49 protein-coding genes and 2 pseudogenes (1 of these 51 running past the window's edge) are annotated in these 57,671 nt (G+C 34.5%); 9 read left to right on the top strand and 42 right to left on the bottom strand.

Annotated elements, in window-relative coordinates; all coding sequences use genetic code 11:
• The 9 genes from Q0874_RS15885 to Q0874_RS15845 all read right to left on the bottom strand — a co-directional run.
• A protein-coding gene (locus tag Q0874_RS15885; RefSeq protein ID WP_299164501.1) for an acyl carrier protein crosses the window boundary here: on the bottom strand, positions 1-199 show its 5' portion. Its footprint begins 17 nt before the window's first position; the window shows 199 of its 216 coding nt (coding positions 1-199); it begins with the start codon at positions 197-199; its stop codon lies beyond the left edge, outside the window.
• Between the two features lie 3 nt (positions 200-202).
• Positions 203-1,273 carry a 3-oxoacyl-ACP synthase III family protein gene (locus Q0874_RS15880; protein WP_299164500.1) on the bottom strand — a complete coding sequence of 357 codons (1,071 nt, stop codon included), beginning with the start codon at positions 1,271-1,273 and terminating at the stop codon, positions 203-205.
• Entirely contained in the window at positions 1,270-1,503 is a 234-nt protein-coding gene (locus Q0874_RS15875) for an acyl carrier protein (RefSeq protein WP_299164499.1), read from the bottom strand. The genes Q0874_RS15880 and Q0874_RS15875 overlap by 4 nt, the downstream gene beginning before the upstream one ends.
• A gap of 49 nt (positions 1,504-1,552) precedes the next feature.
• Entirely contained in the window at positions 1,553-3,073 is a 1,521-nt protein-coding gene (locus tag Q0874_RS15870; protein ID WP_299164498.1) for an amino acid adenylation domain-containing protein, read from the bottom strand.
• 491 nt (positions 3,074-3,564) lie between these two features.
• Positions 3,565-4,053: a hypothetical protein gene (locus tag Q0874_RS15865; protein ID WP_299164497.1), complete on the bottom strand. Its 489-nt coding sequence runs from the start codon at positions 4,051-4,053 to the stop codon at positions 3,565-3,567.
• A gap of 413 nt (positions 4,054-4,466) precedes the next feature.
• Positions 4,467-5,498 carry a GNAT family N-acetyltransferase gene (locus Q0874_RS15860; RefSeq protein ID WP_299164496.1) on the bottom strand — a complete coding sequence of 344 codons (1,032 nt, stop codon included), beginning with the start codon at positions 5,496-5,498 and terminating at the stop codon, positions 4,467-4,469.
• Positions 5,499-5,750: 252 nt separating this feature from the next.
• Positions 5,751-6,356 carry a sugar transferase gene (locus Q0874_RS15855; protein WP_299164495.1) on the bottom strand — a complete coding sequence of 202 codons (606 nt, stop codon included), beginning with the start codon at positions 6,354-6,356 and terminating at the stop codon, positions 5,751-5,753.
• 269 nt (positions 6,357-6,625) lie between these two features.
• Positions 6,626-7,411 (bottom strand): VOC family protein, encoded by a 786-nt coding sequence (locus tag Q0874_RS15850; RefSeq protein WP_299164494.1) that lies wholly within the window; start codon positions 7,409-7,411, stop codon positions 6,626-6,628.
• Entirely contained in the window at positions 7,411-8,505 is a 1,095-nt protein-coding gene (locus tag Q0874_RS15845) for a GNAT family N-acetyltransferase (protein ID WP_299164493.1), read from the bottom strand. Before Q0874_RS15845 ends, Q0874_RS15850 begins: the two co-directional genes overlap by 1 nt.
• A 565-nt stretch (positions 8,506-9,070) precedes the next feature.
• On the opposite strand from Q0874_RS15845, the gene Q0874_RS17385 reads away from it, so the two are divergent.
• Entirely contained in the window at positions 9,071-9,379 is a 309-nt protein-coding gene (locus Q0874_RS17385) for a DDE-type integrase/transposase/recombinase (RefSeq protein ID WP_367275455.1), read from the top strand.
• 248 nt (positions 9,380-9,627) lie between these two features.
• On the opposite strand, the gene Q0874_RS15840 is transcribed toward Q0874_RS17385, so the two are convergent.
• A complete protein-coding gene (locus Q0874_RS15840) occupies positions 9,628-11,661 on the bottom strand; it encodes an HAD family hydrolase (protein WP_299164492.1) in 2,034 nt (677 codons plus the stop codon).
• A 252-nt stretch (positions 11,662-11,913) separates the two neighbouring features.
• Here Q0874_RS15840 and Q0874_RS15835 point away from each other — a divergent pair, with 252 nt between their 5' ends.
• Both Q0874_RS15835 and Q0874_RS15830 read left to right on the top strand, forming a co-directional pair.
• Positions 11,914-12,885 (top strand): ATP-grasp domain-containing protein, encoded by a 972-nt coding sequence (locus tag Q0874_RS15835; RefSeq protein ID WP_299164491.1) that lies wholly within the window; start codon positions 11,914-11,916, stop codon positions 12,883-12,885.
• The gene (locus tag Q0874_RS15830) at positions 12,854-13,525 is read left to right on the top strand and encodes an HAD family hydrolase (protein ID WP_299164490.1); all 672 of its coding nucleotides are present in this window, start codon (positions 12,854-12,856) and stop codon (positions 13,523-13,525) included. The genes Q0874_RS15835 and Q0874_RS15830 overlap by 32 nt, the downstream gene beginning before the upstream one ends.
• Positions 13,526-14,000: 475 nt before the next feature.
• Here the strand turns inward: Q0874_RS15830 and Q0874_RS15825 are convergent, their stop codons facing one another.
• The 14 genes and pseudogenes from Q0874_RS15825 to Q0874_RS15765 all read right to left on the bottom strand — a co-directional run bounded on the left by Q0874_RS15825 (position 14,001) and on the right by Q0874_RS15765 (position 28,211).
• On the bottom strand, positions 14,001-14,606 hold the full coding sequence (locus Q0874_RS15825; RefSeq protein WP_299164489.1) for a sugar transferase: 606 nt from the start codon (positions 14,604-14,606) through the stop codon (positions 14,001-14,003).
• A gap of 478 nt (positions 14,607-15,084) precedes the next feature.
• Positions 15,085-16,257: a glycosyltransferase family 4 protein gene (locus tag Q0874_RS15820; RefSeq protein WP_299164488.1), complete on the bottom strand. Its 1,173-nt coding sequence runs from the start codon at positions 16,255-16,257 to the stop codon at positions 15,085-15,087.
• 7 nt (positions 16,258-16,264) lie between these two features.
• Positions 16,265-17,416, bottom strand: a complete 1,152-nt coding sequence (locus Q0874_RS15815) for a glycosyltransferase (protein WP_299164487.1) — start codon at positions 17,414-17,416, stop codon at positions 16,265-16,267.
• Positions 17,417-17,741: 325 nt separating this feature from the next.
• Positions 17,742-18,683: an ATP-grasp fold amidoligase family protein gene (locus tag Q0874_RS15810; protein ID WP_299164486.1), complete on the bottom strand. Its 942-nt coding sequence runs from the start codon at positions 18,681-18,683 to the stop codon at positions 17,742-17,744.
• 285 nt (positions 18,684-18,968) lie between these two features.
• A complete protein-coding gene (locus Q0874_RS15805) occupies positions 18,969-19,076 on the bottom strand; it encodes a glycosyltransferase (protein ID WP_299164550.1) in 108 nt (35 codons plus the stop codon).
• Positions 19,077-19,618: 542 nt separating this feature from the next.
• Positions 19,619-20,602 (bottom strand): ATP-grasp fold amidoligase family protein, encoded by a 984-nt coding sequence (locus Q0874_RS15800; protein WP_299164485.1) that lies wholly within the window; start codon positions 20,600-20,602, stop codon positions 19,619-19,621.
• A 414-nt stretch (positions 20,603-21,016) separates the two neighbouring features.
• A complete protein-coding gene (locus tag Q0874_RS15795) occupies positions 21,017-22,090 on the bottom strand; it encodes a glycosyltransferase family 4 protein (RefSeq protein WP_299164484.1) in 1,074 nt (357 codons plus the stop codon).
• A complete protein-coding gene (locus Q0874_RS15790) occupies positions 22,087-23,271 on the bottom strand; it encodes an O-antigen ligase (protein ID WP_299164483.1) in 1,185 nt (394 codons plus the stop codon). Before Q0874_RS15790 ends, Q0874_RS15795 begins: the two co-directional genes overlap by 4 nt.
• A 284-nt stretch (positions 23,272-23,555) precedes the next feature.
• Positions 23,556-24,830: a murein biosynthesis integral membrane protein MurJ gene (murJ, locus tag Q0874_RS15785; RefSeq protein WP_299164482.1), complete on the bottom strand. Its 1,275-nt coding sequence runs from the start codon at positions 24,828-24,830 to the stop codon at positions 23,556-23,558.
• A gap of 520 nt (positions 24,831-25,350) precedes the next feature.
• Positions 25,351-25,554: a hypothetical protein gene (locus tag Q0874_RS15780; RefSeq protein WP_299164481.1), complete on the bottom strand. Its 204-nt coding sequence runs from the start codon at positions 25,552-25,554 to the stop codon at positions 25,351-25,353.
• 17 nt (positions 25,555-25,571) lie between these two features.
• Positions 25,572-25,877: a hypothetical protein gene (locus Q0874_RS15775; RefSeq protein ID WP_299164480.1), complete on the bottom strand. Its 306-nt coding sequence runs from the start codon at positions 25,875-25,877 to the stop codon at positions 25,572-25,574.
• An 8-nt stretch (positions 25,878-25,885) separates the two neighbouring features.
• Positions 25,886-26,017, bottom strand: a pseudogene (locus tag Q0874_RS17380) (helix-turn-helix domain-containing protein); the annotation flags it as partial.
• Positions 26,018-26,235: 218 nt separating this feature from the next.
• Positions 26,236-27,069: a sulfotransferase gene (locus tag Q0874_RS15770; RefSeq protein ID WP_299164479.1), complete on the bottom strand. Its 834-nt coding sequence runs from the start codon at positions 27,067-27,069 to the stop codon at positions 26,236-26,238.
• A gap of 59 nt (positions 27,070-27,128) precedes the next feature.
• Entirely contained in the window at positions 27,129-28,211 is a 1,083-nt protein-coding gene (locus Q0874_RS15765) for a glycosyltransferase family 4 protein (RefSeq protein WP_299164478.1), read from the bottom strand.
• Between the two features lie 611 nt (positions 28,212-28,822).
• On the opposite strand from Q0874_RS15765, the gene Q0874_RS15760 reads away from it, so the two are divergent.
• Positions 28,823-28,957: a hypothetical protein gene (locus tag Q0874_RS15760; RefSeq protein ID WP_299164477.1), complete on the top strand. Its 135-nt coding sequence runs from the start codon at positions 28,823-28,825 to the stop codon at positions 28,955-28,957.
• Between the two features lie 239 nt (positions 28,958-29,196).
• Here Q0874_RS15760 and Q0874_RS15755 read toward each other — a convergent pair whose 3' ends face one another.
• The 15 genes from Q0874_RS15755 to Q0874_RS15685 all read right to left on the bottom strand — a co-directional run bounded on the left by Q0874_RS15755 (position 29,197) and on the right by Q0874_RS15685 (position 45,430).
• Positions 29,197-29,421 (bottom strand): hypothetical protein, encoded by a 225-nt coding sequence (locus tag Q0874_RS15755; protein WP_299164476.1) that lies wholly within the window; start codon positions 29,419-29,421, stop codon positions 29,197-29,199.
• A 401-nt stretch (positions 29,422-29,822) separates the two neighbouring features.
• Positions 29,823-31,646: an Ig-like domain-containing protein gene (locus Q0874_RS15750; RefSeq protein WP_299164475.1), complete on the bottom strand. Its 1,824-nt coding sequence runs from the start codon at positions 31,644-31,646 to the stop codon at positions 29,823-29,825.
• 825 nt (positions 31,647-32,471) lie between these two features.
• The gene (locus tag Q0874_RS15745; protein ID WP_299164474.1) at positions 32,472-33,245 is read right to left on the bottom strand and encodes a sulfotransferase; all 774 of its coding nucleotides are present in this window, start codon (positions 33,243-33,245) and stop codon (positions 32,472-32,474) included.
• Between the two features lie 112 nt (positions 33,246-33,357).
• Entirely contained in the window at positions 33,358-34,638 is a 1,281-nt protein-coding gene (locus Q0874_RS15740) for a nucleotide sugar dehydrogenase (protein WP_299164473.1), read from the bottom strand.
• Between the two features lie 27 nt (positions 34,639-34,665).
• A complete protein-coding gene (locus Q0874_RS15735) occupies positions 34,666-36,000 on the bottom strand; it encodes a UDP-glucose/GDP-mannose dehydrogenase family protein (RefSeq protein ID WP_299164549.1) in 1,335 nt (444 codons plus the stop codon).
• Between the two features lie 10 nt (positions 36,001-36,010).
• The gene (locus Q0874_RS15730) at positions 36,011-37,009 is read right to left on the bottom strand and encodes an SDR family oxidoreductase (RefSeq protein WP_299164472.1); all 999 of its coding nucleotides are present in this window, start codon (positions 37,007-37,009) and stop codon (positions 36,011-36,013) included.
• A gap of 138 nt (positions 37,010-37,147) precedes the next feature.
• Complete coding sequence (locus tag Q0874_RS15725) at positions 37,148-38,167, bottom strand: sulfotransferase domain-containing protein (protein ID WP_299164471.1); 1,020 nt, start codon at positions 38,165-38,167, stop codon at positions 37,148-37,150.
• Positions 38,142-38,525 (bottom strand): hypothetical protein, encoded by a 384-nt coding sequence (locus tag Q0874_RS15720; RefSeq protein ID WP_299164470.1) that lies wholly within the window; start codon positions 38,523-38,525, stop codon positions 38,142-38,144. Before Q0874_RS15720 ends, Q0874_RS15725 begins: the two co-directional genes overlap by 26 nt.
• 167 nt (positions 38,526-38,692) lie before the next feature.
• Positions 38,693-40,024 (bottom strand): arylsulfotransferase family protein, encoded by a 1,332-nt coding sequence (locus tag Q0874_RS15715; RefSeq protein ID WP_299164469.1) that lies wholly within the window; start codon positions 40,022-40,024, stop codon positions 38,693-38,695.
• Positions 40,025-40,186: 162 nt separating this feature from the next.
• Positions 40,187-41,443, bottom strand: a complete 1,257-nt coding sequence (locus Q0874_RS15710; protein WP_299164468.1) for a GTP-binding protein — start codon at positions 41,441-41,443, stop codon at positions 40,187-40,189.
• A gap of 17 nt (positions 41,444-41,460) precedes the next feature.
• Positions 41,461-42,366 (bottom strand): sulfate adenylyltransferase subunit CysD, encoded by a 906-nt coding sequence (gene cysD / locus Q0874_RS15705; RefSeq protein ID WP_299164467.1) that lies wholly within the window; start codon positions 42,364-42,366, stop codon positions 41,461-41,463.
• Positions 42,359-42,961, bottom strand: coding sequence for an adenylyl-sulfate kinase (gene cysC / locus Q0874_RS15700; protein WP_299164466.1), 603 nt, complete (start codon positions 42,959-42,961; stop codon positions 42,359-42,361). The genes cysD and cysC overlap by 8 nt, the downstream gene beginning before the upstream one ends.
• The gene (locus tag Q0874_RS15695; protein ID WP_299164465.1) at positions 42,943-43,374 is read right to left on the bottom strand and encodes a DUF2061 domain-containing protein; all 432 of its coding nucleotides are present in this window, start codon (positions 43,372-43,374) and stop codon (positions 42,943-42,945) included. Before Q0874_RS15695 ends, cysC begins: the two co-directional genes overlap by 19 nt.
• Positions 43,374-44,180, bottom strand: a complete 807-nt coding sequence (gene cysQ / locus Q0874_RS15690; RefSeq protein ID WP_299164548.1) for a 3'(2'),5'-bisphosphate nucleotidase CysQ — start codon at positions 44,178-44,180, stop codon at positions 43,374-43,376. The genes Q0874_RS15695 and cysQ overlap by 1 nt, the downstream gene beginning before the upstream one ends.
• Positions 44,181-44,392: 212 nt before the next feature.
• The gene (locus Q0874_RS15685; RefSeq protein ID WP_299164464.1) at positions 44,393-45,430 is read right to left on the bottom strand and encodes an NAD-dependent epimerase; all 1,038 of its coding nucleotides are present in this window, start codon (positions 45,428-45,430) and stop codon (positions 44,393-44,395) included.
• A 548-nt stretch (positions 45,431-45,978) separates the two neighbouring features.
• On the opposite strand from Q0874_RS15685, the gene Q0874_RS15680 reads away from it, so the two are divergent.
• From Q0874_RS15680 to Q0874_RS15665, 4 genes are read left to right on the top strand one after another with little or no spacing between them, the layout of a single operon-like run.
• The gene (locus Q0874_RS15680) at positions 45,979-47,067 is read left to right on the top strand and encodes a DegT/DnrJ/EryC1/StrS family aminotransferase (protein ID WP_299164547.1); all 1,089 of its coding nucleotides are present in this window, start codon (positions 45,979-45,981) and stop codon (positions 47,065-47,067) included.
• A complete protein-coding gene (locus tag Q0874_RS15675; RefSeq protein WP_299164463.1) occupies positions 47,064-49,022 on the top strand; it encodes a nucleoside-diphosphate sugar epimerase/dehydratase in 1,959 nt (652 codons plus the stop codon). Before Q0874_RS15680 ends, Q0874_RS15675 begins: the two co-directional genes overlap by 4 nt.
• A 38-nt stretch (positions 49,023-49,060) precedes the next feature.
• Positions 49,061-49,867, top strand: coding sequence for a polysaccharide biosynthesis/export family protein (locus Q0874_RS15670; protein WP_299164462.1), 807 nt, complete (start codon positions 49,061-49,063; stop codon positions 49,865-49,867).
• A 44-nt stretch (positions 49,868-49,911) separates the two neighbouring features.
• Positions 49,912-52,296: a tyrosine-protein kinase gene (locus Q0874_RS15665; RefSeq protein WP_299164461.1), complete on the top strand. Its 2,385-nt coding sequence runs from the start codon at positions 49,912-49,914 to the stop codon at positions 52,294-52,296.
• 5 nt (positions 52,297-52,301) lie between these two features.
• On the opposite strand, the gene Q0874_RS15660 is transcribed toward Q0874_RS15665, so the two are convergent.
• Positions 52,302-53,042: a CpsB/CapC family capsule biosynthesis tyrosine phosphatase gene (locus Q0874_RS15660; RefSeq protein ID WP_299164460.1), complete on the bottom strand. Its 741-nt coding sequence runs from the start codon at positions 53,040-53,042 to the stop codon at positions 52,302-52,304.
• 106 nt (positions 53,043-53,148) lie between these two features.
• The gene (gene ppdK, locus Q0874_RS15655) at positions 53,149-55,869 is read right to left on the bottom strand and encodes a pyruvate, phosphate dikinase (protein ID WP_299164459.1); all 2,721 of its coding nucleotides are present in this window, start codon (positions 55,867-55,869) and stop codon (positions 53,149-53,151) included.
• A gap of 456 nt (positions 55,870-56,325) precedes the next feature.
• On the opposite strand from ppdK, the gene Q0874_RS15650 reads away from it, so the two are divergent.
• Positions 56,326-57,423 carry a class I SAM-dependent methyltransferase gene (locus Q0874_RS15650; RefSeq protein ID WP_299164458.1) on the top strand — a complete coding sequence of 366 codons (1,098 nt, stop codon included), beginning with the start codon at positions 56,326-56,328 and terminating at the stop codon, positions 57,421-57,423.
• Between the two features lie 63 nt (positions 57,424-57,486).
• Here Q0874_RS15650 and Q0874_RS15645 read toward each other — a convergent pair.
• Positions 57,487-57,671 (bottom strand): annotated as a pseudogene (locus Q0874_RS15645) (tRNA uridine-5-carboxymethylaminomethyl(34) synthesis GTPase MnmE); the annotation flags it as partial.

The following is a 57,671-nucleotide window of genomic DNA, read 5'->3' as shown; positions in this document are numbered from 1 at the left end:
TCAGCTCCTTTAACCCCAATATGGTACCTGAATTATTAATTTCCTCTGCTGATAAAGGTGCATTATATTCTGAGTCGCAAAATGCGATGATCGACAAAACGGTCAATGAGTCCCAGGCCTCGAATGAATCTAGCTCATCACTAAGTTCAACAGATTCTTCTTCCAGGATTTCAGCAATTAATGATATAAAATCTTCCATAGCTTAATTAGTATAATCGATTGTTTCACAAAAGTCCAGATTTCCCATTTCCATGAGTAATGAGGCCCAACTCAAACCTGCTCCAAACCCAGCTAGACAAATTAAAAAGGAATTTGTCAATAGTTTTTCACCTAAATTGTAAGTAATAGTGGTAGGAATGGAGACACCACTGGAGTTACCAAAATTCTCAACAATATTGTTTGGCATTTTTTCATAGGGCACCCCCATTTTATCTGCAAGCTTTTTCAGCATAAATTTATTGGGCTGATGAAACATATAATAATCTACTTCGTCCTTGTTGCTACCTGCCTTATCCAGTAAGTTCTCAATCATGGGAGGAACTTCTTTTTGAACAAAATTAAAAACATCGTCCCCTTTCATTACTAAATGATCCAAAGATCTGGAATTTCCACTTTTGTCGGTTTTTAGTTCTGCAGTTTCTGGCGTGGATGGCATCTTAAAACCACCTGCCGGAATTATCAGGGCATCGGCTCCTTTACCATCAAGATTAACGGTTCCATAAATAATATTATCCGATGTATCATTTTCAACAATAGTGATGGCAGCGGCATCACCGGTCAATGGTCTGCTACCTCTATCTTTTACCGAAACTTTACGGCTCATGATATCGGCATTTAATACTACCACTTTATTCACCTCATCTTGTTCCAATAGCATAAATGCTTGGTTTAATCCGATTGGATATCCTGAACAAGCTTGATTAATGTCTAAGCAAATCATGTCTTGTTTTAAGTCGAGCCTACCATGGATAATGTGGCTAGTAGCTGGCACAAAATGATCAGGAGATTGCGTCACTAATATCATAGCATCTACTTCATCCTTTTTTAAAAGATTGTTATCAAAAAGATAATTCATGCCAAAAACGCATAGATCCGATACTGTTGTCCCTTTTTTGACCACCCTACGCTTACCATAGCCCATAATCAACTTGAGCTTCATAGACTGACCTCTTGAGCAGTCATAATTATCAATCTCGTCGTCAAAATTGACTTCATTTTCGGGCAAAACTGTAAGAATGCCTGTAATTTTTTTATTATGAAATTTTAAGTTCATTCTGTAACACCATTTTTAATTAGTAATTGAAAAATACTATCGACATTTGAGAAATTTTCCGGCAAAATTTCTGTTCCATCAATAGAAATTCCAAACTCTTCATCTAGTGAAGCAACTAAACTTACAATATCAAATGAGTCCAACATACCCTCTTCAATAAAATTGCTAGATGTAGTAAAATCGAATTCCGGTCTAATTTCAGTTAAAAAGTCTAATATTTTTTTCTTCAAAATAAACTAAATATAATTGATTAATAAAGCTTCTATTTTTTTAATAAAATTATGTATTATTTATTTCTTTGTTTAATAAAGCTCTGTCTATTTTTCCAGTTGTTGATTTAGGCAAAACGTCCATTTTAATATACCTTGTTGGAATCATGTGTTTTGACAAAACATGCATTAGTTTTAATCTAAAATCCTTAATGGATATTTCATTTTCAGACTCGTATATTAAAACAATTTCATTTTTCGTTTTGTCAAAAAATACACCTGCGTTTATAGTGTCAAAAACACTTAAAATATAATGTTCTATTTCTCCTAAATCGATTCTATACCCGGATAGCTTTATTTGAAAATCTTTTCTTCCTATATAAATATATTCACCTTTATCATTTAAAAAGGCAATATCACCAGTTCTATATATTCTTTCAGGTACCGATTTATTCAATGGGTTTTGAACAAAAACAGCATTTGTTTTTTCAAAATTATTCCAATAACCAAGTGCAAGTGAAGATCCTCTAACACATAATTCACCTTTTTCTCCAACTTTACAAAGTTCATCCTTATCATTTAGTACTAATATATCAGTATTTCTGCATGGCTTACCAATAGGTAAAGACTCATTTTCATTGAATGTATCATCAACAATATGACAAACACATGTTCCTGTTATCTCAGTAGGGCCATACATGTTTCCATAAACAACATTTTTATCTAAATTTTTAATCCAATAACTTAAGTGCTTAGGCGGCATAACTTCGCCACCAAATAAAACCTTTTTTACAGTTGGGAGTTTAATTGAACTAAAAAGATTAAGATTTGCAATATTGACTAAAACTGACGGAACCCAAAAAATAAAATTTATTTTATATTCATTTATATAATCTAACAGAGTAGCGGGAAACATAAACTTCTGTTCAGGAATTATAAAGAGTGTTGCACCTTTAAAAATCATTAGATAGATATCTAATGTAGACATATCAAATATAAATGGGGTTTGATTCCCAATTTTTTCTTTTTCAGTTATATCAAAAGTGTCAACTACCCAATTTATATAATCGATAATGGACAAATGTGAAATAACAACTCCTTTTGGTACACCTGTAGAACCTGAGGTATGCAATATATATGCCGGATCAGTATCTATACATTTTTGATAATTAAAACTTTCGTCAATATTGTTCTTTTGTTCTAATTCATCAAGATTGATGACCTTAATATCTAAATTACATTTTTTTATGTTCGATATAAACCGATCATTTGTTATAATGCATGATGGGTTTAATGCTTTTAGGATCGCTTCAATTCTTGGGACAGGATTTTTCGTGTCTAATGGCGTATAGCAATTGCCACTGTATAAAGTACCTAAAAATGAAGCAATTGCATCATTGGTTTTAGGTAAATAAATAGCAACAGGGCTATTAATTGAATTGTTATTTTTAGATATTTGAGTTGCAACAAGTTTTGCTTTTTGCTTTAACTCGTTAAAAGTTAATTGAGAGGTACTGTCAACAAGTGCTAATTTATCGGGAAATGAATCAACAGTATTTTCAAAATATTCAATTAAATTAATCTTTATCATATTAGCGCATTAAATACAAATAAAACTTCAATCGTTAGTTGCTTAGTTTTTCATATAATTTAACGGAATATTTACTTCTATCGTATTTTTATTAGCTAGATTTCAATCAATTAATCCGTATTTTCAATTATTTAATGGATTAAACAACTAATCCTTTAAAAATATTTTTTTTGACATTAATTGAATCGCCTTTTTTATTATTGTTTAATAAGTAATAATATTAGTATCTACCCATAAAAGTTACACTCACTATTTAGCAATCATCTATTATTGCGGGATTATCCAAATGCTTATGAATCCTTGTTACACGGGCAACTGGGAGAATATCGTTTAAACCATTCTCATTAATGGTAAAATTGAACCAATCCCTTCTTAGATTAAATTTAGATATATCTATACCACGAACAGATTGAATATATTTGAAATTAATAATTATACAAGAACATTGAAATTTTATGCCCTTGTATAATTTATAAAATCCAGATCAGTAATTATTTACTATACTGCAAATACTTTTCCGGGATAGGAAATTCTGGTGTTGCACGTTGCCAATACATACTAAGAATCCACCATCTTTCCTTATAATAAGCTAATTGTATACTATGCACATTTCTCACATAAGAATTCTTGTTGGCTTCCATATCCTCTTTACTATGAAAAGACTCGCAAGTACTTATACAATGTGCTATATTGCCATACCTTTCTTCGACCCTACCTATTTCTCTTTCATAAAAGCCTGTTGTTCGTTTAGTTTCCATCCATTTTCCAATTCTACTAATATATTCGTCAGGAGATAAAAACTGAGGTCTTAAATTGCCATTCGTATCATTTTCATAACTGATTAATTTTCCATCCGGATGAAATAAAAACCTGTAGAATTCCCAATCTCTGGGTTCTCCTGGTTCACCACCAATGCAGGCATAGGAGGTTTTTATGATATCATCCATGGTTTGAACACTTTTTAAATATTCTTCTTTCATAATTGTTTTATTATTTAGGTTAAAAGTTTAATAATTATTACGGGATAAATTTAATTAAATAAGCAGAATAATCTACCTGTAAGTTTTATTGCTATTTATAATATTTTCAAAAATTAAACTTGATTAGAATAGTTATATCTAAAGAGGTTAGTCGTTAATACTTCATTTTAATTCCTAATCCTTGACAAAACAACAATTTCTTATTGACAGCACATATTTTTTCAGGCGAAAACTCTAAAACAATCGACAATCCTCCTACAATCCAAAAAGTTTAAATCACTTCACTGCTTGCGTAATGAAATGAATAAACAGGTTTCTTAAGAAATCGCCTCTTATTTTGTCTGATTTTTTTCCTAACCAATTAATAAGTGTGTGAGGATTATTATTTTTTTTACAGCTATGCTAAAGTTTTATTATTTGTTAACACGATAGCGGGGAAAATATTGCAATGTTTCATCGGAATGTTGAATATCCTTTCTCTGTTGAACCAAATCTTCGTAGATATTTGGATTCACAATATATTTCCAGACTTTGAACGGTAATGTGTATTTAGAAAATCCTGATTTAAAATAGAATAATGAATCCTTCTTAGCGCCAACACCGCCGCCAAGATTGAAATAATTATAGTTCGCCTGGTTTCCTCTGATTCTCATTTCATCTATTAACAATTTTATAGGATTTAAATCTAAGAATCTTTCACTGGTTCCAGAAAGGTGATATTGTACAATAGTATTCTTTTTTGTAAACATTGCCCCTCCCGCAACTTCACCTGTCTTTCTGCTAATAGCCAGTAATACCTCAGTCTCGAAATCAGAACTGTTGATTAAATCCAGGAAATACTTTTTGTCAAAGAAATACTCCTTGTTTGCATTTACCCGCCTCATATTTTCATAATACAAATCAATAAACGAATCTAAATCAGCACGTATATTGGCATTTTTTATTTTGTAAATAGTTCTGGATTTGTTGATATACGTTCTAAGTCTCCTGTGATAGAGTTTCCATTGCTTATCAAGTGTTTCATTCAGGTCTGCATACACCACTCTGCCCAGTGTTTCCGTCTGGCCCAGGCCGAGCAAACAGCTTTCTTGGTAAGGTATAAATGAGTTTAACCTGGAAAAGACAGAAATAATATTTTGTTCCCGAAATAACTGATGTATTTCTTTTTGAAATACACTGAAGTTAAAATCAGAAGTTATGTTTTTGGTAATTGGCCCAGGGTACCCATAAACCGACGTCGCATCTTTATATAAGGAGTATTGAATGTTTCTGAAAAGCAGTGGCAAAACTATTGTTTTGTCATTCTCTTTATAATGAATCAAAACCGGTTCTTCATCTTTAGCCTTAGCCGTGTGATGATAGTCGTAGGTATGGTAAAAGTCTGCGAAATCACATTTTTTCACAAGAGTGTCCCAAACTTCTTTATCCTTTATGATTTCTATCATACATATAATCGATCTAAGTTTTGATAAGATTTGGTCACAAAAATAATAAATCTGAATTTTATCACTTCCCTGTCTATTATATCCTATTAAATAGATATGAACAATAGTACTAACAGAACAAATATCCGGGTTAAGTTGGGTTGCATCGTAATATTTCGGTTAATATCCCTTAAACCATCGTTAATGAGCCGATTGTCCTTTAATCAAAATTGACAATTAGAGGCCTTTGTCGATACTTAAACCATGCTTTATTTAGGTGTTACCTCTCCACGGCTCATAGATATCATGCTCACCGGAGGTAATACCGTCTCGCTTGAATACTTTTTGAACGGTTTTCAACAAGATTTTTAAATCGGTGCTGAAACTTAAATGATCAACATACCATACATCTAAAGCAAATTTATCATCCCATGATATGTCGTTACGTCCATTTACCTGCGCCCAGCCAGTGATACCCGGCTTTACCAAATGCCTCCTGGCCTGTTCTTTATTATATAATGGAAGGTAAATAGTCAATAGTGGTCTGGGTCCCACGATTGACATATCTCCTTTTAAAACATTGATCAACTGTAGTAGTTCATCTAAAGAAGTATCTCGAATAAATCCACCGACTTTCGTAATACGCTGTACTTGGTCACGCAATTCACTATCCTTGTCTTTTGGATCTTTCATGGTCTTGAACTTGATGATGGTGAATATTTTCTCATTTTTCCCGGGTCTTTTTTGAAAGAAAAATGGTTTTCCGTTATTGGCAAACATCAACAATATGATCAATATGATGATGACCGGTGATAATAGGAGCAAAGCTATTAATGATGCCAAAAAATCTAATATTCTTTTAAAAAACCGTGTATACATTGTGTTAAATTTGTTTAAGTATTACCTCTTTTATTGCACCATAGCAATATCTTATTAGAAACCTGAAGCCTTAGAAAATCAATCTTTTATAAGGCAAAGTAATGCAATAATAAAATTTTTTCTTGCCTAACCATGTCAAATATTAGCTAAACCGTAATTTATTTAGATGAATGAAATTCCACTCTTTTTAGTTTCCAATAATCGATATTCTTTTAAAATAGCATGCAAGTGATTTTGTGATTGTATCGTTCCTCAATTATAATTTAGAATTAAAGCCAAATACCCTCTGGGATTGGTTTTTCCTCTACTATTTCAATAAGCAAATAATCAGGTCCTCGGACAAAAAAACTTTTTAGGCCATGAACAGGATCAATTCTAATACCCTGTACAATTTTCACCTCTGCAGATTTCATTTGTTCAAAGATAGGTTCGATATTTTCAAAGGAAAATCCGATATGATCAAATGCGGTTCCATCTGTAGGCTTGAATTTTTCAGGAAACCAGGATCTTTCTTCAACCGGTCTGCCATTCACCATGATATTTATATTGTCTACGTGTAGCATGTTCCATTTAAATAAACCGTTGCCCCATGGTTGTGCACTTTCATTTACCGGAGTCAAGCCAAGGTGCAATTTGAACCAATCCATGGTCTCATCAACATTTGAAGCCAATAGGTGAATGTGCTCAAAAGTATGGTTTTTGTTTCCGGTAAAGACCTCAACAACCTCTTTGTTCGGGCCAAAAAAGTACATCCAATGACTATCGCCAAGTGGGTTAATGGGAGTATGTACCTCAATCCCTTCCTTAACTCGCCAGTCAAACTCAGAATGACCATCCACTCCCGACCAGCCAATATGCCATAGGCTGGAACCAATGTGGGTTTTAGGGGATTCTTCGACCTGATCGAGTAACAAAAAGGATTTCTCAGTAAATAGAGCATCCGTCTTGCCACGGTACTTCACCTTTTTAGCACCAAAATATTTTTGATAGTAGGCAATCGCCGTATCCAGATCCGTTACATTTAGATGGACATGGTGAAAATTCGCTTTACTCATTATTCTTTTGTATGAAGGTGTTTGAAATAAATAGGTTGTTTCTCATTTATACCAAAGTTAAATTGTTCGTTATTACGATAACGGGGAAAGTATTGCAATGTTTCATCGGAATGTTGAATATCCTTTCTCTCTTGAACCAAGTCTTCGTAGATAATAGGATTCACCATATATTTCCAGACTTTGAAGAGTATTGAATCTTTTGAAAATCCCGATTTGAAGTAGAATAATGAATCTTCCAGACTACCAACACCACCACCAAGATTAAAATATTTGAAGTTTTCCCGGGTTCCTCTAATCCGCATTTCATCTATTAACAGTTTAACAGGATTTAAATCCAGATATCTTTCACCGGTTCCAGCAAGGTGATATTGCACAAATGTATTTTTTTTTGTGAAGATGGCCCCTCCGGCCACCTCAGCTGTTTCTTTATTGATGGCCAATAACAGTTCAGTTTCGCAATCATTATTATTTATTAAATCAAGAAAATACTTTTTATCATAGAAATACTCCTTGTTTGCATTTACCCGCCTCATATTTTCATAATATAATGCAATGAATGCCTCAAGATCAGCTGGTTCATTAGCTTTCTTAATAGTGTATATGGTTCTCGACTTATTTATATATGTCCGTAGCCTTTTACTGTAAGCCGCCCATTGCTCATCCAGTGTTTTAGTTAAGTCGATATATACAACTCTCCCTAGCGTTTCCGTCTGGCCCAGGCCGAGCAAACAGCTTTCTTGGTAAGGTATAAATGAGTTTAACCTGGAAAAGACAGAAATAATATTTTGTTCCCGAAATAACTGATGTATTTCTTTTTGAAATACACTGAAGTTAAAATCAGAAGTTATGTTTTTGGTAATTGGCCCAGGGTACCCATAAACCGACGTCGCATCTTTATATAAGGAGTATTGAATGTTTCTGAAAAGCAGTGGCAAAACTATTGTTTTGTCATTCTCTTTATAATGAATCAAAACTGGTTCTTCATCTTTAGCCTTAGCCGTGTGATGATAGTCGTAGGTATGGTAAAAGTCTGCGAAATCACATTTTTTCACAAGAGTGTCCCAAACTTCTTTATCCTTTATGATTTCTATCATACATATAATCGATCTAAGTTTTGATAAGATTTGGTCACAAAAATAATAAATCTGAATTTTATCACTTCCCTGTCTATTATATCCTATTAAATAGATATGAACAATAGTACTAACAGAACAAATATCCGGGTTAAGTTGGGTTGCATCGTAATATTTCGGTTAATATCCCTTAAACCATCGTTAATGAGCCGATTGTTCTTTAATCAAAATTGACAATTAGAGGCCTTTGTTAATACTTAAAAATACTTTATTTATGTAGTTGCTTTCCACTGGCCAAACACATCTGCATCTTGCTAACTTGAGTAAACGCCGTCTCACTAGAATACTTTTTGAATGGTTTTCAGCAAGATTTTTAAACCGGTACTGAAACTTTAATAATCAACGAATCATAGTGAACCTGTCGAAAAAGGGTATTGTGTTTCAAGGCCCAGAGTTTCCCGGATAATGAAGACTAATAGCCTATTTGTCCAAAGAAAACATAAATTCAGGTTTACTACAAACTCCACCCATAAATGAAAGATAGCGGTAAATATTTTAAACCAGAACTTAAGAGTCTCCAGGCGGAATCAAGTATAGGTGCACGATATCATATTTATACAAACCAAACAAGGCTGAGTATCTTACGGTAATCATAGATCTGTTCAATCGACAAATGTTCGGATATTCAATGAGCGATAATCTCCGTACGAAAGACATTATTGATCTAGCTTGGAATAGGGCTGTTAAATTAAATACCAATTCGAAAGAACTCATATTCCATTCCAATAGAGAATCTCAAGATGCCAGTTACAGATTTACCAATACCATAAAAATTCATGGAGAATTTGTAAAACAAAGTATAAGCAGAAAAAGAAATTGTTGGGCAAGGAAATAACGTATTCTGCCTTTAAGTTTTAGAGATAGAGTGGGTTTAGATCAGAAGCAAAGCGGTTGGTCTTGCACCGTATAAAAACATGGGATAACAAAAGAAGAATACACTCCGCTTTGGGTTACGAAAGAGTAGAAGAATTTGAAACCGAAAAGTATAATTAGACAGTAGCCGCATGGCTCTTATCTAGTTGTCCCCTTTTTTTGTTGCAAGGCAACCTTAATAAACTATTACTTTAAGCTCTTGTTCAGGTCCTATATTAAATTATTCTTAAAAAGTTTACTTTTTACCCAACGGTTTAAGCGTATATAATAATATACAAGACAAATGGGTAAACCTAACCAAGATTTACCCTTGGAATATAATAGAGGTTTTATTTTGACCAAGTATCTGAAAATTTTCTCCGGTGACCATAGGAATAATTTTAAAAGCTCTTTTTTAGAAACACCTACTGCTTTTGGATTATATACCAAACCCACCTTGTTATTGCCGACATTTTGATAAAACCCTTTGGATATTTGATGAATAAATCTGAGTTTTCTTTTTGATGTCAAAAGACCAAGACGTAATGCCATATCTGTAAGATAAGACTGAGCCATATCTTGGGAGTATACGTTGGGAGCAAGACATTTGATAAAACTTTTAAATTCAGTGAACATAAAGTCTTGAATCGGAGAAATAAAGTTTTCATATACAGCTTTCTCATTTTCCTCGTGATGTTCTAAAACAAATCCCTGTTCAATCGAAGTATAATTAATGGCGCTTCCATGCGGTGCTGCCAAAAGTTGTTCATAAAGTTGACTATTGGCTAAAAGAATGTAATCGGAAAACCCCTGACTGGGATAAACTGAAAAATTCAACCCAAATCGCTTAGTTTTCTTTTCTATGTTGTAGATATACCTAAGACCAATATAATATCCCTGAACATTAACCTTACGTTTTAAAAAATGATTGATACCTTCTTGCATAGTCCCTCCCCAACCTACATCTACCAAAACTATACCTTCATTTTTATAGTCGACACCAAAGGAATCCAAATATTCGGTAAAAGCTCGCCTTTGCTGTAATCTTTTATGATTATAATGGTTTGTAAAATGCTCGTTTACTCTTAAATATTCCATTACTTCTGAAGATACAAAGTCCTTAATGACTTTATCTGCTTCGAAGGGTATGTCATCGAGAATACTATTAAGGACTTCTTTGGAAAAATGAAAAGATTCCAAAAATTGTCGTAAAGACATTACACCATATTCATTTTTTATAGATTTAAATTTCTCTTTATCGAGAGTCTTCAGGGATATTAGCATTGCTGAATGCCTAGAAACTTTAAGGTAATGGGTAGTAATAAAATCTGTTTTATTAAGACCATTGGCTTCCTGATAATAATCAAAAAGCTCTTTAAGAAATAAACCTTCTCTAGCCAAAAAATATAGGTTTTTAATATTTTTTTTCTTTGACTCTATATAAAGTCTTTCTATAAAAAAATAATAATGAATGATATACTCACTAAATAAGTAATCACTTCTTCTACATTTAACCTCTTTACTTTTACATATTGAATTAAATTTTTTTTGATCATTTCCAAATAAATTTAGTTTATTCCTAAACTTATGCTTCAAATGTTTTAAGTGAATTGCGTGCAATCCATTTTCTTTAGCCTTAATGTAATCATTTCGTTTATTGTCTCCAATCATCACCGTTTCTAAAGAACTAGAGTTTGTATCTTTCAAAACAAATTCGTAAATATTTCCACTTTGCTTACTTTTACCTAAAGAAGAGGATATATAAATGCCATCAAATAGTTGATCAAGCCCATGGAAGGCCAATATTCTTTGCATTATGCCCAAGGAAAGATGGATATCAGAAATTAAATATAGACCATAGCCTTTACTTTTAGCTAGAGTTAGTTTTTTTAGTAAATCCTTATTAACAAATTGAGTGTGAACTTCTGATCCATAATCGGCCTCAATAAAATAGTTACTGAATGTATCGTAAGAAATATCAGATATTTTTTCACTGTTTAACAATCTTTTATACACCTCTTTTATTAAGCATTCGTGGGGGATTTCTACGTTACTGACATCTTTTTTTTTGCATAGAAACTTTACGGCACTTAGTCTTATTTGGTAAAGACTGTCCACATCAACATACAGCCCTAGTTCCCTTATCATGAACTTTGCCCATATCCGGAATACGTAATTAGGATGTACCCGCCTATGTATCAAAGTATCAAAAAAATCAGAAAATATAACTTTAACGTTTGGGTTACTTTCAATTTGTTTTATCACGTTGTCGATTTTTTAGTCTTAATTTAAATAACTGTCGCCTTGGAAAATGTCTTGATTTAAATATTCCATTTCACAAATTCAATATGAATATTTAATTCTCTCTCCACATGGACTGAAAGATATTCATTACAAACATATTAAATAGCAAATAGATTTAAACAATACTTCAAAAACCTGACTTTTTCTTAATCCTATGCCAATTTATTAGCTAGTTATGCCGAAAAACCCTCAAGATTAGTTATTTTTATTTTTATGCATATATTGATAACATCAGCAGGGCGACGTGTTTCATTGGTAAGAGCGTTCCAGACAGAATTAAAACTATTGGTTCCTAATGGAAAGGTTTTTGCGGCAGATGCCAATCCGACTGCTTCCGCAGCTTGTAATGTGGCCGATGCTTCCTTTAAACTTCCAATGATAAATGATGACAATTATTTAGAATGCCTTTTACAAGTTTGTTTAAAAAATAAAATTTCGTTGATTATCCCAACTATAGATAATGAATTAAGTTTGCTTGCACTTAACCGAATCAAATTTGAGGAATACAATATTCAAATAGTGGTTTCCTCAATTGAATTTATTAATAAGTGTAGAGACAAAAGAAATACACAAACTTTTTTTCTCTCAAAAAATATTCGCGTTGCGAAAGAGTATACCAAGGATAATTACGAATTCCCCCTTTTTATAAAACCATATAACGGAAGTAATAGTGTTGACACTTACATCATACGTTCAAAACAAGAACTTAACTTCACTCATTTTGAAAATGAAAAGCTAATGTTTCTTGAATATTTAGATCATGAAACCTTTGATGAGTTTACCTGCGACCTATACTATGGGCGGGATAATTTGCTTAAATGTGTAGTACCCAGAAAAAGAGTTTTCGTGAGGGCGGGTGAGGTAAACAAAGCTGTAACCGTATCTGATAAACTAGTACCCTATTTAATTGAACGGTTGAAAAAAATAGAGGGCGCCAGAGGATGTTTAACCGTACAGATTTTTAAGTGCATGACTAATAATGAGAAGATATATGGGATAGAGATAAACCCTAGATTTGGAGGTGGTTTTCCCTTAACTTATTTGGCAGGAGCCAATTACCCAAAATGGATAATAGAAGAGTATGTTTTTGGAAAAAAGATCGTTGAAAACTTCGAATGTTGGGAAGAGAACTTGATGATGTTACGTTACTGTGATGAAATATTGGTACGTGGACATCAGAGTTAATGAAAATACTGTGGTGGCCTTTGATTTGGACGATACCCTATACAATGAACTTGATTTTTTAAAATCAGCCTATGTAGAGATTTCCAAAAATCTAGAACCTAGGGACTGGAAACCACTTTTTGTTTATTTGTTTTCGCTTTATAGAAGTGGAATGGATGTTTTTAAAATCATTTCCGCGAGTTATGACCTGTCAAAAGAGGAATTGATACAACAGTATCGGGAGCATGTGCCTACAATACATCCTTTTAAGGGAGTTAAGGAAGTATTTAAAAAAATAAAGGAACAGAACGGAAAAATAGGAATTATAACTGATGGACGCAAAACAACGCAAATGCAGAAGATAAAAGCTTTAGGTTTGTTGTCTATGATAGATAAAATAGTAGTTTCTGAGGAAATAGGTTCAGAGAAACCTAACGATAAGAACTTTAGAATTATTGAAGAAATGATTGTGCTGGGCAATTATTATTATGTAGCCGATAATGTCGAGAAAGATTTTATTACCCCAAATAAGCTTGGATGGAAGACCATTGGTTTGATGGATAACGGGTTGAACATTCACCATAATGCTTACTTATTTCAGAACAAATTATTTAATCCTCATGTATTAATATCTTCATTTGATGAAGTCCGAGTAATTTGAATGAATAATTAAATTATCTTTACTGTAGGCAAGATTGAATAATAACTAATTTTTATTGATAGAATTAATAAAAGGTAAGAAAAAGAGAAGTCTTACATTGAATTGATTTAGGTTTTAGGGTTTTTAAAATACTTCCTACTATTATCATCAATTATAACCGTCGTCCGAAAGTTTGTGCTTTAATGTAGCTTTAGAATCCGGTATTTATACTTTTCAAAAGTATATGTACATATATTATTGGAATCTTCAAACCCATCAATCATCCTTCTACAAATTTTGTATCCATTATGGCATTGGCTGTACTCCACCCAACTGAGCATCTCCCAAAAATAGTAATAATTTAAAAAATATGGGGGCTAGCTGGTTTGTTTCATAATAATGCCTTAAAACCTATAAACCATCGTTAATGAGCCCATTGTTCTTTAATCAAAATTGACAATTAGAGGCCTTTGTCAATACTTAAACTATGCTTTATTCAGGTGTTTCCTTCCCATGGAATAAACGAATCTTGCTCAATGGAGGAAATATCCTTTCGATTGAATACTTTTTGAATGGTTTTCAACAAGATTTTTAAATCGGTGCTGAAACTTAAATGATCAACATACCACACATCAAGGGCAAATTTATCTTCATGTGATAAATTATTACGCCCATTTACCTGGGCCCAGCCAGTGATACCCGGCTTGACCAAATGCCTCCTGGCCTGTTCTTTATTGTATAAAGGAAGGTATTGAATCAATAGTGGTCTGGGTCCCACGATTGACATATCTCCTTTTAAAACATTGATCAACTGTAGTAGTTCATCTAAAGAGGTTTTTCGAACAAATCCGCCGACTTTCGTAATACGTTGTGCCTGGTCAAGCAATTCACCATCCTTGTCTTTTGGATCTTTCATGGTCTTGAACTTGATAATGTTGAATAATTTCTCATCTTTCCCGGGTCTTTTTTGAAAGAAAAATGGTTTTCCATTATTGGCAAACATCAGCAATATGATCAATATGATGATGACCGGTGATAATAGGAGCAAAGCTAATAATGATGCCAAAAAATCTAGTATTCTTTTAAAAAACCTTTTATACATTTTGAACTTTTTTTACCAGATTTTTCTTAAACTTCCATTTTGACACTTTCGCTTCTAAGTTGTGTCGTGCTACCCATGATAATTACCAATTACATTGCAAAGAAATACTAAAAACACCTATTCCGCCCGAACCAAATATAAATATTAGCCAAAAGGCATTTTATTTGGATGAACCAAATATGAATAATAGCTAAACGGCAACTTATTTGCATGAACCAGATTGCTCTCTATGAGTTTTCCAATGTTTGATATTCCTTTAAAATAGAAATCAGTCTTGTTTTAATAGGGAGCTCTTCTTTGTTTTTTATGGTTCACAAAATATTTATTTATACTAATACTTAGTCATTTTTCTGCTTGAAAGACCAACTATTTAAAAAAAGCATTTATCCAATTAAATCATAAACCAGGCGAGCGTTCTCATCGTCGGGGCTGTAAATGCCTAATTGGACTTGCATAGAGCAATTGGCATTTTCAATAATTAAGCTTCTATCCGCATATATTCTTCCAAAACTGCTTTCCACACATAGTTTCTTTCGAATCTTGATGCTATCATTGGTCTGGCATTATGGGCCAATGTGTTGACCAGCTTACGATCTGTTACGAAGGTCGACATTGCTTGCAATAATGCATCTTCATCCTTAGAAGGTATGATCACACCGTTTTCTCCATGGGTAATGATTTCATTGCTACCGTTGATATTAGTAACTATAGAAGGTAATCCCATGGCCCCTGCTTCTAGGACCACATTGGGAAAACCTTCCCGATAACTTGGTAAAACAAAGGCATTTGCTACCATTAAAAAGGGTCTGATGTCTGTTTGGTGGCCAACAGTTATAATTTGTTCGTGAGTAGTTATTTTGTCCAATGTTTGTTTGGGTAAAAGATCGGACTCACCTCGAAAACCTCCTACTAATAGCAACTTGACGTTTTTATTTGTCATCGTTAAACTGCAAAAGGCATTCACCAATTCGTTGATCCCCTTATCGTTGACAAATCTGCCTACATATACAAAAACAAAATTCGAATCGCTTAACTGATATTTTTGTCGAATAGACAACGTTTTTTCCAGATTAAATAGATCAGGATTAAAATACTGCAGGTTTACACCATTTACATTCCCATTTGCTATAACTTTTAATGGTTTTTTAGTTACCTTATAGTTCACAAGGTCATTTTTAACACCATTTCCCTCTGGGTAAACATGGGTGGCACAGTAGCAAATAACCTTATCCAAAAAAAGCAACAACTTTTTCATAAAACCCTTTTGCGTTGGAAATAACAGCCCTGTAAAGGTGTGTACACGCTTGGGTACCCTGGCATAATAGGCCGCAACCATAGATAAAAGTCCGGCCTTAGGCGTAATGGAATGCACCATAAATGGTTTCTCCTTTCTAAAGAGCAGATACAACTTATAGAGTGATACCACATCTTTAAACGGACTAATAGCACGTTCAATATTGACCGGTACTGTACGGATACCCTCATTCTTCTCTAAGAGTTGTAATGGCTTGCCAGGGGAGGCTACGCCAACGACCTCGTAATATTGATTAAGAAATCGTAGCTGTCCCTTCAGTAAGTGTTGCAATGAACCCGGTATGGCAGCTGTGCGTATTAATTTTTTTCTTTCTTGGGAGTGTATATGGTTTTTCATAAATTGGTTACGATAGAATATGACGGGTATAAGCTTCAAGTATAGGTTCTCTTTTAAAATCTTGAATACGCTCCATAACACGAATGCGGCAGCTTTTTAAAAACTCTGGATGTTCCAGGCAATATGCCAAACCTTTTTGAAGCATCTCCAGATTACCAACAGGGGTAAGTATACCATAATCCGTAATCATGATGTCATCTGTCTTTGGGTGTTTTAACTCCATAATTTCATCCGGTCCGGATTTACAATTGGTTGTTAAAATGGGCAGTCCGCAGCACATGGCTTCCAGTAAAACATTGGGAAAACCTTCATGGATAGAACCAAAAATAAAGAAATCGGCACTTTTTAAATATTGAAAGGGGTTGGATTCAAATCCCATCAAAAACACTCGATCCGTTAAGCTCAATTTAAGAATTTGTTCTTCCAATTCTTGACGTAATTCACCTTCCCCAAAAATATAAAGACGTACCTTTTCAAAAGGCGCTACTGCTTGCAACAATAGTTTTTGATTTTTTGATACTTGTAAGCGACCCACACTAACTAGATTTATATAGTTAGTGTCAAAGAAATTTGTGATGGGTGTGATGGCGTTAATTTTATCGAGGTCAATAGGGTTATGAATTACCCTGGTCTTACTTGGGTCTACATTGAAATTTTCAATGAGGTCCACTGCGCTGGCTCCTGCATTGCTTACCACCAAATCCGCTTGTGGGTATAATTTTTTCACCAAGTAGGTATTGATTTTACTTTGAAGATCGCCATAACCATATTGTAAGCTAGGGTAATTACGTTCACTAATGATCAATTTATATTTGTGGTTGGTAAACCAACGAGCCATCAGATTCACATAGCAGGGCCTTGACAGCATGCTTAAAGAATGCGTGATCTTTAGATTTTTAAGTAATCGGGCATATTTATAGGCCAGAACAGGCAGTTTTATCAGTTTATAGATACCGTGTTCGGTGGATTTTGAGGTTTCCAAATAGTGAATGGGAATGTCTTTTGGAAGGTCATAATCAATAGTGTTGTTCATTAAGACAAGAACCACTTCGAACCCTTGGTTTTTTAAATAGGGCAGGAGATAGGACACCACTCTTTCGGCTCCTCCTCCTGCCATAGAGTACATATAAATGGCTATATTCGGTTTATTTTTCTCCATTTTAAGTATTAGGATTATCCCTAAATAATAGGTTATAATTCTTTAGTTATTAGTATTTGATTTTTCATAAAATCCTATATGATAGAATTATTTCATCTTAGAATAATTTTAATTGCCCAAACAAGAGGATTAAGATTCATATTTTTTTAAATTTAATTGATCATATTCAAATAGGTGCTAGGGGATAATTATTGTTGTTTGCGGTAAATTTTTGAACCAATTGAACTGAATAATTTAGTCGGTATCTAAATTTAATTTATAATAGTTACCTAATTTATCAATTAATTCCAAAGTAATCCATAGTAATATTAGAAAATAGCTTTTTCTACCTAGTTAATATTAACTCCTTTCCCAGTTTTTCATCCCAGATTTTAGGTAGTATGGGCTGAAAACCGCTATCATGGTGAAACGTTAGTTCACCAAAATAGAGTGTATCATCTACATCGTACCAATCTACACGTACATATAAAAAGGATTCAGCTAAAATTTCGGACAATTTGATCATATCCTCAAGCGACTTAGGCTTTTCTATATCGATTTCACTAGGATCTGTAAATTTCCCAGGCCCCTTTGGTGATGACCATTTATAGGGCTCTCTTTGCCAATCGGTTGAATACCAATTTCTGTGATGGTCATTTGTGCCTCGCCACATATCAACACTGATCATTCGTACCTTACCGTTAAAACAATGTACCTTATAATCAAAAGGGATGTTACCGTTTTTATCTTCCAATAATTTTTCTACTATGATTCGAGGAATGATATTTTTGTATTGTCTTTCTTTACTATAATAATAGTAATTTTTACTCATTCTCCTTTTAAGGGTTTTTTGTATTTCTTTCCAGTTAACATCATGTACATTTTGTATGATTATACCACCTGAACTATCATGATTTGTTTTGATGATATAAGGAGTTTGAGGTAAGTTATCTGGCACAATTTGTGCCGGATCTTTTGTGGTAAAGTATAGAGGAACCAAGTATTCTTGACCAATTTTCGATGCCACATACTCTCTTACCGCATACTTATCTGCACATTGTGTATGTAATGCTGTCTTATCGTTAAGTTTTAACCACTGTATCTTTTCATTTAGTGTTATTGGATCTTTTAAATTAACGTTATATCCCATTACTCTTTTAAAACTTTTTTTTATATATGTCACATCAGACATTATATAATCTCTGTAAAACATATAAGGATATATCAAAACTTTTCCCAATCGGGTATTATGGTAATAATATTTAAATAAATTTCTAAAATTGATCATATTCTTGGATTACGTTAATCTAAATTAAAATTTCAGTGAAATTAAAAAACGAATAAACCACGCAATATTTTGATGGGAAATCTATTTTATATAAAAAAACTATTAAATAATTTCTCCTTATTTGTCACCAACATTTTCCAAAATAAATTCAACTAGAGAATTTGTAGTATTGGCCATTAAGGATTTTCTTAATTCTTCATTATTTATCAATTTACTCAATTTTATAACCATTTCTTCCATATTTTGATCGCTTACCAATATACCATTCTCACCATGGCTGATTATTTAAGATGGCCCGGAAACGCAATCACAGGCTATACAGGCCATTCCTTGTGACATAGCCTCAATTAAAACCATTGGTAAGCCTTCGTGTCGTAAAGTTAAAATATAAATATCCGATTTGCCATTATTTCTTTACGGAAACCTGTAAATTTAACTTTATCTTCCAGCCCCAATCTCTTCGTTTTTATTAATTGTAATATTTGCATAAATCCAATTATGCCTGTGGTATATACGTGGGAAGTAAATATATAATCGTATGAGATCTTTCTTGAAATTGCAATTCTTATGAAGAAACTCAATACATTAAGAAAATAAACACGACTTATGGGAAATTGGAGCGTTGCCAATTCTTTGCAGTAGCCCCATGATCTACTACGTTCTTTATCTGAATAAAAACACCTCTACTTCATGGTTTTTATAAAAAGAGGCGATTATTTTTAAATACTGTTCTGCCCCACCCATTGAATCATTAGGAAGAAGCATTAAAATTCTCATGGACTATTACTTTTTAAATAGATCATAAATCTAGATAAATATTTCTAGTTTCCCCAGAAGTTATTTTCAGATTACCTTTAGTTTCTTTGATTTTTCAATTTTTTTAGAATTCTGTATACCCTAACAAAACAGAGTTCATAAAAAATAGAGGATAAAATTCAATAAGTGACTGGATGCATTTTTTTTGGTAAAATGTTTCTATTAAGAGGAATTTTCAAAATATTTCCATAGTAAGTATCCCATTCTTTAGGAATAAAATGTGCAACGCCACCACCATGATGAAATGTTATTTCACCAAAATAAATTTCTTCATCAACAACATAAAAGTCTATTCTGGAATAGATAAAATCTTCGGATAGGGCTTTTGCTAAAGTCAATAACTTATTAAGATTTTTTGGTTTTTGAATTTCACGGCCATTAGCCAAACGGGGCTTTTTATCATCATCCTTAACGGACCATATAAATGGAAGTAATTCCCATTTGATATTGTATAAGTTATTCGTATGGTTGGAAAATCTATCAATATCCACTCCTATAAACTCTGGGTTTCCATTAAAACAGTGTATTTTGTAATCATTTGGAACGTTTCCTTGTTTATCAAGCAACAATTTTTCTACTATGATTCGTGGAACAATATCTTTATATTGTTGTTCTTTAGAGATATAATAGTAATTTTTACTCATTCTCTCTTTAAGGGATTTTTGAATTTTCTTCCAATTTACGTTATGTAAATTTTTTATGATTATTCCTCCTGAACTATCATGATTTGTTTTGATGATACATGGAGTCTTGGGTAAGTTATCCGGTACAATTTGTGCCGGATCTTTTGTGGTAAAATATAGAGGAACCAAATATTCTTGGCCAATTTTTGATGCCACATGCTCTCTTACTGCATATTTATCTGCACATTGGGTATGTAATGCTGTATTATCGTTATAAAGCTTTGACCACTGCATCTTTTCATTTAGTGTTATAGGATTGTTTAAATTAATGTTATATCCCATTTCTCTTTTAAAACTTCTTTTTACATATGTAGTATCAGACATTATGTAATCTCTGTAAAACATATAAGGAGATATCAATACTTTTCCCAGTTGAGTTTTATGGTAAAAGTTTTTTATTAATTTTCTAAAATTGATCATATTCTTAGATTGCGTTAATTAATCTAAAATTTCCGTGTTTTTCAAACAAACCTTGTAAAACATTAAGGAAATCTATTTTGAAAATAAAGATACCCCTGGAAGTTGGGGCATCTGATATTTTTTCGATAAACTACAGGCTTTTTCGGGAATATGCTAAACCTATTCAGTACACACTGATGGATGAAACCTTCCTATGTTAATGGTTATTTGAATTAAGCATCAAAATCATAAATAGAAAGCCTCTAATGACCTTTGAATTATTTAAGTTCTTCGATTATTACATTATGTTGACCCAATTTTAACAGGCCCTCTAAATGCAGTTCTTTTCAGATTTGCTGCTATTGCTTTTACCGCTTTATTATTAAAATTAAACGTTGTAGCGTTTATTCCGTGAATATTTTAGCTATCGCGTTTTTAATTAAAAAAACTATTAAATAATGCCTCCCATTTACCGCCAACGGTTTCAATCGAAAATTTTTCAAGAGATTTAGTGGCATTAGCTCTTAAGCGCTCCCTTAATTCACTATTGATGATCAATTCATTTAATTTTGTAGTCATTTCTTCCATATTTTGATCGCTTACCAATATACCATTCTCACCATTGCTAATTATTTCGGATGGCCCGGAAACGCAATCATAGGATATACACGCCATTCCTTGTGACATGGCTTCAATTAATACCATTGGTAAGCCTTCGCCTCGTGAGCTTAAAATAAATATTTCCGATTTCGCCATTAATTCTTTAACATCTTTACGGTAACCCATAAATTCAACTTTGTTTTCCAGCCCCAATTTTTTTGCTTTATCTGATAGATAGCTTAATCCAGCTTCTCCAAACCCTACTATTTGAAGGCTCCAATCAGGATTTGTTTTAAAAACTTCATATACAATATCCAATAAATTGTCAAATCCTTTATGAATATATCTATCAAGGTTACCTACTGCTAAGATTTTCTTTTCTCCCTTGCTAATCATATTTTCATTAATAGTAAATGAACAAGGATTTTCCATTATTAAAGTCCTTTTATTAATCTTTTTAAAAAATGGAAGATCAAATTTTGTCAAAACTGTTATTGCATCCGGTAGGCGATATAAACCATACCATAAAATCCATTTTCCCAATGTTTTTTTTTGATTTAGATGATTAAAATGTTCCGAAACCACCAATTTAATACGGTAAAATTTTGCAGGTAATATGGTGGCATAACCCATTAAGTGAATATGTGAACTAATTACATCAGGTCTATTTCTTTTTTTATAGTAAAAATAGAGTAATGAAAAAAAACCACGAAAAATGGAATAATTAATTATGAACTTTTTGTGAAATCGTATTCTTTTTATAGATGGATGATAGTTGTAGGCATCAGCGTCAATAAATGTAATTATACGCACTTCATGCCCGTTTTCGGCAAAATAATTGGCTAAAATACTTACCACCCTTTCGGCACCAGCCCCTTTCATTGAGCCTATTACAAAATCTATCTTCATTTATAATTAATTTGTTTTTCTTTAGACATTTGATACCCAATCCAGACAAAAACGACCATAAAATAGGATTGATTAATGATAGTTTGCAGACTAAGCATATATACGGACAATACCGTTAGGATAGAAAGCAGAAAATATTTATTCTCTCCTTCAGATTGTAAAGAAATCCAAAAGTGGCGAAATAGCAGTATCAAAAAGAACAAGAAAGTAATTATTCCGGCATCTGCCCAAATTCCTATTATGGTATTGTGACCCCTTATACTAGTAGAAAAATTTATACCATTTCCAAGAATTGGATTCTCATTAACATAATTCATCATATTCTTTAAAAGAACATCCCTTCCAGAATAGTCGACTTTTTCATACTGAAAAGTCAAGATATTGGCTAAACCTTCAATTCTCTGCTTTTGAATTACGGATAAAAATTCGCTTTCAATTGCAAAATTATAAATTAAATAAAAAAATACGGGTATCAAGATTATTGTAAATAAAAGCCTCTTTGGATTAAACCATTTGTGATACATTAAACCCAAGACTACTAATAGAACTATAAAACCAGTTTTAGAAAATGTAAGTAAAAACGCGTAAAGGGTGATTATAAGCGCTAAAAATTTAAGAATCTTTTGAAGTTTATTAACAGGCTTAAATAAATATTTAATAAATATAAACGTAAGCAAGCATACCACTGCTGCCTGATTCGCATCTGCGTACACACCTCCGGCACGTTCTAATGTAAATTGGTATATTCCACGTCTGTCTAAGTCAAAGTTTAATACATCAAATAAGATTAGCAATAAACAACTTATAAAAAAAGTAACCGCAATAACTTTACCGGTTAATTTATGATTTTCTTTAATACTTAGAAAAATAGAAAAAGACAAAAAATAACCTAATGGAATAATGTTTTTTAATACGGAAACAGGATTGTCATGTATACTATTTGCCAAAAGGCCAAAAGCCCAGTATATACTAAAGAACCAAAACCATAAAATTATAATATATGGAAGTTTACCTTTATCTTTTAGGAAAAAAAACATTCCAAAGAGAACAAAACAGATAGTTAAGTACGCTATTAACCGAATAATTGATTCACCAAAAATAAGCGTTGATAAATTTTGAATTTGTAGCGCACTAAGAATAAATGCAAAAAGCACTAAAAATTTACCAATTGATTTGATCATGAGTAGTTATTAGATGTAAATAAATTTTCCCAAAGGACATCTAGTTTTTTAATGGAAAAGTTATCTAAAACTTCAATTTTATTTTTGCATGATAGGCAATGCATTCCATCCCTTGTAACGTTGTTTCAATTAACACCTCTGGCAATACTATGAATCTTGCTGATCGCATTAAAGTTCATAAATCTCAAATAAGGCCATTAATAACTCCTCTCAAACCTTTCAAAGAAATAATTGCGCCGTTTGAGGGAATAAAATTAAATATATTTAATTTTATATCGATTACTTTATGGATTAAAAGTAATTTTAAATTGTTTATAGGTATAACCAACATAAATAAAACTTGCAATCATATAAACTATTGTAGTACTCAACACTAAACCATAAACTGCAAAATATTTCACCAAAATGATGTTCATAAATATGTTCAATAGTAAATTCCAGAAAGAGGTCCAGGCCATAAATTTATTCTTGTTAATTGCGGTGAGGAAATTGACGCAAACCAAAGTGCATAAATAAAATGGGACATAAATTAACGCAATCTTTTGAATTAATGATACTATCATAGTATCTTTTGTATCAAATTCATTACGCTCAAATAATATTCTTACGATATCATTGGATAAAATAATAGTACAAATAGAAATCAGTAAACTTCCAATAAAAATAATTTTTAAAATTTTAAAAAGTTGCTGGTAAGCCTTATGTAAATCGTCATTTATTAACTTCGAAAAGTGGGGCAGTAATACATTTCCTATTGCTAGAATTAGAATACCAATTGTGAAAGCTGGTATTTTTGTGCCATACTGTATGGCCGAAATAGAGCCAACAACTAATTGAGCTGCAAAGAATTGGTCTACAAAGGGATTAATTCCTGTGAACAAACTCGAAGTAACCTTTGGTGAATATTGTTGCAACATCATCTTGATATTTGAATTTATTTTGACCCGGCCAAACTCAATTGTTTTTTGGATTAAATTCATGGTCAATAGGTAGATAAAACTCGCAAAGCTCCCCAAGGTTAAACCGGTAACCAATACCATATTTCCAAGGAAAGGCTTTAAAAAAACCAAACAAGTAATGATTATAACAGGTGTAAAGAATTGTGAAACTGTGGAGATAAAAAATTTATTTTTTATCTCCAGTAAACCGTTTAAAAACCCCGAATAACCCCAAAAAAATAAACAGGGTAAGACAATGTAAAATTGACTACGGACTGAGTGATAATATGCTTGGTCATGCCCAGGAAAAACCATTTCAAGAAAAAAGGCCACAAAAATTAAGGCCAATAATGTTAATGAGACTACGAGCGTAGTAATCGCAAAAAAGGTGAATGTTTGGAAACTTCCTATATGTTGTGTGGTTTTTAGCTCAGTAATATAATTGGGGATGAATAATTTTTTTAACGTACCAATAAAAACATTTTGAATGATCGAGGGTATCAAAACCGCTACATAGTATGTATCTAAAATTTCTGAAAGACCAAAATAGGACGCGACCAAAGTTTCCTTATAAAAAGAAATTAACTTGACAAGGAAAGAGATACCACTAATAAGTAACATGTTTAAAAACAGGGTGTTGGAAAACACCTGTTTTATTCTGGACGTAATTTTTTGAAGGGTAGATTTCAACATAAATCTGAAACAACAATATATTTGATTGTATGGAATACCACTATAAACCGATTTTTAGAATAAATATTATGATCGTCAACTTTATTATCTACAATTTTAGTATCTAATTCCCGTTCGAAAAGTAGACTTACACATTACTATTTTGGGGTAGTATCCCATGCATGTTTTGTTTCGGATAATTTCTGACAAATGTTAGGGTACATTTTTTCATTATTATTCGTTAGAGGATTTAGTTCTTATAAAATAGTTATTAAATTTAAAAATAAGCACATAATGAGAATTCTTTTTGAACTGTTATTTAAGAAGTGAAATCAAGTTACAAAGATAAGGGGCAAGAGTTAAAAAATATTAAAAACCAGACAAACAATGCAGTCATACAGATATTCTAAAACCAAAACGAAGCCATTTTATCTATAACCTCGTTTAAAATTGAAGAAAAATAAATAATTTATTTACCTGTAAAATAAAAGATAGTTTCCTCCATATCAGTATAGCCATCCCCATTTTCATCAGCAAAGGAATTGTTAGTTGGGGTTATATTGCCCCAAACAGTTATTTCAGCTAGGTCCCACATATTATCGCCATCCGCATCGGCATAGGGTGTTCCTGTTGCATAGGTCAAATGTCCACCTACTTCTGTTTCATTTTTCACGTGCCACCCTGGATTATTTAAAAATTGTTTATTAGTCTTGTGTCATGGGCATAACTATTCATATTACACCCAACATTAGCCACTACATAATCAGACACCAATGAAGATGAGATAGGAGTTATTGGACTATGAGTATGTATTCTAGAACCATTACTATTGGCAATCCAATTTGAATCATACATAGGATTTCCAGTATTATCACCTATTATCCGATTATGTTCTTCCCATACAGTTCCCTCTGATGCTAAAACCCTACTTTCATAAGGAGTACCATTTGATACGCCATGTACCAAGCTTATATTCTTTCTAAGGTCCAATATCAAATCGATAGTTATTTGATTGATTCTGTTGGTATATGTTTCAGCACCCCTTTTTTCCTTAACAGAACCTCGGTTCCATACTTATCATACTTTCTCTTCCAATTGAAGTAAGTGGTCTTACTGATATTGAATATTTCACAGGTTTCCTTAACCTTTCCATAGTCTTATGCAAACTCCAATACCCTTAGCTTCAACTTCCATCTTAGATATTGTTCATTTCCCGTATCTTTTTCATGCCAAGAGTGTTTCTTATTATTTAATAATAATAGTCCACTTTTAGTTGACGCAGTCACACATCAGTTTACCCATAAATTTCATAAATTGAATGCAATTTACGAATGGCGAAAAAACCTAGATACCCTTAGCGGGATTCTTTTTTATTCTGTATTTTGAGAGCGGTATTCAACCTATTCCATAGCTCTTCACATAACGTTTCTATTTCCGGAGAAAGTTCAAATTGCTTTCCCTTGCCAATTGAAGATGCGTTTACGTCCGACACCAAAGAGTATTTTGGGTGTTCGATTCCAACAAAATCGTAAACTTCCTTTATTTTCTTTGAAGGCTCGGAAACCAAATCACGATACTTAAGAAGGTAGACTCGATCATTTAGAGTTAAGTCTCGCTCAAAGAATAGTATATTACGTGTATACCAAAAAAGGGCAGCAGCATCCCGAGGAGACATATCTTCTGAAAAATAGTCTTTGATTATCGCCTTTGTTTCATTGGAGATGCCCTCAACGCGCCAGTTTTCATTGTCTTCATGGTAAATTGGCCGAAGATCATCAATTCCGTTTCTAAGGCCAAACTTTTTAAGATTGGAAGATCCTACATCTCTAAAGTGGCGGAATGCCCAAATTGATTTTGATTCTGGAAAAAAACTAAACAACTGATCAATATTCTGGGATTCTACCAATGGTTTTAGAACAATAACCCCTGCATGGTTTCTATTGATCTGTTCTTGTACTTTTGGGTACGGAATCAATCGCAAGTTGGGGGTTAATCTGCTGAATTCCTGGTAAACCCTAATAGTCTTGTCGCGTTCGAATAAATTCGTTAGCATGGTTGTGCCCGATCGCTGAGCTCCCATAATAAAAACGATTTTTTTCTCCTTATGATTTGGAGTTAATAGATCTTGATTCAGGTGCTTTAACTCACGGTAAATTCTACGTCTTATTTTCTTTGTTAATTTAGACATGTCTTTGTATTTGATGATTTTATAATTACCCCCATCCTTAGGACAGGTTTTTGTCTTTTTTAATGGGATAATGTCTTAAGTATCAAACCTTCCCACTGGTTCATAATACTTTCCTTTGAAAATCGCGTCAAGCTTTTTGTGGCATTATTGGAAAGCTTATTCCTAAGTTCTTCGTTCTGGATTAAAAGCTCCAAGGAGTTTTGCATAGCGGATTGATCCTGGTCTTTGACCAATATACCTGTTTCCTGATCATTTATGATATCCGAAGGCCCTGTTTTGCAATCGTAAGCGATACAAGCCATTCCCTGTGACATTGCTTCCATTAGCACCATGGGTAAACCCTCAAAACGTGATGGCAAAATGAAAATACTTGAGTTTGCCATAATTTCCTTGATATCTTCTCTAAAACCTGTAAATTCTATTTGATTAAGCAAGTTTCTTTCAAGTGCCATATTTGTAAGGAACTCCTTACCCTTTTCACCGGTACCCACAATACGGAGTTTCCAATTCCGATATTTCTTTAATATCGGGTCGATTAGAATAATCAAATTGTCAAATCCTTTGTGGTGAATTCTATTCAAACTACCAACAGCAATTATTGACTTTTCACGTTTATGATTAGATTCTTGGATTAAATCAAATGTAAGAGGATTGGGCATTACATAGGCTTTTATCCTGAATCTCTCATAGTAAGGAATATCAAATTGGGTCAGTACAGTCAATGCATGAGCAAATCTATAGAGGAATTTTCTGGTAAATACGTCTACCTTAGAACGAATATGTAAATGATTAATATGTTCACTAACGATAATTTTCATCCCGTATGCGATCGCTGTAGGGATTGCAACCATGCTCGGAGCAGGACAGAAGGATATGATCAAATCCGGCCTATTGCCTCTAATTCTATAATGTGATAGGAGAAGAATTAATCGATTGATTGTGTGGTTCTTAATGAATCTTTTCTTATTTTTTAGTATTATTATTTCAACTTCACTGTTGAGTTGATAAGCTATTTCATCTTTAAAACAGATAATTTTTATTCTAAATCCTTTCTCAGAAAGGCCGTTAGCCAATATGCTTAAAACACGTTCAGCTCCTCCTCCTTGTAACGAATTAGTTATAAAATTAATTTTGTAAGCCATTTTTTGGACACGATTTATGTTAGCTGATAATGCTGGGTAACAAGGGGTATTTAATGATTATGATAGAAAAACCTATTACTTGCAAACTGCGCATTGACGTAATATCACTCTTTACGAAAGCAAAATTAACCAAACCTTTACAATTACATATATTAATTGGATAAATGTTCATAAAGTTGGTTAAACAGATAATATCAAAAATAAGTGAAGCCGAACCCTTACCTAATTGTGGTAATTCTGTTCAGCTTGGTTTACTAGGAAGACTTTTGTATGAATGGATTAAATCATAACTTGAACTAACTTCTTATTTCAATTTCAACGATGTATAACCAAAAAGTGAAAAGGAGATATGATTCCATTATAGTGTAACAATTAAATTATTATATACTGATCAAGAAATTTGACATAGAAAAGTTATTGTAAGACTTTAATTCTCCAGAAAAACTAGACTATAGGCTTGATTAAAACATGAAGTCTTAAATTTAACCAAGATCATGAAAGGTAAACGCAGAAAATTTAGTCCACAGTTCAAAGCCAATGTCGGTATTGAAGCCATTCGCGAGCGATATACGCTCTCGGAGCTGGACGAAACGTTCGAAATTTGACCAGTGATGATTTCTCGCAGGAAAAAGGAGTTTTTGGAGAACAGTTCCAAGGCCTTTGATGAAGGTAAGCAGACCAAGGAGAAGGAAGTCCCTACCAAGAAGCTCTATGCTCAGATCGGGCAGCTGAAGGTGAAGATTTAAAAAAAGCTCCAAGAGGACCGGTCTGTCATGGAAAGGAAAAAGCTGATCCGCAAAGGAGCGAGGGGCATTAGCATCCGAAAACAATGTAACCTTTTACAGGTAAGTCGAGCCAGTCTGTACTATTGGCCTCTGGGAGAATCCCCGGAGAATCTCCAGATAATGCGTCTGATGAAAAGTCACGCCATCCAGTTCCCGGCCGAGGGTGTGCTGTTAATGGTCAGTATGCTCTCTCGCAAAGGCTATAAGTTGAACCATAAAAGGATTCGGCGACTCTTGCGTAGGATGGGCCACCAGACATTTATCCAAGAAAGTACATAAGTGAACTGGGGCTGGCTGGATAAAAACGTCCCTGCCATTTGTGAAATCCGGATATCAAAAGGGCCAACCAGGTTTGGAACATCTATATCACCTACATACCCATGACAAGGGACTTTATATACTGCTCCGCCATTTTTGACGCGCATTTAAGGAAGATTCTCGGCTGTGGTATCTCCAATACCTTGGAGGCCCAATGTTGTGTGGATCTACTGCAAGAAGCCATCCGAACACATGGGAAAACCCGAGATCATCAACTCAGATCAAGGAAGGCAGTTCACTGCCTACAAATGGATCCAGGCCTGTGAGGCAAGAGAAATCAAAATATTCATGGGTTGGTACAGGAAGGGCCTCAGACAATTTATGGATCGAGCGCTTCTGAAGAACACTAATGCACCAGTAGATCTATCTCAATCCCCTTAAATACGAATTGGGGCTATACGAGACATCCAGTTCTATATCGACCATTAAAATAGAACAGAAATACACCAAAAAACTGGAATGACACCTGGGGAGTGTTACCAGGATTCTATCGATAAAAACAAATAATTTATTCACCCGTAAAATAAAAGAAAGTTTCCTCTATATTAGTATAGCCATCCCCATTTTCATCAGCAATTGGATTGTTCGTTGTGGTTATATTGCCCCAAATAGCTATTTCAGCTACGTCCCACATATTATCGCCATCCGCATCGGCATAGGGTGTTCCTGTTGCATAGGTCAAATGTCCACCCACTTGTGTTTCATTGGTTACGTGAGTCCCCGTACTATTTACAAAATTGTTTATAACCCTAGTGTCGTGTGAGTCTCTTGCAAGGTTGTGACCAACATTTTTCACTACATAACCAGAAACTTGTGAGGAAGGCATGGGAGTTATAGGACTGTCAGAATGAATCCTTGAAGCTGCTTTATGATTCATCCAATCTGAATTATACAAGGGGTTTCCAGTATTGTCTCCAATTATTAAATTATCTTTATCATACACTGATCCATCTTCTGAATTAACCCAAGGTTCAATTTGTGGTCCGTTTTCACCTTGATAATATTTAAAAATGGCTGGACCATATAGAGTAGAAGGCTGTACATTTCCATTATTCTTTTTTACGTTTCCAATAACATCAGTTAAAGTACCCCAAGCCGAACCAAATGGAGATTGTGTATTATACCAAATGTTATTAATAGTTTCGTGTTCACAACCACTATTAGTTATTCGCGGATATCTATCTTTTATGTCGTTAAACATATTTGCATAAAAACTCACGTTTTCTACTAATGTGGGTTCCGACGGGGAGGTGGAGGACCTATAAACCAATGCGCCATATCCGGACTCTAAGGCTTCAGCTATTATGCAATTCTGCACAGTTATGTTCCTTACAGTACCTCCATTATATGCCCCAATTTCAACGGATTCATCAGTATTCCAATATAAAGATAGATGGTCAATTATTACATTTTCTAAAGTAGCGTTCAAACTGGGTTCTGAAGTTGAGCCTGCTGTATGTATCCTAACATTATCACAACCACTGTGTGCCGTTAAACCTATGTGACTTCTTATATATCTTACTATTACATTAGATCCCCTAATTTCTAATGTAGCACCATAAGTAGCACTAGAATCCATTCTAAGGGTAATTCCATCCCCAGGTGCAGTTTCGCCCGCAATAGTAATATTGCCCTTAGTGTCAGTGCCAACAGTAATAGCAGAAAGAAGATTTATAGTGCCACCTGTTTTAAATACAACTGTTCCACCATCGTTATCTTCAGCATCCTCTACCGCTTGCCTTAAACTTCCTGCTCCACTATTGTTAAGATTTGTTACTGTATAAATAGGTTTTCCACGTCCACCAGTTGCATATTTACCAAATCCTTCCGCCGTTGGGAAGGCTTTTAACTCACCCCTAGTTTTGTTGGGATCTTGGTTTATAGTAATGGTAACAGTAGCAGTTTCTTTACTAACCGTACCATCCTCATTAATAAATTCAGCAGTATAGGTAAAGGTATCTTCGGTTGGTTCGACTATAAATGGGGTGAATGTTAATGTATTGTCTGAATTAATTACAACCTCACCATTGTCGGGTTGCGTTACTTCACTTATTGAAACATTTTCCAGATCATTAAAAGTATCATTGGCCAAAACATCAAGAACGATGCTGGCACTTGAGGATGTTTGATAAGTATCATTCACGGTAGTGCCAGCGCTTACAGCACTTGAAGTGCCACCGCTTCCGCTATTTTCAGCACCATCACTTCCGTTATTAACCGTTATTTCAAAAGTCTCATCCTCCGGGTTATTGATTATGGATATTTGAAAGATATCACTCCTAACATATTTTCCAATGAGTACTTCGGGATCTAATGCAACGTAATCGGCCATCAAATCCGAGTCCTTACTGCAGGAAAAGAAGAAAGAGATACTAAAAAAAAGGCACAACAAAACTAGGGGACTTTCGGTATTAAATTTCATGTGTAAGATAAATTAAGTATTATGATAATCAAATTTGGGTTTGATAAAACTATATAAAAATTAAATATCATCGATAAAAACCATCAATTTTTCGATGAATTACCTGTTTGGCACTGAATCTTTTACGTTACAACTTTTAGGTTTGGATGTCAACGGATTTTTTATTCGATGAACTACACTTTTTTTTAACAAATTGTTTAGGTTTTTAAGAAGTATTGACCAATTAAGTCCAATATGGAATCAATTTTTTTGTTCTAATATCGATTCAATGCACTAAATGCTAAAATGGTTTACTTTCTCTTTGAAAATTATTTTGTGCTTTTGGGCAGCTTTTATGGAATTGGCATTACTCTTACCCATGCTCCATATTTTCTAAAATATGGTTTATTAAAAGAAGTTAATACAGCGGTGGCGTAGGCATATCGATGAACATATTTTTGTATCCACTTTGTTTTTCTAACAACCATAGATGTATGATTTGTACGTATATTGAATAGCACTTTTTAACGAGTTTTCCCTTTGTTCATCGTTTAATTTTTGGCTTTTAGTGGACTAAGAATAATGGATTATATAAGGTGATCATTCTAAAATTGTATAATTCTACTGAATTTAATTGTCGTGCAGGAGTGATAACTGGAATAAATTTTTGATTGTGACTTTTGGAAAGCCTTCAAATTGTTCAATTCTTAATAAGTTGATGAAATAAAAGTTTCACCATGACAGATTTGACGGAACTCAAGATAAAAGATTCTTAAATTCGGAATGACTTATTTTCTCCACCAAATCGTCGTAATTTAAAATCAATTCTCTCAGACCTTCAGGGTTCTGCCTTTTCAGATTAATTTTTGTTTTTTCTATTTTTTCGTACTCTAATCCCAAAAATGAATAAATACGACTTAATTGACCTTCTTTATCTTGAGTGAGTTCTTCAAAGGAAAGCTCAATGTATGGATGATTTGGAAATCGAGTCTTGCCAAATTGCGCTTCTAGCTTTTTGATTTCCCTTAGTTCATTCAAACAATGTTCAACATCAACTTTGACACGTTTATCCAAAAATTCTGTTTTTTCCTCCTCCTGACGGCTGTTCCATGCACCGGTCTTTAGAGCTATCAATTTAGAAATATAGGTCCTTAAAATGTTTTCACGTTTTATATGTATAACTTTGACATTAGTGTCAGCATTTAAGATTTCCCAAACTTCTCTATCCTCACTGTCATCTGGATGATTATAAAAAAGTTTAAAGCCTGCATACTTTATCCAAGGCAACTTTTTAGAAAACGTTTCTTTCCAAACGGTTCTACAACTTTTACCTTCCAGTAACCGGAACACTTCACCTTCAATATCAATTTTAGGATGAGCGTGAAGCAGTGTCTTTAAAAGACTTGAGCCAGTTCGCTGACGTCCTAGTATTACCAATTTTTCGTATTGCTTATTTCCGAAAAGCTGGGCAATACATTTTTTTAGTTTTCCTTTTAGAAAAATATATGTTGAAGTCTTTGTATTTGCCATTTGTTTAACATGTCAATCGCCTATTGATATTCTTAATTATGTTTCAAAACAACCCTGATAACGTTTTGCGTACGGACAAAGTGTAAATAATCCATAATTAATTTTTTGGTCATCACAATCTGCCGTCAACCTTGGTTTTTAAAAATCCCTTAACGTCATATAAAACCCCATTTTTGGAGAGCCTACTGCGCAAATCCAATTCTAAAAATTTATTATGCGAAACCACAAGTATAATAGAGTCATAGATTTCGCTAGGTAGTTCATTATTGGTTTTTATGTTGTAATCATGTAGGACCTCTTCTGGATCAGCCCAGGGGTCATAAATGGTAATCTCTGCACCATAACTTTTTAAGTTATTTATGACATCTAGAGCTTTAGTATTCCTAACATCCGGGCAATTTTCCTTAAAAGTAATCCCCAGTACCAATATTTTGGAACCTTTTACCTTTATATCCTTTTGCAACATTAGTTTTACCACCTCGGATGCTACATATTTCCCCATACCGTCGTTTATACGTCTTCCCGCAAGTATAATTTCAGGATGATACCCAAATTCCTGAGCTTTTTGCGCCAAATAATAAGGGTCAACGCCAATGCAGTGTCCACCAACGAGTCCCGGTTTAAAGGGTAAAAAATTCCATTTGGTTCCTGCGGCTTTCAGGACATCCTGGGTGTCAATTTTCATTAAATTAAATATTTTAGCCAGTTCGTTTACAAAGGCAATATTAATGTCGCGCTGAGAATTTTCAATAACTTTAGCTGCTTCGGCTACCTTAATACTAGGTGCCAGGTACGTGCCTGCAGTGATTACTGAGGCGTATAAATCGTCTATCTTTTTCGCCGCGTCAGAAGTGGATCCTGAAGTTACTTTTAGTATTTTTTCTATAGTATGTTCCTTATCCCCGGGATTTATGCGCTCAGGGGAATAACCTACAAAAAAGTCTTTGTTGAAAGTTAAACCGCTTATTTTTTCCAAAATAGGTACACATTCGTCCTCGGTAACACCGGGATAAACTGTTGATTCGTAAATGACTGTATCTCCTTGATTTAATACCTTGCCCACAGTTTCACTCGACTTGTATAGAGGGGTCAGAATAGGCCTGTTAGTATTATCTACCGGTGTTGGTACCGTAACAATGTAGTAATTGCAATCCTTAATAGCTTCTAATTCATCAGTACAGAACAAACCTTTTTCCATATTCGGATTATCCTGCAAAACAGCACACAGGATGTCATCCTCCACTTCAAGCGTACTATCCGTACCTGATTTCAGTTCTGCTATTCTTTTTGTATTGATGTCGAAACCTATCACAGGGTATTTTGTGGCAAACAAACGTGCCAATGGAAGGCCTACATATCCCAATCCTATTATAGCTATTTTTATTTTACTCATCTTTTTTCTTAGGTTGTCAGTAAAAGTTTATACACTTTTTTTTCCAATCTGATAGTATTCAAAGCCTTGTTTCTTAAGACTTGAATCGTTGTATTGATTGCGACCATCAAAGATTACAGGTTCGTTTAATTGACTTTTCAATTCCTCAAAATCCGGGGATCTGAATTCTTTCCATTCCGTCAATAAAATCATGGCGTCGGCATCTTTGAGCGTATCATATTTAGAATGGTGATAACTTACGTTGGGCACATCTTTCAAATAAAAATGCTCTGCTTCTTCCATTGCCTTCGGGTCATAAGCCTGGATTGTAGCACCTCTTTTAGAGAGTTCTTTAATTATATAAATGGCCGCTGCCTCCCTCATATCATTAGTTTGTGGTTTAAAAGCCAATCCCCAAACAGCAAATGTTTTGCCTGATAAATCTTCACCGTAGCGAGTGATTATTTTTTTAGCAATCACCAATTTTTGCCGGTCATTTACGGTTTCTACCGCATTTATTAGTTGTGCCTCATATCCGTGTTGGGCGGCAGTCCTGTGCAGGGCTTTAACATCTTTTGGGAAACAAGAGCCCCCATACCCGCTACCGGGATAAATAAAGCTGTACCCAATTCTGCTGTCAGAACCAATTCCAATTCGAACTTTATTTACATCTGCTCCAACCAGTTCACAGATATTAGCAATTTCATTCATAAATGAAATTTTTGTTGCTAACATAGCATTGGCAACATATTTGGTCATTTCTGCAGAGCGAACATCCATGGTAATCAAACGATCCATACTACTTCTAAAGAAGGGAGCGTATAATGCACGCATTTTTGCAGTTGTATTTTCATCATCCGAACCAATTACAACGCGGTCCGGCTTCATAAAATCGTTAATGGCATCGCCTTCCTTTAAAAATTCAGGATTAGACACCACATGAAATTCGATGTTTTTATTTCGTTTTTTGAGTTCATTTTCTATAGTTGCTTTTACTTTGTCTGCCGTACCAACCGGGACAGTAGATTTGTCCACAATAATAAGTGGATGATTCATATGCTTACCAATTTCAGAAGCCACTTGTAATACATACTGTAAATCCGCTGATCCATCTTCACCCATAGGTGTGCCAACAGCAATGAAAGCTATATCACACCTGTCTAAATTCAAATGTAAATCTGTACTAAAATGTAGGGTTTTATTGTCTACATTTCTTTGTACCATGGCCTCTAATCCAGGTTCATAAATAGGTATGATGCCTTTTTTAAGTTCTGCTATTTTTTTGGAATCAATATCAATACAAGTAACATTGTTACCCATTTCGGCAAAACAGGTACCACTAACCAATCCCACGTAACCTGTTCCTATTACAGTTAAGTTCATCATATTATTATTATTTCAAATTTTGCCAGTACCAGGTAACGGCTTCTTTTAATCCTCTTTTTATATCAAATTGAGGGGTATACCCCAGAAGTTTTTTTGCCTTTTCTATTGAGGCCAGCGAATGGGGTACGTCTCCCTGCCTGTTGGGACCATACTCAGCATTCACATTTGCAATTGCCGCATCAAAATTACTTAAATAATCTTTTAAAAGTCCCACCAGTTCATTTAAGTCGGTTCGTTCACCATAGGCCACATTATAGACCGTATTAACTGCATCAGGATTTTCCGATACCATTGCCCTTATATTCATTTCCAGTACATTATCTATATAGGTGAAATCCCTTGAATAACTACCGTCCCCATTAATAACAGGGGATTCATGTTTCATAAGTTGCATCACAAATTTGGGAATCACGGCTGCATAGGCCCCATTAGGATCCTGTTTTCTTCCAAAAACGTTAAAATAGCGTAAACCTATAGTTTCCAATCCGTAGGTTTTGCTAAAAATATCAGCATAGAGTTCATTTACATATTTTGTGATGGCATAAGGGGAGAGAGGTTTCCCGATTATATCTTCCACTTTTGGCATGTTTTCAGAGTCGCCGTAAGTAGAAGAACTGGCGGCATAGATAAAACGTTTTACCTTTGCATCCCTGGCTGCAACCAACATATTTAAAAAACCAGAGACATTGACGTCATTACTTGTTATGGGGTCATTGATAGATCTAGGGACAGATCCCAATGCTGCCTGATGTAGTACATAATCCACACCTGTACAAGCTTTATGGCAATCCTCTAGGTTTCTAATATCTCCTTCAAATAAGGTAAAATTGGAATTGGCATGTAAATGGTCAATATTTTCCCTTTTCCCGGTGGCAAAATTATCCAGGCAAGTTACTCTGTTTCCTTTAGTAAGTAACGCTTCACACAAATTGGACCCAATAAATCCGGCTCCACCAGTTACCAATATATGGAGGTTAGGGTCAAGATAAAGATTTTGAATATTCATTAATTCAAATTATTTAATTTAATTGCGAAAATATGAGATTAATTATATTGAATAGGTATCATCTTGTATGGAAAGAACTCGTTAGACGACAAATAGTCTAAAAAAGTGCTCAGTAGTAATGTTATTAAAAAATTAATGTCAATACTTTTTCAATTCTGTAAGCGAATCATAGACTTTAATACATTGGTTTAACAATTCTCTATCATAATTCAAGACTTCATAAGTAGTTGGATTATGTTTTTTGCTCTCCTCAAATTCAATTTCCAGACTTAGACAATCTGCAAGATAAGAATAAACCATGTCAGGATTCTTGATCAAATCTTCAAAACCAACAAACATGTAGTCATCTTCCATATTCTGCAATATATAGCTATAATAGTTAAGCCAAACGCTTAACCAATAGTTCAAACTTTCTTTGGTATACAATTCTCTATTAGCATCAAAGTCAGAAGTTAACAGAAATGGTTTATGGTTTAAACCAAACTCGTGATGCCCCAGATAATTAAAATATTCAAGGGTAAAGGGATCTTCAGTTTGATTTTTTGAAAACCTCCGGTCAAGTTTCATTAACGAAGACGCATGAGATAACGGATCCCTGAACAGGAGAATTATTTTACTATGATCAATTTTGTTAAGTGTGGATAAACGCAATACATTATTATTGTTCTTGGAGATATATTTATCTTTTCCTTTGGCCAGGCAAATTAATGAGATATATTTTAAATATTTCTCCAACACCTCTTCACCTGCTTCATGCAAAGCTAATCCATCACTCATTATATAAGAGTCATTCATGAAAACTTTCCAGAAATATTCATCAAATTCTTCAGGCGAATTACCGTCAATGATAATTCCATCTTTATGCGCCCTCTCATGAGATTCGATTTTTGATTTCCTCTTCCAAAGATTTGGACTCAATAAAAATGGCATATTAGCGTATTGCAAGGATGCATATAACCCGGTTTCAAATATTTTATTCATAACTGCCGTAGTTCCGGATCTTGCCAGACCCGTAACAAAAACATATTGTTTTACTTCCAACTGTTTTGCTTTTTGGCTGTAAAGTAGCTCTTCCATCTCCAACGTAGCTTTGGAAATACTATAGTTAGAAAGGTAAAACTTATGCAGAAACTTATCTGTTGCGCTGTAGGTTGCCATAAAAGCGTTTAATATAAATATATAAAAATACGGTTCCTATAGGGATAGTTATACCCCACCAGGTTATCAAAATATCAGGGTTGAGATCAGGTTCCAGAATTTTAAGAAGAAAGAGGCTTAAAAAAGGTGCTATAAAAAGGATAATGCCAAGGACAAGCTTGCCTAATAATATTAATTGTTTTGGAATCAGATTCATTAATTGCTTTTGTTTTTCTTCATCCTTTAAATTCTTGTCGGACATCACAGTAAATTGCTGACGATAGGCTGACATCAATGTCTTTAAAGTATTCGGTATTCCCGAATATTCAAACAGTAAACAGGAGATTACGGTTAAAATAACCAATGCAAAATATGCCAAACTATCCTTTGTTAAATTTGCTTTTTAGAAAACCAAAAAATCGTTTTAGCGGAAGCCAGAAGACAGCAACTAAAAATGCAAAAAAAGTTAAAAATATTCCTGTAATTATGGCGATAATTCCGCCGCCAAGTCCCGGTCCTAAATATAAAAGCATATCTTACAATTTTTTAATTAACAATACGGCTCCAAAAAAGACTGGAAATATGGTCCTTATCGAGTCGTTTTACATATTCTATTTTTTTGGTTGTCGAATTCCCAATAATTATCCTTCCATGATTGGTATCTTCTATAAAAATATCTCCATTAGGTAGGATATCACACCTGCCAGAAGTGTATGTATGGATTTCTTCAGTTTGAAAAAGATCGGTATATGGAGTGCTAATACTATCATTAGATAAATGATATACATATGCATTATTATGAGGTCTTTCACTTGAAAAGAAGAGATTCGATGTTGTTAACCTTGGATCAATAATACTCTCTTCACGTATGACATCATTTCCAAAAACTAAAACCTTATCATCATCAAGAAAATCAACATCGTGCTGATTATACCATGGTCCTGATTTTAACCAAAGAATTTTGTTTGTTGATGGCCGATAGAGAAAAACAGCGCTCAAATTACGGCATGAAATAAGAAGATCCCCCTCTAACCAATGGTCAGTGGAATATAAGGCAGGTTGTATGTCGTTTAAGTGAACAGGATCACTATTAATTTGTCCCTTAGCTAACAATAAATCTTCATATCCATTTTCCAACAAGATATCAATAATAGATTTATCAAATAGCTCATTTCCATTATTTTTATCTATTAAGGTAATATGATCATCAATAATATTATTTTTATAGATATCATAGTTATCAGACAAAAAATTATATTTTTTAGATTGGAAGGGCGTGGTACATGTATAAATATTTCCATTAATATCCAGCTCTAAGGTATGGTGGTAAGTTCTGTCATTCTTTAACCAAATCAATTGACTATTTTTATCAATTTTAGCTAGTAAGCTAGTAAGCTGAGCAGAAAATATTAAGGTGCTATCTTCTAAAATTAGAGGATGCATAAAATAAAGATCACTTCCTTTTGATGGTTTTCTGGGATTATTTAAATTGTATGCTTGCTCATAGAGTGTTTTATTATTGGGCTCCCACCTTTTTATTAAGCTTCCGTTATTAAGATCAATTAGATCAAATTTTTGATCAAATTCCTTTTCTTTATATGACACTAATAAATTAGGATACTCCTTTAGTTCAAAATTCTTGTTAAAGGTAAGTCCTTCTTTCGACGTTGAATTGGTAACATAAAACTCGGCGGGGGAAAATACCTTCTTAACCGTCGAAGGTATTTCTGCCATAAACTTTAATGGTTTTACCAGAATACCAAAACGACCGTAACCACCATCTTTTGAACCATAAATATTACGGATACTGGATGCCAGTAAAGTCGAAAAAATTAATATTCCTACTATAGCAATAAAAATATATCTAAGTTTTTTCATAAAGCAAAGAAAATAAGATAATCTCTTATAAGCACATTTTAGTTTAATAATTCGCTATAGCTGCAAATATTTCGTTGAAAGTGTTAGAAGATTATCTTGTTTATAAAAATTAACAGGCAACTATACTGCTTATTAATTAAGTATTCCTTTTTAATTATAGATTTAAACAATCATTCCCGCAGCAACGGTCTCATTCGTATTTTCATCAACCAAAATAAAACTTCCGGTTGATCTGTTTTCCCTATACGAATCTACCATAAGGGGCTGCGTAGTTCTAATAAGAACTTTACATATATCGTTCATATTCAGGTCTTTGTCTTCGGTATTATGAGCTAAAGTGTTAATATTAATTTTAAATAATACTTCTTTTATCATAGCCTTTTGTTCGTTTGAAGTATGCCTGATGGTATATTTAGCCCTGGGTTTGGCGGAATTATTATGCAACCAACATAACCAAGCTTCTATATCCTGGGAGGTTTCCGGAATATTGGTTGTTCTGACTATCATATCACCTCTGCCAATATCTATATCATCTTTTAGGGTAATAGATACAGACATTGGTGCAAAGGCTTCATCTAACTCTCCTGAAGGCCCCTGGATAGAATCTATAATAGAAGTAAATCCTGAAGGCAATACAGTTACTGCATCTCCCTTTCTTAAAAGACCGCTTGCTACCCTTCCTGCGTATCCTCTGTAATCCAAAAACCCATCGCGCTGAGGACGAAGAACAGTTTGCACAGGTAAACGGGCGTCCACTTTATTATAATCACTGCTTATATGTATAGTTTCTAAGGTGTGTAAAAGTGCACCTCCATTGTACCATGACATGTTTTCTGATCTGTGTACCACATTATCACCCAATAGCGCACTTATGGGAATAAACCGGATGTCCGTAACTATGTATTTGGAAGAGAACGCCTCAAATTGTTTGATAATATCATTATAGACTTCTTCATTAAAATCTACAAGATCCATTTTGTTTATGCATACGATGATATGCGGAATATTCAAAAGGGAGGCTATAAAAGCATGTCGTTTGGTTTGCTCTATCACTCCATGTCTTGCATCAATCAAAATTATGGCTGCGTTTGCTGTGGAAGCTCCCGTTACCATATTTCGGGTATACTGAATATGTCCCGGGGTGTCGGCAATGATAAACTTTCTTTTAGGCGTCGTGAAATATCTATAGGCAACATCAATAGTAATGCCCTGTTCGCGTTCATCTCTGAGTCCATCTGTAAATAAAGCAAGATCTACCCCCTCATGACCTCTTTGTCTGCTGGTATTTTCAATGGCCTCCAATTGGTCTTCAAAAATGGATTTGGAATCGTATAACAAGCGACCGATTAAAGTGCTTTTCCCGTCATCAACACTTCCTGCGGTAGTAAATCGCAATAACTGATTATTATTAATTTTCATAAAAGTTTTCTAATTTTTTAAAAATATCCTTGCTTTTTTCTGTCCTCCATGGCATTTTCAGATCGTTTGTCATCAGTTCTGTTACCACGTTCTGTCTGTCGCATAGCCGAAACTTCATTCACAATTTTTTCCAGAGAATCGGCTTCAGATTCAATACCACCGGTAATCGTTATATCACCTAATGTACGGAACCTGATTTTTTTCGTTTCTATTTTTTCATTATCATGTAAAGTCAGGAATTCAGAATTTGGAATCCAGGAATCGTTTCTCCAAACAACTTCTCTTTCATGAGCAATATAGAGCGATGGGATTTCAATTTGTTCCCTCTTTATATAATTCCACACATCCATCTCCGTCCAGTTACTTATAGGGAACACCCTAAAATGCTCACCTTCAAAGTGTTTTCCATTAAAAATGTTCCATAATTCCGGTCGCTGATTTTTCGGATCCCACTGCCCGAAATCATCACGGTGTGAAAAGAAACGCTCTTTAGCTCTGGCTTTCTCTTCATCCCTTCTTCCTCCACCAATGGCACAATCTATTTTATGAGCCTCAATGGTATCCAATAAAGTAGTGATTTGCAACGCATTTCTGGTGGCGTGTTTACCCTGTTCCTCAGCTACACGACCCTGGTCAATGGATTCCTGAACTAACCCCACTATAAGTCGGGCATCAAGTTCGCTAACCAGATCATCTCTGAATTTAATGGTTTCCGGAAAATTGTGGCCTGTATCTACATGCATTAGTGCAAAAGGAATTTTACTTGGATAAAACGCTTTTTTTGCAAGATGGGTTAACACAATAGAGTCTTTTCCACCTGAAAAAAGTATTACAGGATTTTGAAATTGAGCCCAGACCTCCCTAAGTACATAAATTGCCTCGGATTCTAGTTCGTCTAAATAATTCAAAAAATATTTACTCATTATCTTTAAGACTTAATTTATTTTTAATTTTATCATATATGATCTGCACAGCTTCCTCTACAGAGTTCTCCTGAGTTACTTCAGCTGTAGGATTTTTAGGAGGCTCGTAGGGAGCAGAAATACCTGTCATATTTTTTATGGCTCCGTTTCGAGCTTTTTTATACAGACCTTTTACGTCCCGGGCTTCACAGACTTCCAAACTAGTATTCACAAATACCTCTACATAGTTTTTATTTCCAACGGTCTTTTTTATTTGCTGTCTGTCTTTTTCATATGGTGCAACAAATGCAGCCAATATAACTATTCCTGCATCAATAAACAATTTGGATATTTCTCCAATTCTTCGAATATTTTCTGATCTGTCTTCCGGGCTAAACGTAAGACCCTGATTAATACCCCGACGCACATTATCCCCATCTAAAACATAGGTTTTTATACTTTCGGAAAAGAGTTTTTCCTCAAGAACGTTGGCTATTGTTGACTTTCCGGACCCGGATAATCCGGTAAAGAATATCAAAAAGGAATTATGTCCGTAAGATTTTCTTCGGGCTTCCCTGTCAATTCTATAAGTATGGGCTACAATATTTTTTTCCATTTTTTTGTCTGATTTCTTTTAGGCAAGCCAAAGTTGATTTTGTACCATGCCCGCTCGTGAAAATAATACAAAACCATTTTTGTAACTACTTCAGCCATTCCTATTTTTAAACCAATTAAAGGATTTCCGGAGATGAGCCAAGATAGTAAAATGGTATCTAATGTACCCACAAATCTCCATGTTATGGTCTTAATTAGATGTCTTTTACGACTTTCGGCAATTCCAATATTAAACCAGGCCCTTTCATGTAAATAATACAAAATCATTTTGGTTACTACTTCTGAAAACCCAATTTTGAGTCCGGTCAGAGGATTACCCGAAATGAGCCATGACAACAAAATGGTATCTATGGTACCTACAATCCGCCATGTAATGGTCTTTGCAATATGTCTTTTATGGGAAATATTAGTCATTAAGTACTAACTATAAAATGAGGATTCAATAAATTTTCTTTGTTGTAGTCCAATTCTTCGTTAGTTTCCCTGGAGATCACCTTAAGCCCGGCTGCCTTGCAAATAGCCTGTCCTGCTGCGGTGTCCCATTCCATAGTAGGGGCAAAGCGGGGATATACATCGGCTTTACCTTCGGCAACTAAACAGAATTTCAAAGAACTTCCTTTAGATACGATTTCTACTTTTTCATATTTTTTCTCTACTTCATTAATAAAATCAAGTGTAGTGTCATTCATATGGGAACGACTTCCTACCACGCGCATTAAAGATTTATTTGGTTTGGAAGGAAATATGCGATCTTCTTCATTTAAAATTTTAGAAGTAAACCCGTGACTGTCATCAAGAATTGTTTTAAATGCGCTTTGGGAGTTTACATCTGCATAGTACAATTCCCGGGATACCGGGACATAAATAACACCTAAAATAGGCGCTCCATTTTTACATAAGGCAATATTCACTGTAAATTCACCATTTCTTTTAATAAATTCTTTTGTTCCGTCCAGCGGGTCTACAATCCAACAGGTTTCCCATATTTTACGCTCTGCATAGTCCTTATTCTTTATTTCTTCATTGATAATGGGATAAGGGGTATCTATTAAGTGATTATTGATAATTTTACTTGCTACCAAATCCGCTTCGGTAAGCGGTGACTGATCATTTTTTAAATGGGATTCAAATTCCGGTTTGTTATAAATATCAAGAATAGCCTTTCCTGCATGGATAGATGCAGTAATAGCAAGTAGTAATGGATTAGTAGTTTTGGTCATCTTTTTTTTTTGATTTGTAAAAGTCGTAATTTCATTGGCATTAATCAATGAATATTTCATATTTACGATCTAATATTATAAACTATCGATGATAAGAAGATAAAAGGTTCAGAATAAGATTCAAGTTTCGGAAATATACCACCGTTAAATAGAATAGCTTGGACTTAAAATAACTCCTTATAAATACCAACATGCCTTTATAAATCTATTATTCACAAATAGTTTAATTTTTTATAGAACTCCAGATACCAGTTTATAAAGTTTTCTACTCCTTTTTGAATTGGTGTACTTGGACTATAATTATAGTCTCTTATTAAATCATCTACATTAGCCCAGGTTCTGGTTACATCACCCGGTTGCATGGGCAGCATTTCTTTTACAGCAACTTTACCCAGACCTTTTTCGATAGCTTCGATAAAATCTAACAGCTTTACCGAATTATTGTTTCCAATATTATATAGCTTGTAAAGTTCATTTAACCCGAGTCTTTTTTCAACTGAACCCTCTATTATCCGTACTACTCCTTCTGTGATATCGTCAATATAGGTAAAATCGCGTTCCATTTGGCCGTGGTTAAATACCTTTATAGGATTCCCTTTTTCAATAGCTTCAGTAAAAAGGAACATGGCCATATCCGGGCGTCCCCATGGCCCATAGACTGTAAAAAAGCGCAATCCTGTGGTTGGGAAACCATATAAATGACTATAGGTATGGGCCATTAGTTCGTTACTTTTCTTAGTAGCCGCGTAAAGGCTTATAGGGTGGTCTACATTGTCGGTTGTTTCGAACGGAATTTTGGTATTTAAGCCATAAACACTGGAACTACTGGCATAAACCAAATGTTTGATTTTATGGTGTCTGCAGCATTCCAGAATGTTAAGAAACCCCACTATATTGCTGTCAACGTACGCTTCGGGGTTTTCCAGGCTGTAACGAACCCCGGCCTGGGCCGCCAAATTGCAAACCACATCAAATTTTTCGGTTTTAAAGAGCAGCGGAAGGGCTTCCCTATCTTCTAAATTCAGGCGGATAAATGAAAAATTGGCTTCTGAATTACTGCGCGTTATTTTATGGTAAACTTTTGCTTTGTTTTGATCAACACCCAACTGAGCCAGGCGTTCGTATTTGAGCTGTACATCATAGTAATCGTTAATATTATCAAGGCCAATAACTGTATGTCCTTTATCCAAAAGCCTTTTTGATACAAAGAACCCAATAAAACCTGCAGCACCTGTGACAAGAATTTTCATGATTTAAATATATAATCAATTAAAATAGAAATGGTGAAATTCAATTATTAAATCCGAAATAGCTGTAAAAATTATTTGAGGGATACAATAATAACGATCAACTGCATAAATGAAAAGATATTAAGTAATATTCTATGAAAATTATCGAGTAACTTGTTTAGATAAAATTTCCAAAATATTACAAATGTAAAAAAGAAATTATGCTCATCTATTAGTGGCTAATTATTGTAGATAAATTCCTATTAATACCTTAAATTTGTAAATAAAATAACTTATATTATACATTGAACAATAAGTGTTTATAGTATTGTTAATAAAAAATCAAAGTTTATTAAATGAGGTTTTTGGATGTGAATCTAAAGTATAAACTTTGTACTTGATCGAATTAAATTCAAACTTTAGCGAATAGTTGAATCAATATTATTTTCTGATTTAATTTCGATATAATTTTAAATTTCGATTTAGAAATCTCACAACCAAACTTTAAGACTTAAAAATCAATTTTGGAAACTGCAATAAAAACTAAAATATGGCTTTCATCTCCCCACATGGGTGACATGGAACAGGTATATGTTAAAGAGGCCTTTGATACGAATTGGGTTGCGCCATTAGGACCAAATGTCAACCAATTTGAAATGGCTATTAAGGAGTACATCCAAAATGATGTTTATGTTGCGGCTTTGAGTTCCGGAACAGGGGCAATTCATCTTGCCTTGGAACTTTTAGGGGTATCCCGTGATGATGAAGTACTATGCCAGAGCTTTACTTTTTCTGCTTCAGCTAATCCTATTCTCTATCTTGGGGCTAAACCTGTGTTTGTTGATAGTGAGCGAGATACCTGGAATATTTCACCACAGTTGTTGGAGAAAGCAATCATTAACAGAATGGCTTTAGGTAAAAAACCAAAGGCTATTGTAGCTGTTCATCTATATGGAATGCCCTATAAGATTGTTGAAATAAGAAAAATTTCTGAAAAATACAATATTCCTATTGTGGAAGATAGTGCAGAAGCACTGGGAAGCACTTATAGCGGAATTAAATGCAGTAGTTTTGGTGATATTGGGATACTTTCCTTCAATGGTAATAAAATAATTACAACCTCAGGCGGCGGCGCATTGGTCAGCAGGAAAGAGGAAATAAAAAATAAAGCAGTTTTTTTAGCTACTCAGGCAAGGGATGATGCTCCCCATTATGAACATTCTCATGTTGGCTATAATTACAGAATGAGCAATGTGCTTGCAGGAATTGGTCGTGGGCAGATGGAAGTTCTAGATGAAAGGGTAACAGCCAGGAGAGCGAATTTCGAATTTTACAGGACTAATTTAGCTGAACTAAAAGAAATAGAATTTTTAATGGAACCTACGGGTTATTTTTGTAACAGATGGCTTACATGCATCCTTACTCCTTCCTTTGAAGCAAGAGAAAAAATACGTTTGGCCCTTTTACAAGAAGATATCGAGTCCAGGCCATTATGGAAACCAATGCACTTACAACCGGTTTTTAATAAGTATCCAAGCTTTACAGACGGAACCTCAGAAGATTTGTTTGATCGCGGTCTTTGTTTGCCTAGTGGTTCGAATCTCAGAAAGGAAGATTTGGAAAGAATTGTTGCCCTAATCCTTAAAACGGTTTTATGATAAGAAGCTACCTCGTAAACAATGCTCATAGATATGCCTCTAAATGGCTGGTTTTGGGTATTGACATATTTTTAATAAGCATTTCTTTTGTTTTATCTTATTTCATCAGGTTTAATTTAACCCTGAATTTTGATACCGACCGACTTTTATTACAATTGCCTTTGGTGGCTTTCATCGCCGGCTTGGCGTTTATTGTTACAGGATCATATAAAGGTGTTATAAGGCATACTGGAGTCCAGGATGTCTATAATATATTTAATGCCATCTGCCTTTCCAGTATTCTGACCATATTTTTGGTTATAGTAAACAGACAAGTGAATTTCATGGAGGATTTTACCATCCCTTTATCTATTATCATAATTCATAGTTTAATTAGTTTTATTGCACTTACAACTTCCAGATATATATTTAAGGCCTTGTATTATAATATGATCCGGGGATTTAAAGTAACAAAGAATGTGCTGATATATGGTGCAGGTGAGGCGGGTGTTTTGACCTTTAATGCCCTTACTAGTCATACTGCGAGCAACTCTAAGGTAATAGGTTATATAGATGATGATCGAAAAAAAATTGGAAAGAATTTAAATGGGGTTAGAGTCTATGCGAGAGAAGAGCTAACGGCGTTCTTTATAGATAAGAGGAATATAACAGAAATTATTGTTTCTATTCACAGTGAAGATAAAACCTTTTTGAATGAACTGGTTGAAAGTTTAGTTGAATTTCCGGTACAGGTAAAAATAGTACCACCGGTTGATGACTGGATAAACGGAGAACTAAAATTATCTCAGATAAAACAGGTACAAATTGAGGATTTGTTAAATAGAGTACCCATCAACATTAAAAATTCAAAAATTTCACAACAACTAAAGGATCAGGTAATATTTGTCACGGGAGGCGCAGGATCAATTGGGAGCGAGATTATAAGACAAATTGTTAATTATGAATATAAATCCCTGATCATTATTGATCAGGCAGAGTCACCTCTTTATGATTTGCAGCAGGAATTAAAACAAAACGGATTTCACAACTTTATTCCAATAGTTTCGGATATTAGGGATAAAAACAGAATGAATACTTTCTTTCAGGAATATAAACCAAATATAATATTCCATGCAGCAGCCTATAAACATGTTCCCCTGATGGAATATAATGCTTATGAGGCTATAAAAATTAATATTGCAGGCACCAAAATGTTGGTGGATCTGTCTTCCAGTCATAATGTAGATAAGTTTGTGTTTATTTCAACGGATAAAGCGGTTAATCCTACAAATGTAATGGGTGCTACCAAAAGAATTGCTGAGATGTACATAAGTTGTAAGCATCAGCAAAGCAATACCAAGTTTATTACTACGAGGTTTGGAAATGTATTGGGCTCTAATGGTTCGGTAATACCTCTATTTAAAAAGCAGATAGAAAAAGGAGGACCCTTAACCGTGACTCATAAAGATATTACACGATATTTTATGACCATCCCTGAAGCTTCTCAATTGGTACTTGAAGCAGGAGCCATGGGTAAGGGAGGAGAGATCTTTATCTTTGACATGGGGAAATCTGTTAAAATCTTTGATTTGGCCAAAAATATGATCAAGCTATCGGGGTTGAGATATCCTGAGGATATAGACATAAAGGTTACAGGATTACGTCCGGGTGAAAAATTGTACGAAGAGCTTTTAGCTTCCGGTGAAAATACTTTGCCTACTTACCATAAAAAAATAATGATCAGTAAGGTAAGGGATTTGGACTATGCAGATGTTCGATCAAAAATTGATGAGTTGTGTGTCTCAAACATGTTCTTTAATGCTGATACAGTGGGCCTGATGAAAAACATTGTACCAGAATTTGTGTCCAACAATTCTGATTTTTGCGAACTTGATAAAAAGGAAATTGAGGTTAAAAATTTAGGGGAAGATTCTCATGTTGATAATAAAGATGAGAAGAAAATATTCCAATCATAATTTTTCAGTATACTTGTAAAAAATCAACCTTTATAATCATGAGTTTTAAAAATTGCTATTCGAGTTTTACCATTATTTTGTTGATGTTAGTCATTTTCATTCTTTCTTCTTGTGGATCTGCAAAGAGAGAGGATATTGTATATTTTCAGGATGCCAGTAATTTCGAAACCCTGGTAGACAACAATAAGACTGCAACGAAATTTAAAGTAGATGACCTGGTATCTATTTATGTATCTTCTCTGGATCCGGAAGCAAGTGTACCATTTAATCTAATCAGAGGAGCAAATGAAAGCATTCCTGGTATTAGTGGCGGTAGTGGTAGGTTAGAGCAGGTAGATTATCTTGTAGATCAGGATGGAATGATAGATTTCCCGGTAATTGGTAAAATCAAGATTTCGGGTTTATCTCCGGATGAATTGCGAAATATGCTTCGGGATCTTCTATCGGATTATCTGAAAGACCCTATTATTAATATACGATTACGTAATTTTAAAGTAACAATTTTGGGGGAAGTTACTCGCCCTGGCTCTTATCAGGTAATTAGTGAACAGATTACTATAATGGAAGCACTCGGTCTTGCCGGTGACATGTCTTTGCGGGCTGTTCGCGATAATGTTTTAGTAATCAGATCCTTTGAGGGCACCAAAGTTTATACACGTATTGACCTTACTTCCAAAGAACTGACGAAATCTCCGGTTTATTACCTCACCCAGAATGATGTTGTATACGTAGAACCCAACAAACAAGGTAGGAAAGAAAGTACTATAGATCCATTGTTACCGGTATATTTAACCCTCTTCACCTTGTTAGTTAGTTCTACTGTAATAGTACTAACCCGTAATTAATAATTAAGTCGTTTTTTAAAAATTTTAAGCTTAGCCCAAATTTAATGGAATCTAATTATTCAAGTTTTTCAAATCATAAAAAAGAAGATTATAAAGAATTATTAAAGCCATTTCTCAAAAATTGGAAATGGTTTGTTTTTTCTTTGTTTTTAGCACTATCCTTAGCCATAATTTATATAAGATATACTACCCCATTATTTGCAGTGCAAGCTAAAATACAGATTATAGAGGATCAAAATGCCAGTGCAGATTTAAGTACTTTTAGCGATTTGGGAATGTTAACCGGAGCAAATACTCTTGCTGAGGATGAAATTGAAATTCTGGGATCCAGGTCAAATTTAATCGAAGTAGTGAAGTATTTGGGATTAAATACAAGAATAATGGCAAAGGGGAATATTCAAGATACCGAGATTTATGAAGATCCGCCTTTTAAAATTAATTTTTTGATTCCGGACTCCCTTGTCTTTATAGCTAAGACTAAATTTCATATTGAGATTCTCACGGAAACAGATTTTTCTTTTAGAGAAGGGGAGGACGTAACGATTAAGAATTATGGATTTGGAAATACAATAAACTCTACTATTGGGGAATTTGTTTTGATACCTAACGAAACACAAATGAATAAATATGTGGGACGTGAATATCAGATATATATAAATCCGATTGGGAGTGTAGCCCAAAATTATCAAGCTAAAATGCTAATCGGATTATCTAACGAACAATCCAATATTGTAACACTTTCACTTGAGAATCCCGTTAAGAATAAAGCAATAGATATCCTTAATACGTTAGTTTACATATATAATCGAAACGCTATTCAGGATAAAAAGGATATTGCTGATAGAACGTCAGAATTTATAAATGAGCGTATCTCAGATATTTACGGTGACTTGTCTAGTGTTGATCAAAATGCCGAAGATTTTAAAGAGGGGAGAGGAATCACGGATGTGGCATCACAGTCGAACATTAATTTAAATGTGGGAGCTGCTAACCGGCAGGAATTACAAAATACCACTATTCAATTGAATATTGCTGCATCTATGAAGGATATTGTGGATAACCAAAACGGTTATGAAGTGCTGCCTTCAAATATTGGTTTAAGTGATGCATCTATAGCCAATACCACCGCTCGCTATAACGAATTGGTCCTTGAGCGAAATCGTTTGTTAAAGAGTTCAAATGAGAAGAATCCGATTATTGTAAATCTGAATCAGCAACTCCAGGGATTGAGAAGAAACCTGCAATCCAGTTTAAATAGTATGACCAATAACCTGAATTTGCAGGTAAATAACCTAAGCAGTCAGCTTTCCTCAATAAATGCAAGGATTTATGCCGCTCCGGGAAATGAAAGGGCTTTGAGGGACATAACCAGGCAACAACAAACTACGGAAGCCTTGTATTTATATTTATTACAAAAGCGAGAGGAATCTCAAATTACATTTGCTTCTACTGCCCCTAAATCTAAAATTATTGATCGAGCCTATTCGACTAGTGAAGATCCAGTCTCACCTAAAATACCGATAATTCTTCTGGCATCTATGATTTTTGGAACGCTGCTTCCTTTTTCGTTTATTTATGTTAATCAGTTGTTGGATAATAAAGTGCATAATAAGGTTGACCTCGAGAAACGTGTGGGTTCAATTCCTGTTTTGGCCGAATTACCCAAATTATCCAAAAAGGAAAATACGCTGGTTAAAAGTAGTGAGCGAACTGTTTTAGCGGAATCCCTGCGTATTTTAAGAACCAACCTGGATTATGTGATTAAATCAAAAAAGAATGCTTCAAAAGGGAATATCATTTTTGTTACGTCCAGTGTACCCGGGGAGGGGAAGACATTTATAGCTTCCAATCTGGCCATGATTTTTGCAAACACCAATAAAAAAGTATTATTGATTGGCGCAGATATACGTAATCCGAAGATTTACCAATTTTATTCAGGAAAGCACGTTGATAAATTGGGCAATCCATTCCGGAATAAGGAAAATAAGGGACTCACTGAGTATTTGGTGGACACGAATCTGGGCCATAAAGATATTATTTCTTCGATGTTGGTTTATGACCATACCATTGATATTATCTACTCCGGTAAAATACCCCCTAACCCTGCAGACCTTTTGATGAGTGATCGCATGTCTGAATTATTGGAAATCGTTAAACTTGATTATGATTATGTCATAGTCGATACTGCGCCTCTTATGGTAGTTTCAGATACATTGCTCATAAGTGAATATGCGGATCAAATACTTTATGTAACCAGAGCCGGGGTAACGGAATTAAAGGTATTAGATTTTCCATTGAAATTGTACAAGGAAGGGAAACTTAAAGGACTTTCATTTATAGTAAATGATGTGAAGTCCTCTAACCTCGGTTATGGCGGCAGATACGGATATGGCTATGGAAAGTCGGTGAAAAAATGGTGGCGCTTTTAGTATACTTAATAAAATTGATTAATAGTATTGTTTATTAAAGGTATAATACTTTCTGAAACACCAGCATTAATTTTTATTTCCTTTAAAAATTCTATCTGTTCCCTACGGTGTATGTCTGTAGCAATATAGTCAATCAGGCCATGATCTAATAGATATAAGGCCATCCTCTGTACTTCAGGCCCATAATAATCACTTAAGGATAAAAGGTTAAGCTGATATTGAACTCCTTTTTTTTTATACTTTGAATAATTAGCTTTATTGGTATGCCAATACCCATAACGTTCAGGATGTGCCAGAATAGGAAAAAAGCCTTTTTTCATAATACTTTTTATGGCGTCATCAAAATTAATTGAAGGCTGTAAATAGGACATTTCAACCAATAAATACTGCTTTCTCATAGACATTACTTCGCCTTGCTCAAGTAGCTCTTCGAAACTGTCATCTATCATATGTTCAGCAGAGGCCTCAATGGAGATGTCTTTTAAATCGTTTGCTAACAACTCATTAGTTAACAGATCTAACGAGCTAGTGATGGTTTCTTTAGTATTTGGGTATAAATTACTCATGATATGAGGAGTGGCAACCAGGTTAGTTATACCAAGCTCCTTAAAGCCACGAATCAGGTCTATTGATTCCTGCACATTCTTAGCTCCATCATCTATACCCGGAAGAATGTGGTTGTGGATATCCACAAAATTATGCAGATAATCTACCAGATATTTTTTCTTACTAAAAATATGAAACATACGATTCTATTATCAGCACAAAAATAGTGTTTAATGCATAAAAACAATCACATACATCAATACTAATTAGTCTCACTGAATAGTATGTCAAGCCAATTTCTGTTGCCTAAGAAATAGCTGCCTGGGCTGCAGCAATCCTTGCAATAGGGACTCTAAACGGGGAACAACTTACATAATTTAATCCAATTCGATTACAGAATTCAACTGAACTCGGCTCGCCACCATGTTCTCCACAAATACCTACCTTTAAATTAGGTTTTGTTTTTCTACCCCTTTCTGTTCCCATAGCTACTAGTTGTCCTACTCCTTCCTGATCCAGTACTTCAAAAGGATCGGAGGTTAGTATTCCTTCTTTCATATAGATCCCAAGAAAGGAACCGGCATCATCTCTGGAATAGCCGTAAGTCATTTGAGTAAGGTCGTTTGTGCCAAATGAAAAGAAATCAGCGTGTTCGGCAATTTGGTCTGCCATAAGTGCTGCACGCGGAATTTCAATCATTGTCCCTACCAGATATTCTACCGTATCTTTTCGTTCTTTAAATACTCTTTGCGCTGTAGATCTGATTACATTTTCCTGGGCGACAAATTCATTAACCGTACCAACAAGAGGCACCATTATTTCGGGGATAACTTCAATTCCCTTTTCTTTTAAATTTAAAGCGGCTTCAATGATTGCACGGGTCTGCATTTCGGTTATTTCCGGATAGGTAATTCCCAAACGGCATCCTCTGTGACCCAGCATTGGGTTAAATTCATGAAGCTCTGACACTTTATTTTTTACTGAAGCCAGAGAAATATGAAGATCCTCCGCCAGTTCTTTTTGAGTAGCCAATTGGTGAGGAACGAATTCATGTAATGGCGGATCCAGCAAACGAATAGTAACCGGCAATCCCTGCATAGCTTCAAAGATTCCTTCAAAATCTGAACGTTGCATAGGGAGGAGCTCTTTAAGAGCCACTTTTCTACCCTTTATGGTATCGGCCAAAATCATTTCCCTCATGGCCCTTATCCTGTCTACTTCAAAAAACATATGCTCGGTCCTGGTAAGTCCTATACCTTCAGCACCAAAATTACGAGCTGCTTTGGCATCTTTAGGCGTGTCTGCATTAGTACGAACTTTCATAGTCCTGTACTTATCAGATAACTTCATGATTTCCCCAAATTCACCACTTAGCTCGGGCTCCATGGTAGGTACTTTACCTTCAATGATATTACCCGTAGAACCATTTAATGAAATCCAATCTCCTTCATGGTATTCTTTATCATCAACTCTTAAAACTCTATTTTTATAATCAATTTTTAGTGCGCCCGCTCCGGAAACACAGCATTTACCCATGCCACGCGCTACCACGGCTGCGTGAGATGTCATCCCACCCCTGGCTGTGAGGATCCCTCTGGCAATGTTCATACCTTCCAGGTCCTCAGGGGAAGTCTCTATTCGCGTAAGTATGGTATACTTGTATTTATCTGCTTCATCTGCAAAAAATACAATCTGGCCGGTAGCAGCTCCCGGTGAGGCAGGTAAGCCCTGTGCTATAATATCATCTTTGTTTAATCCGCTGGGGTCAAATACAGGGTGTAGTAATTCATCCAGTTTATTGGGTTCTATGCGCATCAACGCCTCTTTTTCATCAAGCAGGCCTTCTTTAAGAAGATCAATTGCAATTTTAACCATGGCAGCCCCGGTTCTTTTGCCATTTCTGGTTTGCAGGATCCATAGTTTCCCTTCCTGAATGGTAAACTCCATATCTTGCATATCGCGGTAATGTTTTTCCAGTTTTTCCTGGTAGCCATTCAGTTCGGAGAAGATAGATGGCATTAGCTCTTCTAAAGAAGGATAATTAGTAGCCCTTTCGGCTTCTTTTACTTGCGCCAGTAAGGCCCAGCGTTCAGAACCTAATTTGGTTATTTGCTGTGGTGTACGGACACCTGCGACTACATCTTCTCCCTGCGCGTTTATGAGATATTCCCCATTAAAGACGTTCTCCCCGGTTCCTGCATCTCTGGTAAAGCATACCCCGGTTCCGGAATTATTACCCATATTCCCGTATACCATAGCCTGGACATTAACAGCTGTACCCCAGTCTGCTGGGTAGCCATGCATTTTCCTGTAATAAATGGCTCTGTCGCCATTCCAGCTATCGAATACAGCCATAATGGCGCCCCATAACTGATCCCAGGGATCCAAAGGAAAATCGTGACCCGTTTGTTTTTTTACCGCATCTTTGAAGTCATAAACCAAATCCTTTAAATCCTGTACAGTAAACTGGGTGTCTAATTCTATATTTCGCTTATCTTTAAGATGTTCCATGATTTCCTCAAACGGATCTATGTCTTCTTTGGTTTCCGGTTTCATACCAAGTACAACCCCGCCGTACATTTGAATAAAACGTCGATAAGAATCCCAGGCGAAGCGTTCATTTTTTGTTTTTTCCACCAATCCGGCTATCACCTCGTCATTAAGTCCAAGGTTCAGTACGGTATCCATCATCCCGGGCATAGAAACACGGGCCCCTGAACGTACTGAAATCAATAAAGGATTTTGAGCATCTCCAAATTTTGTCCCCATAATCCCTTCGAGATATTTAACAGACTGCTTGACTTCTTCCTTAATGATTTGAACAACCTTATTTTTGCCCAGTTCATTATATTCGGTACAAACCTCAGTAGTGATAGTAAATCCGGGTGGCACGGGAATGCCAATTGCACTCATTTCTGCAAGATTGGCGCCCTTGCCACCTAACAGGTTTTTCATTTTACTGTTGCCATCTGCTTCTTTATTTCCAAACCTGTAGACTCTTGTTTTTACTTCGGATATCGTTTCCATGGAAAAATTCTTTTTAAATATTATTCAACACCGAAATTAATCTCATTATGGCTCCGATTTTATGACATATATCATATATCTGGAAATAGCATCACTTATGTAATTAATGTTACAAAATATTTGGGTTGTGATACTTGAAAGGTATTTTATACCTAAGGTGTAAAAATCTCACCTCTAATAATGATTCAGCTAAATTTATGCGCACAGAATTGATCAAAAAAAGTCTTTTTATCCTAAATAAGTATTATTGGTCGGAAATGTTACAAAACTACCCTTAGTATTACGTAATTTTACTCTAAACATTTACAAGCGATAAATTGAGTTCACAGTTTCATATTACCAATAGTGACCACCCCGGAGATAGGCTAAAATCAAAACATCTGAAGGTGATTTTATTGGGTAACGCGAAATGCTTTGTGAAGGAAAAACTAATTTTTAATTTAATGATTGTTTAACATGGTAGAATCAAACGTTATATGTCCCTCTTGTAAAAAAAATAGTGTTAATGTTCGTTACCAAACTTTCTGGATGTGCAGTGAATGCGGTGAGAAATATTCTTGTGTAAGTGGTATCCCTAAACTTTATTTAGAAGAATCACTTGGTATGACAGATAAGGGACTTAGAGATAAAGTTTATAAATACATGGCATGGTTTTATAATTTTTGGAATCCTTTCTTTATGCTTCCGGTTAGACCAATAAAAATATCTTTGAAACACTGGCTTGTATATTTTTTATTAGTATTTTCCTTTATTTTCATGGTGTATAATGTGATAGATTTGATAGCATTTCGTGGCATTGAAAATGTAACAATCAAAGATTTTTTATTATTTGCGGCTTTGGTGATTTTCATTTTTGTGTTTTCAAAACAACAGCGATATGCATATTTGCTTTTGCTTGCGATACCTATAAAAATTATAGTTTCGATTCGTAGTTTTGTACCTAAAAAAAGTATCTCTTCTGTCCACGATGAGTTTCTAAAAGAATATCTGGAGTCAGATAAAAGAATAAAAATGCTTGATATTGCCAGTGGCACTGGTCAAGCACTTTATAGACGTGGTTATATGAATCTGAATGCAGATTACACGGCGGTTGACCTTTCTGCGGGTATGATTGTACAGGGAAGGGATTTAATGGTTAAACAGAAGGCTCCTGTAGATTTCATTCTGGCTGATGCCACCAATCTTCCTTTTAAATCCGGGACATTTGATATTTGTACAAATTATGGGGCATTTAATGGATTTGCTGATACAAAAAGCGCTCTGAAAGAAATGATTAGAGTGACCAAAAAAGGTGGAAAAATCCTTATTTTAGATGAACAAGAGTATCCAGAGGCTACATGGTTAGAACATGTGTATTATAAAAAGGTGTTTGCCTGTTACAATACTCTTGCAGGAAGCCCTGTTGACTTACTCCCGGAAGAACTTGAAGATATGCAGGTACATCAGGTGTATGAGTTTATTTATGTTTTTTCTGCCAGAAAGAAATTGGACGTCCAGAAAGAAAATGAAATCAAAACAGATTTAGTCAAAACAAAAAATGGAGTTCTAACCTAAATTGTTAGATAGCTTGTAACTACAAAACAATATTTCTAAATAATATACCTATCTAAATTTGGGTTATTTCCCGATACAAAAATTCGCAAAAATATTCCCTAAAAGGTCGTCGTTGGTGATCTCACCGGTGATTTCCCCAAAATGATAAAGTGCCTGCCGGATATCAATAGTTAAAAGATCTCCCGATAAACCCTCTTGCAGTCCCTGCTGTACTTTTTTAATTTCTTCAAGTGCTTTTAACAGCGCAT

The sequence above is a fragment of the uncultured Eudoraea sp. genome, from assembly GCF_947490415.1.
Lineage (GTDB): Bacteria > Bacteroidota > Bacteroidia > Flavobacteriales > Flavobacteriaceae > Eudoraea.
This window is presented reverse-complemented; position numbering and strand designations above follow the sequence as displayed.

Coding starts and splice junctions, on each gene's coding strand:
- Q0874_RS15695 (WP_299164465.1), bottom strand. CDS start 43,374: ATGACTAATATTTCCCATAAAAGACATATTGCAAAGACCATTACATGG.
- cysQ (WP_299164548.1), bottom strand. CDS start 44,180: ATGACCAAAACTACTAATCCATTACTACTTGCTATTACTGCATCTATC.
- Q0874_RS15675 (WP_299164463.1), top strand. CDS start 47,064: ATGATAAGAAGCTACCTCGTAAACAATGCTCATAGATATGCCTCTAAA.
- Q0874_RS15765 (WP_299164478.1), bottom strand. CDS start 28,211: ATGGCTTACAAAATTAATTTTATAACTAATTCGTTACAAGGAGGAGGA.
- Q0874_RS15665 (WP_299164461.1), top strand. CDS start 49,912: ATGGAATCTAATTATTCAAGTTTTTCAAATCATAAAAAAGAAGATTAT.
- Q0874_RS15830 (WP_299164490.1), top strand. CDS start 12,854: ATGAAATATTGGTACGTGGACATCAGAGTTAATGAAAATACTGTGGTG.
- Q0874_RS15740 (WP_299164473.1), bottom strand. CDS start 34,638: ATGAGTAAAATAAAAATAGCTATAATAGGATTGGGATATGTAGGCCTT.
- ppdK (WP_299164459.1), bottom strand. CDS start 55,869: ATGGAAACGATATCCGAAGTAAAAACAAGAGTCTACAGGTTTGGAAAT.
- cysD (WP_299164467.1), bottom strand. CDS start 42,366: ATGAGTAAATATTTTTTGAATTATTTAGACGAACTAGAATCCGAGGCA.
- Q0874_RS15745 (WP_299164474.1), bottom strand. CDS start 33,245: ATGGCAAATACAAAGACTTCAACATATATTTTTCTAAAAGGAAAACTA.
- Q0874_RS15750 (WP_299164475.1), bottom strand. CDS start 31,646: ATGGCCGATTACGTTGCATTAGATCCCGAAGTACTCATTGGAAAATAT.
- Q0874_RS15815 (WP_299164487.1), bottom strand. CDS start 17,416: ATGGAGAAAAATAAACCGAATATAGCCATTTATATGTACTCTATGGCA.
- Q0874_RS15810 (WP_299164486.1), bottom strand. CDS start 18,683: ATGATCAATTTTAGAAATTTATTTAAATATTATTACCATAATACCCGA.
- Q0874_RS15850 (WP_299164494.1), bottom strand. CDS start 7,411: ATGAGTAAAGCGAATTTTCACCATGTCCATCTAAATGTAACGGATCTG.
- Q0874_RS15870 (WP_299164498.1), bottom strand. CDS start 3,073: ATGATAAAGATTAATTTAATTGAATATTTTGAAAATACTGTTGATTCA.
- Q0874_RS15880 (WP_299164500.1), bottom strand. CDS start 1,273: ATGAACTTAAAATTTCATAATAAAAAAATTACAGGCATTCTTACAGTT.
- Q0874_RS15715 (WP_299164469.1), bottom strand. CDS start 40,024: ATGAAAAAACTTAGATATATTTTTATTGCTATAGTAGGAATATTAATT.
- Q0874_RS15680 (WP_299164547.1), top strand. CDS start 45,979: ATGGGTGACATGGAACAGGTATATGTTAAAGAGGCCTTTGATACGAAT.
- Q0874_RS15865 (WP_299164497.1), bottom strand. CDS start 4,053: ATGAAAGAAGAATATTTAAAAAGTGTTCAAACCATGGATGATATCATA.
- Q0874_RS15685 (WP_299164464.1), bottom strand. CDS start 45,430: ATGAAAATTCTTGTCACAGGTGCTGCAGGTTTTATTGGGTTCTTTGTA.
- Q0874_RS15795 (WP_299164484.1), bottom strand. CDS start 22,090: ATGAAGATAGATTTTGTAATAGGCTCAATGAAAGGGGCTGGTGCCGAA.
- Q0874_RS15855 (WP_299164495.1), bottom strand. CDS start 6,356: ATGTATACACGGTTTTTTAAAAGAATATTAGATTTTTTGGCATCATTA.
- Q0874_RS15835 (WP_299164491.1), top strand. CDS start 11,914: ATGCATATATTGATAACATCAGCAGGGCGACGTGTTTCATTGGTAAGA.
- Q0874_RS15660 (WP_299164460.1), bottom strand. CDS start 53,042: ATGTTTCATATTTTTAGTAAGAAAAAATATCTGGTAGATTATCTGCAT.
- Q0874_RS15790 (WP_299164483.1), bottom strand. CDS start 23,271: ATGATCAAATCAATTGGTAAATTTTTAGTGCTTTTTGCATTTATTCTT.
- Q0874_RS15820 (WP_299164488.1), bottom strand. CDS start 16,257: ATGAAAAACCATATACACTCCCAAGAAAGAAAAAAATTAATACGCACA.
- Q0874_RS15825 (WP_299164489.1), bottom strand. CDS start 14,606: ATGTATAAAAGGTTTTTTAAAAGAATACTAGATTTTTTGGCATCATTA.
- Q0874_RS15770 (WP_299164479.1), bottom strand. CDS start 27,069: ATGTCTAAATTAACAAAGAAAATAAGACGTAGAATTTACCGTGAGTTA.
- Q0874_RS15800 (WP_299164485.1), bottom strand. CDS start 20,602: ATGATCAATTTTAGAAAATTAATAAAAAACTTTTACCATAAAACTCAA.
- Q0874_RS15670 (WP_299164462.1), top strand. CDS start 49,061: ATGAGTTTTAAAAATTGCTATTCGAGTTTTACCATTATTTTGTTGATG.
- Q0874_RS15845 (WP_299164493.1), bottom strand. CDS start 8,505: ATGATAGAAATCATAAAGGATAAAGAAGTTTGGGACACTCTTGTGAAA.
- Q0874_RS15650 (WP_299164458.1), top strand. CDS start 56,326: ATGGTAGAATCAAACGTTATATGTCCCTCTTGTAAAAAAAATAGTGTT.
- Q0874_RS15860 (WP_299164496.1), bottom strand. CDS start 5,498: ATGATAGAAATCATAAAGGATAAAGAAGTTTGGGACACTCTTGTGAAA.
- Q0874_RS15730 (WP_299164472.1), bottom strand. CDS start 37,009: ATGAATATTCAAAATCTTTATCTTGACCCTAACCTCCATATATTGGTA.
- Q0874_RS15735 (WP_299164549.1), bottom strand. CDS start 36,000: ATGAACTTAACTGTAATAGGAACAGGTTACGTGGGATTGGTTAGTGGT.
- Q0874_RS15725 (WP_299164471.1), bottom strand. CDS start 38,167: ATGGCAACCTACAGCGCAACAGATAAGTTTCTGCATAAGTTTTACCTT.
- Q0874_RS15710 (WP_299164468.1), bottom strand. CDS start 41,443: ATGAAAATTAATAATAATCAGTTATTGCGATTTACTACCGCAGGAAGT.
- Q0874_RS15760 (WP_299164477.1), top strand. CDS start 28,823: ATGATTTCTCGCAGGAAAAAGGAGTTTTTGGAGAACAGTTCCAAGGCC.
- cysC (WP_299164466.1), bottom strand. CDS start 42,961: ATGGAAAAAAATATTGTAGCCCATACTTATAGAATTGACAGGGAAGCC.
- Q0874_RS15755 (WP_299164476.1), bottom strand. CDS start 29,421: ATGCGCGTCAAAAATGGCGGAGCAGTATATAAAGTCCCTTGTCATGGG.
- murJ (WP_299164482.1), bottom strand. CDS start 24,830: ATGTTACTTATTAGTGGTATCTCTTTCCTTGTCAAGTTAATTTCTTTT.